This is a genomic window from Dyella sp. (assembly GCF_051954575.1).
Taxonomy (GTDB): Bacteria; Pseudomonadota; Gammaproteobacteria; order Xanthomonadales; family Rhodanobacteraceae; genus Dyella_B.
Map to the genome: position 1 here is coordinate 1 of NZ_JBQCHP010000032.1, position 41,071 is coordinate 41,071.

Genomic DNA, 41,071 nt, shown 5'->3' on the forward strand with positions numbered 1-41,071 from the left:
AGGTACCGCGATCGCGCAAAACACCACAGTACAACCCTTCAGCAATCTGGCAAGCATCCTTGAACCGGCAAACCCATGATTCAACCTGTTCTTGTCGTATCAGAAGCTGAGGACAGACGTTCAGCTCACCGTAAATGCGCAGTACGGCTTGCCGCGCTCCATTAAAGACGCCAACTCAGGCAAAGGCGATGATTTGCTCTGGGACCCCGCCAACAACGAGATCTGGACTATCAACCCCGTGCCAAACGGTGCGCGAGTAAATATGAACAGCTTGGCAAAAAACGCCAGCGTAGCTGTCGGTAGTTGCGAAACGTCCAGCGAGACCTTGGTAGCCTGCAAATGGACACCCTCAGGCGGCACGGTAATTTTAAGCAATACGAGCAGCGGAGCAAGTTCCGAACTCATAAGTCTCTCGCCAAATGGCCAATATGCCGTGGGTCACGAACAGGACAGCAATCAAAACTATGTTCCTGTGCTCGTGACTGCGAATTGATCGATCTTATCGCTGCGTCGCTGCAAGCCGCAGTCGACGCGCAAAAAAAAACCCGGCTTTGCCGGGCTTTTTTTTCCATCACGCACCACTGATCAATAAGCCGGACCGATGTAGCGTGTCTGGTACGGATCGTTGGTGATCACCGTGGTCGTCGTCACCACCGGCGGCGGCGCGCTCTGGTAAACCACCGTGCCCGGCGTATACACCACGGTCGGTGGCGGTGCGTAATACACCGGCGGACCGGCAACCGCGCCCGCGACCAGGCCGGCCACAGCACCGGTTACCACGGCACCGGCAATCCAGCGCCCGCCACTCCAGTAACCGCCGCGATAACCATAACCGCCACGGTAATAACCGCCGTGATAACCGTAACCGCCACGGTAATAACCACCGTGATAACCGTAACCGCCATGCCAACCCGGGCCGCCCCAGGGATGAGCCGATGCGCCGACCGGCACAGTCACCGCGACGGCGATCGCCAGGCCGACCGCAACCATCTTGCCGACACTACGTTTCAACATGACACACCTCCGTCAGTACGGTGTGAATGGTCGTCTCGGTGCGCTTAATCTGTACTGAAGGGTTCAATTGCTGATTCACGCGCACCATCTTCCGACTTGACGGCTATCGTGCAAGGATGCCCTTCCGTCGAAACGACACAGCTGACCGGGCGGCGCCGCTAGGGTCGCGGTTTCTGGCATCGGCGCAACCATCGCCGGCTTCGATTTTTCGATGGCGGTTTCCGTGTTGAGGCGTGCAGGTGACCTTCGCTTATTTGCATACAGCATCGGCTACTCGGCGCGCCTGATTTTCCCAACAATCAAGTCGCAGGCGATCGTCCTTCGCACCGGCATGACTGGAGCGATGGGTGCTCCCGTTTCATGCGAAACGATCCAAAGCATTTTTCTGTTTTTACGAGTTGCACCCTGTCTTGCGGAACAGTAGCCGGATCTATTGGCCGCACGCACGATCCATCATCGAACCGATTGGAGGGACTAGGGATGGCATTTCTGATCGTACTGGCAGCGCTTTGCTTTCTGATGCTTGCTGCATACCGCGGCTATAGCGTCATCCTATTCGCACCGGTAGCGGCACTCGGTGCCGTGCTGCTCACCGACCCCACGCTTGTCGCACCCATGTTTACCGGGCTTTTCATGGAAAAAATGGTGGGCTTTCTCAAGCTTTACTTTCCGGTCTTCATGCTCGGCGCGATATTCGGCAAGGTCATCGAGCTTTCGGGTTTCTCCAAAGCTATCGTCGCCTCCACTATCGGGCTGCTTGGCCGCCAACGTGCGATGCTCTCCATCGTATTGGTGTGCGCACTACTCACGTATGGTGGCGTTTCGCTGTTCGTGGTGGTGTTTGCGGTGTACCCCTTCGCCGCCGAGCTGTTTCGCGAAGCAGATATTCCAAAGCGCCTGATCCCCGGCACCATTGCCTTGGGCGCATTCACTTTCACCATGGATTCGCTGCCTGGCACCCCGCAAATTCAAAACATCATTCCCACCACCTTCTTCGGCACAACCGCGTGGGCAGCGCCACGGCTCGGCATCGCCGGCGCATCGTTTATCCTGATCGTAGGGATGCGTTATCTGAACTGGCGCCGGCGCAAGGCGCAGGCAATGGGCGAGGGCTACGGCAGCGATCACATCAACGAACCGGCTCCCTTCGACGACGGCAAGCTAGCCCATCCATTGCTCGCACTGTTGCCACTGGTATTGGTTGGCGGCGGCAATCTGGTTCTCACCTGGCTGATCCCGCGCTTCTACGCTCCCTCGCCGTCATTCGTACCCGCTGTCTTCGGCAACCCGCCGCCAGTGGTGGTGGAAACAGCCAAGGTGGCCGCGCTTTGGGCGGTAGAAGGATCCTTGCTGCTGGGAATCCTATGCACCTTCGCCTTCGCCTCGCGGCGGGTAACTCACCGTTTCGCCGATGGCAGCAAGCTGGCTGTAAGTGGAGCCATGCTCGCATCCATGAATTCGGCATCCGAATATGGCTTTGGAGCCATCGTGGCTGCGCTGCCCGGTTTTCGCGTCGTGGCCGACGCACTGCACTTTGTCCCCAACCCGCTGGTGAACGAAGCGATCTCCGTGACATCGTTGGCCGCCATTAGCGCCTCGGCCTCCGGTGGCGTGAGCATGGCTTTGGCGGCGATGGCCGATATCTTCGTGCACAATGCAAAAGCGGCAGGCATTCCGATGGAGGTATTGCACCGGGTGGCGGCCATGGCCGCAGGCGGCATGGATACGCTTCCTCACAACGGTGCAGTAATTACCCTGTTGGCGGTAACAGGCTTGACCCATCGGCAATCGTATCGGGACATATTTGCGGTAACGCTGATCAAGACCGCAGCAGTGTTCGTGGTGATCGGCACATTTTATATAACCGGATGGGTGTGACGAGCCGCACAAGCACTCTTACGCAACGGGTTTTTCCACGCTGTTTGCACGCAACCTTCACCTTCCACACATCAAGCTTTGGCCAATCGTTCACGCAGTACCGTTGTTCCGCGACAGGATTGGCGTTTCGCCTGGATGCCCGGCATTGCCCGGCGCGCTGACGCCATGAGAGAAGTTCGTCAACATCCGAACCAGGGAGTCAGGTTCATGGATAACGAAACTTACGCGACACTCGAGCAACAAGCACAGCAACGCGCGAAAAAGCTCGCCGGCGCCAACATCATTCATTGGCTGCAACGTTGGGAGCTTGCAGTTCGTGAGCATGCAGATGCCAATTGCCTGATAGAAGCGGAAACCCGGCAGTGCTGGAGCTATGGCGAACTGGACCACCTCGCCGATACGCATGCAGAACTCTGCAAACCGGACACATCGGCTTACATCGCCATACGGGCAGATAACTCCGCAGCCTTTGTTGTTGCCTATCTTGCGGTGCTCAAAGCTGGATGCGTGCCCGTATTGCTGAACGCGCGCGAGAAACCGGACAAACTCGCGGCCTTGATGAACGACCTCGGCATCGAGCGGCTCCTGAACGAAGCTGGCCCGGCCGCCATCTCCGCAAGCCTACGCCAGCCACCCTTGCCTCGCAAACCGTCACCAGGCTTCGCGGAAGACGGCCTTGCTCCCGCGGCGATCATCTTTACCAGCGGTACGACCGGGCCAAGCAAAGCCGCGCAATTCAGCCATCGCCGGCTGATCGGCGCAGGCGTCGCGTGGGGCGTACGTACAGGCATGAGCGCATCGAGCCGCTGCTACATCACGACGCCGATGTGGCACGGCAATGGCTTGGCGGTTGCGTTTGCCGCCTGCGTCGAATGCGGCGCTTGCGCCGTTGTGCGCAGGCGCTTCTCCACCAGCCGGTTCTGGGATGATATCGCGCGATACGACTGCAGCAGCATGGTGTATGTCGGCGAATTATGGCGCTACCTGCTTCATGCCGCTGGTGCCGCCGAACGTCCACGGCACCGCCTGCGGACCATATTCGGCAACGGGCTGGACCAAACGACCTGGCAAGCGGTCAAAGCGCGATTCGGTATCAGGTATGTGCTGGAGCATTACGGCGCCACCGAAATGCCCGGCAATGCCATGTTCAACGGTGACGGGAAACCCGGCGCTTGCGGCTACGTGCCACCCGGACATCTGGATGAAAGCCGCTATTGCCTACTCACCGGAGATGGCCATGCCGTCGGACGCGGCCAATGCGGCGAGCTGCTGATCAGAGTCGAACATGGCCGTTACCTCGGTTACACCGACGAAAGGCTGAGCCAACAGCGTATCGTGCGAAACGTGCTGCAGCCAGGCGATTGCTGGTGGCGCTCGGGTGATCGGCTGCGCTGGGAAGAAGACGGCTACTTCCATTTCGAAGGACGCTTGTGCGAGAACTTCCGCTGGAAAGGCGAAAACATATCCGCGCAAGAGGTAGAACAAGCCCTGCTCGCCAGCGGAGTCTTTGCACACGCATGCGTATACAGTGTAGATATCCAGGGACAAGCCGGAAGTGCGCCAATGGCGGCCGTCTGGCCTGTCCGCCATGATTGGCATCAACGCGCCGCAAGTGTGCTCCGACAACGCCTGGCCGATTACGCCATACCCCCGTACCTGCGCGTCGTCGACGAAGCGCCATGCACTACCTCGACCATGAAAATACGGCGTGAGACGTACCGCGCAATGGGTTATGCCACGGCCCCCCAGCAAGTGTGGCGATTACTTGCAGACGCTTATGTACCCATGCATGAGGCTATGGAGAGGCAATCTGCCGCGCCGCCCTTGTCCGGCACGCCCAAGCCCGCCAGGCGCGAACCGCAAGGTGCTTGAAACGCCTTAAGGCCTCTCCTTGCTTTCGCGTTCAATGCCGTAAGCCGCCTCCCAACCTGCTCGTCCACTGCGGAACCGAAACGGTAAACCACGATGTTCATCGACGTTGCCGCCACCCGCGTATTCCACATGCCGCCAAGCGACGCCGAGCAAAAGGTTCGCGCGTGGCTCGATGAAGTATTTCAATATTCGACGAAAGCCATCGTTGCAGCCGACAACCCGATCAGCGCAAGCCTGCTTCCATTGCAACGGCGAATCGGCGCGCGCCTTCGCGTGGTCACCATCGATCCATGGATAGGCTATTCGGCGCCACTGAATGTGGTACTGGCGCATGCCGCCACACTAGGCGCACGCACGCTGCTGCTGCAAAGTCTGGACGTTCGCTGTACGCGCGACACCGTGCAGTTGCTCTATGCATTCCTTGACGATGCCACGCTCGTCGCTGGCGCCAGGATGACGCAGGAGCACGCGCCCGGCTCAGGCCTGCAGCCGATCAACGCGATCAATAGCCCATGGAATACGCTGGCACTCTGGCAGATCGCCAAACTTCGCCTGGCCGGTTTTTGCGCCATTGCCGACAGTGATCCGATTCATTGCTACGGAGGCATGGAAGAAGTAGCCACGATATCCATACTGCAACACCTGTATCCCGGAAAGATGCGCGCCGTTGTGGCGGATGCGGGCAGCATTTCGTGGAAAACGCCCGATGATTCATCGCCGAGCTTCTGCCGTCACTGGCGGAAAATGGCCTCCAAACTGGTACGCGCCGAATCCCAGCTTCAGTTGTTGAACGTACCTCGTGGCATGGTGGAAACCGTCGACGGCTTTTCTTCCCGTGCCAAGATGGCGTAACCGCTGCCATGCGCACCGCCACGGTCACCAACTGGGCCAGGACCCACCGCTGCAAGCCTCGAAGACTGCACTTTCCGCACGACGAAGAAGAGCTTTGCGACATCCTGAAGCAGTGTGTGGCCAGCGAGGACACAGTACGGTTTATCGGAGGGCGCAATTCGCCCAACGATATGGCCATGTCCGATTCGGTGCTCATCGACATGAACGCCATGCAACAGCCGCCTGTTCTCTGCCCGGACAACATCGTGCGCGTAAGCGGCGGTACGACACTCGAAACGTTATCGCGATTTCTCAAACAGCACGGCAAATCGCTCGCCACGCTAGGGGCGATCTCAAGACAAACCGTGGCCGGCGCGATCGCCACGGCCACTCACGGGACAGGCCTGCTCGTAGGCAATCTTTCCAGCTACGTCGCCGGCGCGCGCATAGCCAACGGGCTGGGCGAACTCGTGACGATATCCGCTCATTCGCACGCAGATAGGCTGCCGGCGATAGCCTGTCATCTTGGCCAACTCGGTGGCCTTATCGAAGTCTCCATGCGGGTCGTCGAAGATTTCGATCTGGAGGTTAGCGAAGCCTTGCTCGATGTCGAATCGGCGCTGGCCAGGATGGATGATGACCTGCAAAGCGATCACCTGCGCCTTCATTACCTGCCAGGCACGGACAAGATATTCCAGTGGCGCGCCACGCGGATCGCTCCGGCCGCACCAGGTACGGCGTTCTCGCCAGCCAGGAACCATCGCGCGCTTTCGTTTTTCGCAAAGCGCTGCTACGAAGCGATGCTTTACGGAAGCATGTTCGTTCCTTCAGTGATACCGCGCGCCAACCGCTGGTTCGCAAAAAGAAGCTATCCGCTGCGGCGCAGGACGAACGGCCCCAATCATGACCTTTTTACGATGGATTGCTTATTCAGCCAGCACACCACCGAATGGGCTGTGCCGCTGCCGCATGCGCGCAAGGTCATTGAAGAAGTGATCGCGCTTTGCAGGCGGATGCCGTGTGCCGCGCACGTGCCCATCGAGATCCGTTTTGCGGCCGGCGACGAAGTCTGGATGAGTCCCTGCCAAGGAGCGCCTCGCTGCTATATCGGCGCGGTTTCCTATCGGCCCTTCGGAAAGGATCTGGAGCATCGCCGTTACTTCGAGCACCTGGAGGCCTTGATGTTGGCAGCGTGCGCGCGTCCACATTGGGCCAAAACTTTCACCGTGACGCCCGACCGCTTGCGAACGATCTACCCGTATTGGGACCGGTTCGAACACGTTCGCACCCAGATGGATCCGCATGGTCTCTTCGACAATGCCTATTCCCGCCGCGTTTTGGGAACGAATTCCTCTACCACCAGCGAACATTCTCATGAGCGCAAGCATTCATACGCCTGAGGTCACCGTATTCGGCACCGGCCAGTACACCACCGGGTTGAATTCGGGAGAGAGTGCCTTGCCCGCCAGCCATACACCCGGCGTCATTGCATTGGTGCTTGCCGATCTGAAACGGCGTGGCATCATCGAGCATGTGCGGATGGTATGCACATCGGCCGAACGCCGCGACATGGTGAAGCGCCACCTGCGTAAAACGATTGATCGGAAGTACCGTGGTCTTTCCACGGATTTCGAATTCCTCGTAATGTCTTCGCCGCTGAAGCCATCCAGTCATGCCTCATCACCCAGGATCGCCGTGGTGGCCACGCCCGACGATACACATTTCGCCATCGCCCAAAACTGCCTGGAAGCGGGCATGCACGTACTGTCAATGAAGCCCCTGGTAAAGGAGCTGGCGCAGCATTACGCCCTGTGCCGTCTTTCGCGCGAGCGCGGATTGCTGCTCGGCATCGATTATCACAAGCGCTTTGACCCTATTTACGCGGATGCGCGCGCCCGTGCACGCCGCCTTGGCGATTTCAGCTTCATGGCCAGCTACATGAGCCAGCCTTCCTCGCAACGGCGAGCTTTCTCGAAGTGGGCCGGTACACGCTCCGATATCAGCTACTACTTGAACAGCCATCATGTCGACTACCTCGCGTGGGTATTGGAGGGATGCGCAAGACCTATCAGCGTCAGCGCCGGTGCCTCGAGCCAAAACCAAGGCGCATCGGTAGCGTGCGGAGAAGATCAGATATCGCTGAGCGTATCGTGGGAGCTCAATGATTCCAGTGCGCGCGGGCTGTCCATCCACAGCGCATCGTGGATCGCCCCTCCCTCGGACGCGCATTCACAGCAACGCTTCCATTACATGGGCACACACGGCGAGATCACCGTCGACCAGGCCAGGCGCGGCTACCTCGCCGCCAGCCACGAAGAAGGCTTTGCATCGGTCAATCCGCTGTACATGCGATTCACCCCTGTTGATGGCCATTTCGTCGGACAGGATGCCTATGGCTATCGCAGCATCGAGGCGTTCATGCGCGCTGCCGCAGGCGAAACACCCAGCACGTCCCTGGCGTTGGCTGGCAGCACCATGCAAGTTACGGCAGTGCTCCAGGCGGGACGCCTCAGCCTTGAGCGGCATGGCCAACCGATCGCAATCGGCTATGCCGAAGACGATTGGTCCATGCCAATCAGCCTGACATGATTGTCGCCGGGGCGGTGTAGACATTCGAGTTGCAACCTCGAAATTTGCGCTTGCGTCCTGACTTACGCTCAGCGTTGCTTGATGCGGGCATTTTCCCAGGGATTGGCCGCAGCCGTAGCCTTATGCGGGCGCAGCAACCAGCAATCGTGGATGTTTGCGCGCCGCGAGAAATCGAATGGAATGCTGCCCGAACCCCAGTTCTCGATGGCCAAGCGCGCTTCGAGCGATGCGCGATCGAGCGAAAAACGACGGAAATTATTGGAAAACAAAATGACGCCATCGGCCGTCAAGCGGTCGGCACACGCCAGCAGCAGTTTGACGTGATCGCGTTGCACGTCGAAATCCTCGGCGCGCTTGGAATTGGAAAACGTCGGGGGATCGACGTAGATCAATCCATAACGTTCCTGCGTGCGCTGCAAAAAACTCGCCGCATCCGCCTGCACCAGCCGATGCTTTTCGCCGCTGAATCCGTTCAGTGCAAGATTGCGCGACGCCCATTCCAGGTACGTGCCGGAAAGATCCACGCTGGTGGTATCGCGCGCGCCGCCTGCCGCAGCGTACACGCTGGCGGTGGCGGTATAGGCAAACAGATTGAGGAAGCGCCTGCCGGCGGCCAATTCGCGCACCTTGCCGCGCACCAGCCGGTGATCGAGGAATAGCCCCGTATCCAGGTAATCGTAAAGATTGACCAGGAAGGTCAAGCCACCCTCTTCCACTTCGATGAATTCGCCGCGCTGATCGAACTGGCCGTACTTGGAGCCACCCTTGCCGCGCTCGCGTGTCTTGAGCGCAATGCGCGCACGCGGCGTATCGAACACTTCGCCGGCGACGCGCGCGATCTCACGCATGCGCGTGCGTGCGGTTTCCGCCGGCACGTCGGCCGGCGCGCGGTATTCCTGGATATGCAGATGCGTCGCGCCGGCGGTATCGGTATACACGTCGATGGCGGCGGCGTATTCGGGCAGGTCCTGGTCATACGCGCGCCAGGCATGCACGCCTTCACGCTCCAGGCGTTTGCGCAGATGCTTGATGTTCTTTTCCAACCGGTTCTTCAGCATCTGCGCGCCGGGCGACAGCGGCGGTTTTTCGCGCGGCGTGGCATCGCGTGCATGCAGCTCGAAGACCAACAGCACGGTTTCCAGCGCACCGTTGTAGAGCGTGTATTTCTTTTCCGCGCGCAGCGTCGTGGCGCGCCCGAGTTCGGCATCGCCCGCGAGCACCGCCGCGCGCCAGCCGGTGAAATGGTCGCGCAGCGTTTCGCCGAGGCCGCGATAGAACTTAGGCAGGCTTTCTCGTTCGCCCAACCGTTCGCCGTAAGGCGGATTGGTGATCACCAGGCCATGCGTGAAGCCGGCCGGTGGCCGCACATGCAGCGCATCGTGCCTGTCCAGCGTGAAGAAGCCGGCGATGCCCGCTTCCTGCGCATTGCGCTTGGCCATCTGCACCATGCGCGGATCGCCATCAGAACCGAAGAAGCACCCGCGCAGCGCCGGCAAACCTGTTTCCGCGCGCTTATTCGCTTCATCGAGCAGACTGCGCCACAACGCAATGTCGTGCTGCTTCCAGCCTAGAAACCCGTAATAGTCGCGGCGCAAACCGGGCGCGACATCCGCCACCATCAACGCACCTTCGATCAACAGCGTGCCGGAACCGCACATCGGGTCGAGCAAGGCGCCGCCCTGCGCATACATCGCCGGCCAGGCCGCGCGCAGCAACATCGCCGCGGCGAGATTTTCCTTCAGCGGCGCTTCGCCCTGGGTCAGCCGCCAGCCGCGCCGATGCAACGGCGCACCGGCGAGATCGATCGACACGGTAGCGCGATCGCGTCGCAAGCGCAGATTGATGCGCACGTCGGGCTCTTCGGTGTCGACGTCGGGCCGTGCCTGCCCGTGCTGGCGGAACTGGTCGACCACTGCATCCTTCACGCGCTGCGCCAAGTATTGGCTATGCGTGAGCTTGCTTTGCGCGGTATTGGCGTCCACCGCCAAGGTAGCGTGCGGCGCCAGATGCTGCGACCAGTCGATGCTCTGCACCCCCGCATACAAGGCATCATCGGTGGCAGCGTCGAATTCGGCGATCGGCAGCAGGATGCGGCTGGCCAGGCGCGACCACAGGCACGCGCGGTAGGCTGTTTCCAGCTCGCCGGAAAAACGCACGCCGGCCAGCGCTTCGTGCACGTCGACGGCGCCCAGCGCCATCAGCTCATCGCGCAGCAGGTATTCCAGCCCCTTGGGGCAGGTAGCGAAGAATTGCTTCAACCCAGTTGTTCCAGAAAGAGGCCAAACTGCCGGCCGATAGCGTCGACGTGCTCGGCAAGACGATGGTCGTCGTTGACGATCCACAGCGGTAGCTCGCGCCGCCCGGCGAATTCATAGATTTCGTCCAGAGGGCAGACATCGTCGCGCCAGCCGTGCACGAGCAAGGTGGGAACGTCCAGGCGCACGTCGAACGCCAGGTCGCTGCCCGGGATCAAGGCCGGCGTGGCAAGCAGGAACAGGCCCGCCACCGGCACTTCCAGCGAGGCCAGGCCCGAGACGAAGGCGCCCATGCTGGACCCCACCAGCACCGGCTGCGCGGCGCACGCGGCGATGCGCTGGTGCAGGCGGGCGATGCGCGGCTCGATCGAGCCGGCGTGGCCGAGCCGGTCGTCTTCGCGAAAGTCGGGACGCTCGGTGGTCCAGCCCAGCGATTGGGCGACCTTCGCCAGTGCGCTCACCTTGGTGGCGTCCGGACCGCTGTCCGAACCGTGGGAGAGGATGACGTGTCCGGGCATGGGAGCCTCCATGTGCGCTCGGCGGGAGGTGCATGATAGCCGCTATCGCTTGATAGGCTGAGAGGATAATCCCAGCTTTTGCTGGCCTCCCGTAGGTTGGGACGCAAACCCAACACACGATGCCGGGAGACATGGCAATGTTGGGGTTTGCACCCCAACCTACGGCTATGCCCATGCTGACCATTCATGACCAGCCCTTGCTCTATGTCGCCAAGCTGCCGGAACGACCGGCCAGCGCGGTGACGCTGGTGGTGATCCATTGCACCGAATTGCCCGACCTGGCGATGGCGCGCGCATACGGCGAGCGCGTGCTGTACGAAAGCGGCGCCGGCGCCAGCGGCCACTACTACATCGATCGCGACGGGTCGATCTATCGTTACGTGCCCGGCACCCGCGTGGCCAACCACGTGCGCGGCCACAATCCGCCGTCGATCGGCATCGAGCTGGTCAATTGCGGCCGCTATCCGAACTGGTTCGACTCGCACCAGCAGATCATGACCGAGCCCTACCCCGCCGCGCAGATCGCCGCGCTGCGCGCCCTGCTCGCGCAATTGCGCAGCGAATACCCGAACCTGCGCGAGATCGCCGGCCATGAAGACCTGGACACCGCGCGCGTGCCCGCCAGCGACGACCCGCATCGCGAGGTAGCGCGCAAACTCGATCCCGGCCCGCAATTCCCGTGGGCCGAGGTGTTGGCCGGCAGCGGCCTTAAGCGGGTGCACGCCCACGCTTAAGGCGATGGAGCGCCGGCTATAATTTCCGTCTTTTAGCGTTAGGGGTCAGCCGCGATGCCGGAAACACACGTGCAGGAACTGGTCGAGCTACTGCAGCTCGAACGGTTGGAAGACAACCTCTTCCGCGGCCAGAGCCGCGACATCGGCACGCGTTTCGTATTCGGCGGGCAGGTGCTGGGGCAGGCGCTGTCGGCGGCGCAGCAGACGGTGGACCCGTCGCGCGAAGCCCATTCGCTGCACGCGTATTTCCTGCGCGCCGGCGACATCGACGCACCGATCGTCTACAGCGTGGAACGCGCGCGCGACGGCGGTACGTTTTCCTCACGGCGGGTGGTGGCGATCCAGCACGGCCAGCCCATTCTCAACGGCGCCATTTCCTTCCAGGTGCCGGAAAAAGGCCTGGAACACCAGTCCGGCATGCCCGAGGTGCCGGCGCCGGAAGACGTGGAGCCGATGCATCGGGTACCTCCGGAGGAACTCGCCCGCCTGCCGGTGAAGCTGCAGCGCTGGCTGGGCAGCAACGGGCCGTTCGAATTCCGCCAGGTGTGGCCGCGCGACGAGTTGCATCCGGCCAAGCGTCCGCCGATCCAGCACATCTGGCTGCGCCTGACCGCGCCGGTCAGCGATTCGGCCGTGCTGCACCGTGCGTTGCTGGCCTATGCCTCGGATTTCCACCTGATCGGCACCACCACCCTGCCGCACGGCATTTCCTACCTCACCCCCAACCTGCAGATGGCCAGCCTCGATCACGCCATGTGGTTCCACCGGCCGTTCCGGGTGGACGAATGGCTGCTGTATTCGTTCGACAGCCCCACCGCGCAGGGCGCGCGCGGGCTGGCACGCGGCCAGATTTTCAGCCGCGACGGCCGGCTGGTGGCCTCGACAGCACAGGAAGGGCTGATCCGGCTGCGCGGCGAGTAAACTGCCCCAATGCGACTGCTCTATACCTCTCCCCGTCAGGAAAACATCGATCGCGTAGCAGCCCTCATGGCCGAGAACGGGGTCGAAACCGCCATCACCAACCGTTCCAACTGGAACCGGCCGAGCTACCAGCGTTTCAGCTACACCCAGCGCGGCGAAAATCGTGACAGCTGGCCGCAGGTGTGGGTAAGCAAGGCGGACGACTACACCAAGGCGCGCGAACTGCTGCGCAAGCTGGGCATCGAGCCGGAGGTGCGCCACGCCGAGGAGCTTCGGATTTCACGCGATCCCGTCGCCTCCACGTATGTCCGCCGTGAACATACCGTGGCAAGAGTGCGGCGCATCGTGCTGCTGGCGATCCTGGGCGTGTTCATGGTGCTGGGGCTGCGTTACCTGCACGTTCTGTAAGCAAAAAAATCCTTGCCATGCCGGGCCTTGGCGGTCATAGAATCAGCCATGCGCTCCGATCACGTCCGCCTGTTCCAGACGCTGCCGCACGCCTGTGGTTACTACCCCGGACGTACCGCGCAGAATCTGGTGATCGATCCAGCTGCGCCGCAGTTGGACCGGCTCTATGGCGCGGCCTTGGACCACGGCTTCCGCCGCGCCGGCGGCCACCTGTACTTTCCGCACTGCCCGAGCTGCCATGCCTGCACGCCCTGCCGCATCGACGTGGCGAACTTCACGCCGAACCGCGCGCAGCGCCGCTGCCTGAAGCGCAATGACGACCTGATCGTGCGCGAGTGCATGGCCGGCTACAACAGCGAACGCCATGCGCTGTACTCGCGCTACCTGCGTACACGCCATCCCGGTGGCGGCATGGACGAAGCCGAGGCCAGCGACTTCCGCCGCTTCCTCACCGCACCGTGGAGTCCCACGGTGTTCCTGGAACTGCACAAGGACAACCGCCTGCTCGCGGTGGCCGTCACCGACGTGTGCATCACTGGCATTTCAGCCGTCTATACGTTCTACGATCCTGAAGAACAAGAACGCAGCCTGGGTACGTTCGCGATCCTGCAGCAGATCGAACTGGCCAAGCGCCGCGGCATTCCATGGGTGTACCTGGGTTTCTGGATCGAAGGGCATCCGAAGATGGATTACAAGCGTCGCTTCAAGCCGTTGCAGGTGCGCACGGCGGAGGGATGGGTGGAATTGAGGCGGGATTGAGCTGCTTTCTCCGCCTGGATTTACACAATCACCTCAGCGTCATTCCGGCGAAGGCCCACTGCTGTCCGGGAAAAATTTGGCGGATCGGCGAAAGTACCTCGAATGCTTGGGTTTCGGCGGCCTGGTGTCTCCTTGACGTCATTCCCGCGAAAACGGGAATCCATGTTCAGGGGCGCATCAGAGCAAAATGGATTCCCGCTTTCGCGGGAATGACGGCCGGGCGAGACAGGACGCAGGAAGAATATCCAGTCATCGGCAGGGCTTCCGGAAAATTCCTCGGACAGCAGTGGGCCTTCGCCGGAATGACGGTGAGGAGGCACTACCCCGCCTCAGGAAACGCAACCACGTTCTCCGGCATCGCTTTCGGATACGGGAACAACTTGATCAACGGCACCGACACGCCGTCATCCCCCATCACACGGCAATGCGTACGATCCAACTCACGCGGATCGTCCACGCCGCAGCTATGCGCAATGATGCCAACTTCATGCATCACGTTGCGCGCGTAATGCGCGACGCGTTCGCTCTTGTCGGTCACCACCAGGCCGCGTTGCAGACGCGTGTTTTGCGTAGTGATGCCGGTGGGGCAGGTATTGCGATTGCACTGCAGCGATTGAATGCAGCCCAGCGCCAGCATGAAGCCGCGCGCCGAGTTGACGAAATCCGCGCCCATCGACAGCGCCCACGCCACGTCGTAGGCGGTGATGCATTTGCCGGAGCAGATCACCTTGATGCGCTCGCGCAGGCCGCGTTCGATCAAGATGTTGACCAGCGCCGGCAAGGCTTCGCGCAGCGGTAGGCCGACGCCTTCCATCAGCGTCTGCGGGGCGGCGCCGGTGCCGCCTTCGGAGCCGTCGACGATGATGAAATCCGGCGCGCTTTCGATGCCGCGGCGCTGTACCTCGTTGCATAGTTCCTCGATCCACTCCATGCCGCCGAACACCGCCTTGAAGCCAGTCGGCTTGCCGGTGAGTTCGCGGATGTGGATAACCGCATCCATCAGTTGCGGCACGTTGCCGATATCCAGGTGGCGGTTGGGACTTTGCGAATCCTGCCCGACCGGAATGCCGCGGATGGCGGCGATTTCCGGCGTCACCTTCGCCGCCGGCAGCAAGCCGCCCATGCCTGGCTTGGCGCCTTGGCCGAGCTTGATGCTGACCATCTTCACCTGCTTGTGCGCGCAGATCGCCAGCAGCTTCTGGTCATCCAGCTTGCCCTCGGGCGTGCGCACGCCGTATTTGGCGGTGCCGATCTCGAACACGATGTCGCAGCCGCCTTCCAGGTGATACGGCGCAAGCCCGCCTTCACCGGTATCCATCCAGATGCCGGCCTTGGCCGCGCCGATCGACAAGGCGCGCACCGCCGGCGCGGACAATGCACCGAAGCTCATCGCGGAAATATTGAAGAACGCCGCATGGTCGTATGGCTCGCGCGCATACGGCCCGATGCGCACGGGCTGCGGTTCAACATGCGTCTCTCCCAACGTCGGAAACGGCGCATTGACGAAGAACGGCACGCCTTCCAGATGCAGGTCGCGCGTGGAGCCGAACGCATTGGTGTTCTCGGCATCTTTCGCCGCGCGATACACCCACATGCGTTGCGCGCGATTGAATGGCATTTCCTCGCGATCGCTGGAATACAGGTATTGGCGGAAGAACTCGCCCAGGTGCAGGAACCAGTACCGGAAATGCCCGATGACCGGAAAATTGCGCAACACCGAATTCTTGGTCTGGTTGCGATCGAGCACCCACACCACCGCCACCACCAGCACGGCGATCACCACCAGCATCAGGAACAGCACTACGAAGGTTTCTACCAGTACCACCAGCCAGTGCGAAAATCCTGTGGGTGTCATGTGCGTTCTCCCGTCTGTGGTCTTAGGGCCTGTTCGCACTATTGGCGTAGCCCGCCAATAGTGCGAACAGGCCCTAGGCTCTCCCTAGCGAGCGGAAAACCTCGATCTCGCTTCCCGGCGATTCTACAACTCGATCCGGATCGCTTTCGCCGCCCGGATCGCCTTGGCTTTCGCCGCCTCGATATCGTTGTCGCGCGCCAGCGTGACCGCCATGCGGCGGCGGCCTTTCACCTCCGGCTTGCCGAAGATACGCAACTGCGTGTCCGCTTCGGCCAAGGCATCGGCAATGCCGTGATAGCGCGGCGCGTGGGCGTCGCCTTCCACCAGCACTGCGCACGAGGCCGAAGGGCCATGCTGGCGGATGACCGGAATCGGCAGGCCGAGGATCGCGCGCGCATGCAGGGCGAATTCGGACAGCTCCTGCGAAATCAGCGTCACCAGGCCCGTATCGTGCGGCCGCGGGCTGACTTCGGAAAAGATCACCGCATCGCCCTTCACGAAAAATTCCACGCCGAACACGCCCCAGCCACCCAGGGCGCCTGTGATCGCTTCGGCCTGGCGTTGCGCCTCGGCCAGCGCCGCCGGGCTCATCGGCTGCGGCTGCCAGGATTCACGGTAATCGCCGTCTTCCTGCCGATGCCCGATCGGTGCGCAAAAGCTGGTGCCGTCCTTGTGCCGCACGGTGAGCAGCGTGATCTCGTAATCGAAGGGAACGAAACCCTCGACGATCACCCGGCCCTTGCCGGCACGGCCGCCCGTTTGCGCGTAATCCCAGGCATGCTGCAGCTCCGACGCGTCGCGCACGATGCTCTGGCCCTTGCCGGAAGAACTCATCACCGGCTTGATCACGAACGGATAACCGATCGCCGCCACCGCATCGCGATAGTCGGCCTCGCTGTCGCAGAAGCGGTAAGGCGAGGTGGGCAAGCCCAACTGCTCGGCAGCCAGGCGGCGGATGCCTTCGCGGTCCATGGTCAGCCACGCGGCGCGCGCGGTGGGGATCACCTTCAGGCCGCCCTTTTCCAGTTCTACCAGGGTGGGTGTGTGGATGGCTTCGATTTCCGGCACCACCAGATCCGGTTGTTCCTGCGCGATCACCGCGCGCAAGGCCTCGCCGTCCAGCATGTCGATGACGTGGCTGCGATGCGCCACTTGCATGGCCGGCGCATGCGCATAGCGATCCACCGCGACCACCTCCACGGCGTAGCGCTGCAATTCGATCGCGACTTCCTTGCCAAGCTCGCCCGCGCCGAGCAGCAATACTTTCAGGGCGTGGTCGGAAAGGGGCGTGCCAAAGGGCTTCATCGAGGGCTCCGGACAAAGCGCCATTGTACGACCTGCCGCCGGCGAACATCTCGCGGGTGGAACGGATGGCGGTGGCCCCGATAAGCCTTGCACGTAAGCCAGGTAGTTCGTAGGTTGGGTTAGCGCAGCGTAACCAAACAAATATTTATCGAAGCGATCAACATCGTTGGGTTACGCTGCGCTAACCCAACCTACCCCGGGTACGCGCGCCGCTTCAACGCCATACCCAGCGCGACCCATCCGGCGATAAACGCCACACCACCAAACGGCGTGACGATGCCGACCCATCGCGATGCGCCCAACGCCAGTGCATACAAACTGCCGGAAAACATCACGATGCCCAAGACGAACGCCAACATCGCGATACGCCGCGCCCTGCTGTCACCGCACAACACGCCAGCCGCCAGCGCCAGCGCATGCCAGAAGTGATACTGCACGGCGGTATGCCATAGTTCGCGATGCGCCGCGTCCAGCGCATCCCGCAGCGCATGTGCGCCGAAGGCGCCCAGCACGACCGCGCTCGCTCCGGCCAATCCCACGATCAGGCCATCGCGCGTTTGGGCAAGTTGTCGCATAACGCATCTACCAGTTGCCAAGATGAGGAAGGGAATGCCGCAGTGGCGTATCCTGGGCAGGTTCCACCGCCTGGAATTCTTGCATGAAGCTCTCGCGTTTCGCCCGACTGGCCTGCCTGCTCATCGCCGGAATCATGCTCGCTGCGTGCCAACGGCACGACGAAGCGGCGCCGTGGCAGCTCACCGATATCTCCGGGCATATGCCCGATCTTTCGTTCCGTCTTATCGATGATCAAGGCAAGAACGTCACCGCCGCCGATTATCGCGGCAAGGTCACCCTGCTCTACTTCGGCTATACCCATTGTCCCGACGTCTGCCCGCTGACGCTCGCGCACCTGCACGTGGTGATGCAACGCCTGGGCAAGCTCGCCGACGGTGCGCGCATTCTGTTTGTCAGCGTAGACCCCGCGCGCGATACGCCCGAGGCGCTGCACGCGTACGCCAGCGCATTCGATTCGCATGTCGTGGGTTTGACCGGCGCGCCGGCCGATATCGAAGCACTTACCAAGCGCTACCGCGCCGCTTTCAGCCGCGAGCCGGACAAATCGGGCGACAGCTACGACGTCAGCCACAGCTCGGGCATCTATATTTTCGATGCCAACGGCCACGCGCGCCTGCTCGCCACGCCGGAAGACTCGCAGGACAAGTTGATCCATGACCTGCATCTGTTGATCAGCACGGGGAGCGCGCCATGAAGCGCCATGCACTGCTCCTGGCGTGGCTCGCATTGCTACCGCTCGCCGTCCATGCGGCGCAGTCGGATCAGGTCAAGGCGAGCCAGGCATGGATTCGATTGCTGCCGGTCAACCTGCCGGCGGGCGGCTACGTCACATTGGAAAACCACGGCGCGTCGCCTGTCACCGTGGTTTCCGCGCAGAGCACGTCGTATGCATCGGTGATGCTGCACGAAAGCTCGACCGATCATGCCGGCAACAGCGGCATGCATATGCTCGACCGGCTTACCATTCCGGCGCGTGACAAGGTCGCGCTGGCACCGGCGGGCTATCACCTGATGCTGCAACAGGCAACCCATCCGCTGAAACCGGGCGACACGATCGAGGTCACGCTGAATTTCGCCGACGGCAGTCACCTTGCGGTGCCATTCCTGATCCGCCCGGCCAATACCGATAACTGAAGCCGCATCGATGCGCATCTTCGCCATTTCCGATTTGCACCTGGATTACGCAGCAAACCGCGAATGGCTGCAGCAACTGTCGCAACACGAATACAGCGATGATGTATTGATCCTGGCTGGTGACGTATCCGATCGGCTGACCTTGCTGGATGAAGCATTCAAGGCGCTGACGATGCGCTTTTCCGCCGTGCTGTTCGTGCCTGGCAATCATGATCTCTGGATCACGCGCGAGCGCGTGCATACGTCGTTCGAAAAGCTTGACGCCGTGACCAAGGCCGCCGACGAACATGGCGTACACCGGGACACTTTTCGCAACGGCGAGCTTGCGATCGTGCCCTTACTCGGCTGGTACGACTATTCCTTCGGCGCCGCCGATGACTATCTCAAATCCGCCTGGGCCGATTACCGCGCCTGCCGATGGCCGGGCTACGACGAGGCCGCACTCACGCAGTTCTTCACCGAACACAACCCGACGTTATCCTCGCCTTCGCTGCAGGATGCCGGCCAGATCATCACTTTCTCGCACTTCCTTCCACGTATCGACCTGATGCCGGAACGCATTCCGGACAAGCATCGCAAGATCTACCCCGTGCTGGGCAGCAACGTGCTGGACGAACAGCTGCGCGCACTCGGCTCAGGCACGCATGTCTACGGACACAGCCACGTCAATCGCCGCGTGATGATCGATGGCGTCACCTATATCAACAATGCGTTCGGATATCCGTCGGAATCGCACTTCACGGCGCGCGAGCTGGTGCAAGTTCATTGACCCAGGAGGCCGGGCGCTGCGTTTGAGATTGCCTGCGCCGCACGCGCCTGGCGCCGGATACGCCCACTGCGCGAAAGCCGCAGCCATTGGCGCATCGCCAGCAAGCCGCCGACGGTTTCGATGGTCGCCGCGGGCACCCAGATGATGATGCCGCCGATGAGTTGTCCGGTGAATACGTTGAAGTTGAAGGCGCGTCCGCAGATTTCGAAGATCGGATAAAGATCGGCCTTGGAGAAGGTGATGATGGCGCCGGCCAGGATTTGCGGCGCCATGGTGATGCCAGGAGACAGCACGCGCAGGCCGGGAATCATGCGACCCGGCGGTCGTGGGCGGTGATCGAGCACCAGCCACCAGTACACGAAACCGCTGGCGATCATCGACCAGTTCATGAAACGGTAGATGCGCCAGTCGAGCATCGCCATGGTCTGCATCGACGGAATCAGCCAGATGAGCACGAAGGCGACGAAAAGGATGGTGGCGATGGCGGGATTGAGCAGCACGGTACTGACGAGCCGCCATGGCCACGAACGCAACGCCGGACGCAGCACATGCACGCGCCAGCGCAGCGGCAACCCCGCGCGCAGCACCGACCCCGGATACGAAGCGACGATCATCAGCGGCGCAATGTGATGCAGCAGCAACTGCTGGATGCGGTGCATGAAGAATTCATGCTCGGCGTAGAAATCGAAATAGGTGTGCAGGCTGAGATAGACGATCGCCATGCCGGACCAGAACGCGATCTTGCGTCCCATGCTCACGGGCAGTTTATGGCAGCCACGCCAGTACAGCGCGCAGGCGCCGAGGAAGCTCAGCAGGAAGATCCAGGAGAATTCCCAAGGGACGAGCCATTTGAGCAGGATGGTGGTCATCGCTGGCTACGTCATCCCCGTGAAATTAAAGACCTGCGCAAAACACCAAATCGAAGTAGTGTCGTCATTCCGGCGAACGCCGGAATCCAGTTGAAACATGACGTGCGAAGCACACAACATAAATGCGGAGTGCTTCGCACGGCACATTCAGACTGGATTCCGGCGTTCGCCGGAATGACGAGTAACAAGCTTCACGCTAGTCTCAAGCGCACCCCGATTCAAGCCGACCCTAGCAGGACTGCCCTGCGGCATATCGCCCTCACCCCCGCTGGCGCCGGTTCCGCCGCGTACGCTTCCAGCCGTACAGCAAGCCTACCAGCGTGATCAGCGCCGGCAGCATCACGATATTGATCACCTTCAGGCGCGTGCCCAGCGCATCGATCTCCGCATTGAGCTGATGCTGCACGTCGCGCAGTTCCTTGCTGATCGCCAGCTGGCGCTGCAGGAATTGCTCGATCTCCTGCTTCTGCTCCGCGCTGGTGGAAGTATCGCCGGTGCCCTTGGCCGGTTGCAGTTCCTCCAACCGGCGCTTGGTGTCGGCCAGTTCGCTTTGCAGTTCCTTTTCCTTCTGCAGGAATTTGCGGTCGGCGGCACGGCGCAAGGCCTGTACACGGGTGAACGGGCGTAGCGAGGTGGAACGTCCGCGGATCGACAGCAAGGCCGAAGAGCCGGTGAGGTTGTCCACCATGTTGCTGATGAAGTCGCCGTTGTTGGCGAAGGCGCTCAGCATCGGCTGGCCGAGGAAGCTCTGCGTTTCCACCCACAGCCGATCCGTCAGCAGGTCGGTGTCGGCCAGCAGGATCACTTCGGCGTTCGACGCGGAAGTGGACAAATGCCCCGGACGCTTGGCGAATTCCGGAAAGGCGCTGGCGAAGGTGCCGCGCAGGCGGGCCGCGATGACGTAGTTCTGGTCCTGCGGCTGATAGTTGTCCAGCAGGCTGGAGGGATTGCTGCTCGCTTCGATCACCCGCTGCGTCGGCACCACCTCGGCATCCGAACTGCTCTGCATCAGCGGGATCAAGCGCGCGCTGGCGTTAGGCAACAGGTCGAAATGGCCGCTGGTGGAGACGTTGACGCGCTGCAGGCTGGCGGTGATCGCATCGTCGCGGTTGAGCTCCGAAGCGCCCAGCCCGAGCATGGCTGGATGCGCGAGATTCACGCCGGCCAGTTCGATCTGCAGCGCACGCGCACGATCGAGCACCACCTGATCCTGGTTGAACGCAACGCCCCAGTCCGCAAACAGGCGTGGCAGGTTCGAGCTGTGGTTGTTGGTGGCGCTGGTAGCGTCGTCGACCAGCGGCGCCGGATCGGACTCGGAGAACGGATCGACGAACACCACCAGATGCCCGCCGCCCAGCACGTACTGGTCGATGGCGTATTGCGTCTCCACCGACAGGTTCTTGGGATGGATCAGCAGCAGCACCTGCACTTTCTTGTCGATGCGCTTGAGCCGGCTCGTGTCGATCATTTCCACATCGAACAATTGCTGCAGCTGGCGCATCACCGCCCACGTCTGCGAGCCCTGCGTCGGATCGCCCATTACCGGCAAGGCGGTGATCACGCCGATGTGCGGCTTCTCCGGCTCGCTGAGCTGATACAGCAGCTTGGCCACGTCGTATTCGAGAAACGCTTCGCGGTTCTGGTCGAAGAACGGAATGGCCAAGGTGCGATCGATGCGATTTTCGCGCGCCTGCTGCGGGAAATCGGCCAGCGAATCCTGCGCCGCCTCGCTGGTGGGCGGACGCGTGGTGCCGACCAGGCCGAAGAAGATGCGCTCGCCGTTGCTGCCGCCGTTCACCGCGGTGAGACCGTTGCCTTCCGCGCTGGCCTCGTCGTCCGAATACGGCACCGGATCGGCGATCTGCAGATGGATGTGGCCATGCGAACGCGCCACGATTTCCTGCAGCATTTCCGCCACCCGCTGTTCGTAGCTGCGCAGCGTGGGCAGATCCTTCGTCGCGTGTTGCGAAAAATACAAGGTGAGCCACAGCGGGCGATTCACACCATCGACGATCTGCCGCGTGCCTGGCGAAAGCGTGTACAGGCGGTCCTGGGTGAGGTCGAAGCGTTCCGGCGACAGCCAGCGGCTGGTGATCAGCGCGATGCCGCAATAGGCGACGATCAGCGCAAGCAGGCCGCTGAGCAATACGGTTCGCCGACGTAGCGGAAACCCAAACATGTCAGCGACTCCGCTTCATGTCGAGCACCAGCACGCCGGCGGTAAGCCACGCCGCGATGGTGAGTACGAAATACAGCAGATCGCGCACATCCAGCACGCCACGCGCAATGCCTTCGTAATGGCGCAGCATCGACAGATGCGCCACGCCGTTGACCAGCCGGCGCGGCAACGTGCCCTGGAAAAAATCCAGCACCTGAGATTGCCCGGCCAGGATCAGCAGCACGCACACCACGGCGGTAACGATGAAGGCCACTACCTGGCTGCTGGTGATCGTGGACAGGCATGCGCCGATCGCCAGGAATGCGCCGGCCATCAGCCAGCTGCCGACATAGCCGGCGATAATGATGCCGTTGTCCGGCGAGCCCAGGTAATTGACTGTCACCCACACCGGAAACGTCAGCAGCAAGGCGAGGCCGACGAAGAACCACGCGGCCAGGAACTTGCCCAGCATCGCCTGCCATAGATTGATCGGCAGCGTCAGCAGCAATTCCAGCGTTCCGGATTTGGCTTCCTCGGCCCACAAACGCATCGATACGGCCGGCACCAGAATCAGGTACAGCCAGGGATGCATCACGAAGAACGGTTGCAGGTCCGCGATGCCGCGATCGTAGAAATCACCAACATAGAAGGTGAGGATGCCGCAGAGCACCAGGAAGATCACCAGGAATACGTACGCCACCGGCGTCACGAAATAGCTGCGCAGTTCGCGCCGCAACACTGCCATGGTCGGGCTCATAGCAGCGTCTCCGCTTCGTCGCCCAGCGTGATCTGGCGGAACACTTCGTCGAGTCGGCCGCGCTCGAGCTGGATTTCGGAAATCTCCAGGCCTTGCTGGCGCAGCAGCGCTTCGACCGGCTCCAGGATGCGTTCGCCGGGCTTGGGAAACACGGTGATGCGGCCATCGAGCGGATCCACCTCGATACCGGCCACCTGCGGCAAGCGACCGAGCATCTCCTGCGAGACGCCGCTGCCCGCTGCGCTGAAAGACACCGCGCCGTGATAGCGCGAGCGTGCCTCCAGTTCGGCCGGCGTGGCGTCCGCGCGCAATTGGCCGCCGGCGATGATCACCACGCGATTGCACAAGGCGTGCACCTCTTCCAGCAGATGCGTGGAAATCAAAATGGTGCGCTCGCGCGCCATTGCATCGATCAGCCGGCGCACGGTGTGCTTCTGGTTGGGATCGAGACCGTCGGTGGGTTCGTCCAGCATCAGCACCGGCGGGTCGTGCAGGATCGCCTGTGCAAGACCCACGCGCCGGCGCAAACCCTTGGACAAGGTTTCCACGCTCACGCCCAGCGCTTCTTCCAGTTGCAGATCGCTGACCACTTCATCGAAGCGACGCCGGCCCACGTCGGAACGCAGCCCGCGCATGCGCATGATGAACACCAGGAATTCGCGCACGGTCATTTCGCCATAGCTGGGCGCACCTTCCGGCAGATAGCCGAGCGCGCGCTTGGCCTTCAGCGGTTCCTGGGTAATGTCATGGCCGCACACGCGCGCGGTGCCCGAACTGGGCGCGAGAAAGCCGGCGATCATGCGCATCACGGTGGTCTTGCCTGCCCCATTGGGGCCCAGGAGGCCGAGCACCTGGCCCGGTTCGGCATAAATGCTGAGCGCATCCACCGCAGTCAAATGGCCGTAGCGCTTGGTGAGCTTGTCGGTTTCGATCATGTCGTGGCGGGCATGGAACTCGCTGCAATGTACCGCAAGCTGGGGTGCAAACCCCAACGCCGCGATGCCTGGAGACAACGATGTTGGGGTTTGCACCCCAATCTACGCTGCGCGAGCGAGCCAAAAACAAAAAGCCCTCCGCGAGGGAGGGCTTTTTGCGATCAGGCGATAAGCCTTACTTCGCTGCGCTGCTGGCGGGAGCCGGCGCGCTGCCGGCCGGTGCCGGGGCGCTGCTGCTGGAAGCCGGCTGGCCATTCGCGTTGAGCACGCCCGGCTGCTTGATGCCGGCCTGCTGTTCCGGCGTCTGCTGCGGCACGGTGCCGCCGTTCGGGCCGTCCTGCAGCGGCAGGTACACCGAGAACTGCGCGTAGGTCTGGATCGCGCCGGTGTTGTCCTTCACTTCCGGCTGCACCAGGATGTCGTACAGGCGGTTGGTCACTTCGTCGTACTTGTAGCCGTGGGTCTGCGCATAGGCCTTGAGCATGTCGCGCGTCTGCGGCACGCCGGCGGCCGTACCGTTCCACACCGCCTGCAGCGCAGGACCGCCGAACACCAGCGTGGCGCGCACGTTGTTGTCCACGACCAGGCGGCCGTAGCGATCCTTGCTGCCCGGCTGGGCGTTGGCGTCAGGATTGGCCGGTGCCGCGGCGGTGCTGCTGGAAGCGGGCTGCAGCTGGTCGTTCAACGACGGCGGCGTCGGCGGCGTGAGCTTCTCGCTCTGGCCGGCCACGGTCAGCGTGTCGGTGTCGATCGGCTCGGCCACGTCGAAGGTGTAGGTCTCGTCACCGTAGTTGGTGGTGAAGATGACGCGCGGACCGTTGGTGTGCACGCCGAGCTTCTTGGCGGCATCCTGGATTTCCTTGATGGCAGCGTCGGTGGCTTCGTTCAAACCATCCAGGCCGTCCTTGCGCTTCATCGAGGTGGACACCAGCAGCACCGGCGTCGGCTTGGTCTGCTGGATGTACGGATCGAGCGAGCTGTAATCGATGTTCGGCACGCCGGCCAGCAGGTTCTGCAGGCTGTTCAAGCTGTACTGGATCAAGGCGTCCGGCTGGCCATGGATGTACAGGTTGGAGTAGCGGTCGATCAGGTTGAAGCCGTAGCTCACGTCATACGACCAGGTGATCTTGGTCAGCTTGCCGGTGTTGCCCTGGCGCAGCAGATCCAGCGTGAAGTGCTTGTCGCTACCGCGCCACTCGTTGTCCACGTTCCAGATGATCTGGGCGCTGTTGACGGTGGTGTCGATCTGGTTGAATTCAGGCTTGGTGGAAGCGATGGTCAGCTTGCCGTTGCCCACCTTCTCATCCTGGCTGGCCCAGCTGATCTCCGAACCGGGGCCATAGGCATTGCCGGAAAGGGTGTACTGGGTTTTCGGGTCGTATGCACGCAGCACGGCATAGTCGGGGAAGGTGCGGAAATTGGCGACCACGTCGTAGACCTGGCGCAAGTCTTTGCTCACCACCAACGACCGCTCTACGTGGCCACTGCTGGGCATGATGATGCCCACCACGACGCCGGTCACGACGACGATGATGAGGGCAACGATGAATTCCAGAACACGCGTCATTCCAGGTTTCTCCGAGACGTCTCTCTAAGGCGGTGAAAAACGCCGGAACGGGACCGCCAAAAGGAGTCTTCCCTCGAGGGAAACCGCATCAGGACGGGGGATCGGCCGGCGACAGGATGCTCTGATCAATTCAGCGTAGGTGTCACCGGCGCTGTCTGTTCGCAGGCCACAGGGCCATCGGCGAAGGCAGACTGCTTCTGTCGAGCCGGCGGACCGAAGGCATGCGGGCAGACAGGGTCGGTGATGCCTGCGTGGAATTGATCAGAGCATCCTTAAGCTAGCGATGGTACTTGCTCGCGCGAAGGAACGCTACGGGCCGGGACGGCCGGTAGCCGCGTTGCGAAGCAGCATTTTCCGACGAGCTAAAGCCGGCGGAAGATCAGACGATACCCAGCTCCAAAGCCTTGAGCACGGCACGGGTCCGATCACGCACGCCCAGCTTGGAAAGGATATTGGACACGTGGTTCTTCACCGTGCCTTCGGCCACCTTCAGAGAATTGGCGATTTCCTTATTACTGTAGCCACCGGACAGAAGGCGCAGGATCTCGGTCTCGCGCTCGGTCAGCGGATCGGGCTGCTCCAGGCTGGTGAACTGGTTGTGGATGCGGCCCACACCAGCCAGCAGGCGTTGGGTGACCATCGGTGCTACCAGCGAGCCGCCGTTGGCGACGGTGCGCACCGCTTCCACCAGTTGTTCCAGCGACACGTCTTTCAGCAGATAGCCGCGCGCGCCGGCCTTCAGGCCCTGCAGCACCAGTTGGTCATCATCGAAGGTGGTGAGGATGATGGTAGGCGGCAGTTCGTTGCGCGCCGACAACGCTTGCAACACTTCCAGGCCGCTCATGTTGGGCATGCGCAGATCCAGCAGCACCACGTCCGGCTTGATACGCGGAATATCCGACACCGCCTGTACGCCATCGGCGCATTCGGCCACCACGCGAATGTCTTCGGCCAGGTCGAGCAGCGAACGCACACCCTGGCGCACCAGGTTCTGGTCGTCGACGAGACAAACGGAAATCATCGCGGGTCCCTCACAGCAGGAATGGCTCGATGGAGCCCCATGGCATTCTGGCAAGTCATCAGGTCAGGCTCAATGCAGGTGGTTCGAACCGGGAGGGCGTATGCGCCAACACCGACGGCTCGCCCAATGGAAGACGGATGCTGAGGGCAAAACCCTGCCCCGGTTCGCTCTCCATGGTGACGTTACCGCCAAATTCGGCCAGGCGCTCGCGCATGCCGGCCAGTCCGTTGCCGGGCGTGATGTCGCTAGCGCCGCGACCGTCGTCGCGCGCGCACAGGCTCAGCAAGTTCTCTTCTTCATAAGTAAAGGAGAGCCACAGGTTGCGCGCGCCGGCGTGGCGGGCGGTGTTGGTGATGATCTCCTGCACGCAGCGCAACAACACCTGCGCCCGGCGTGGATCCTCCACGCTGAAGCGCGGCGGGATGGTCAGATGCACGTGCAGGCTGGGCACGCCGTCGATCAGGCTTTGCAGCGCCTGGGTCAGGTCGATCGCATCGTCCTGGCGCAGTTCACTCACCGCCTCGCGCACGTCAGCCAGCAGCAAGCGCGCCGTGCTTTGCGCCTTGCGCACATGCACCGAGGCTGTTTCGTTGCTCAGATGGCTGGCCACTTCCAGATTCAGGCTGAGCGCGGTCAGGTGATGGCCGATCACATCATGCAGCTCGCGCGCGATGCGCATGCGCTCGGCGATGCGGGTCGATTCGGCCAGCAGCGCGCGGGTGGCGCGCAATTCGGAATTGAGCCGGCGCTGCGCTTCGCGTTCCTCCGCCAATTGGACGGCCACCAGCGAGGCTACGAAACCGATCATGGCGAAAGCGGTGTAGATACAGGCCTGCAACGTACCCAGCAAAATGCTGTGCTTGAGCTCGGCAAATGTTGAAAACAGCGCTGCCATGCTGACCAGTTGCAACACGATCCAGGCGACTCCCGCCCAAAACGGCACCAGCCATGGCAGCACCACCGCCACCACCACCAGCAGCGTGGCCGATAAACCACTATGGCTGTACCAGCCCACCATCACCGCCGTAGCGGTAAGCAGCAGCAACCCGACCAACCGCGCCCAAATGTGGCTGCGCGCGCCGAGATTGTTGGTTATCAACAGATACAAGATGCCAAACAGTAGATAGGAAAGCGTCCAGAGCAGCAACGAGAAGTTGGGTCGCTGCAACAAATCCAGCCGTTCGGTCGCCCAGTTGGTGAATAACGGCGTACCGTCGCATAGATATGCGATCAGCCCCGTGATGCGCAGCAGTCGGATGTGATTGAAATTGGTCATCGCCATGCCTGCATCATAGGGCTGCCCCGAGCCGGTCGAATGCGCGGAAAGTCATGCGCGCTATCGTACGCCGCCCGTCCGGCACCCCACGGTTTGCCTAGCCACCGGTTTTACAAAGCTTTTACATGCCGGATCATGCCGCAACACGGGATGTGCCGCCCGGTGCCACATGCCATAATGCGCCTCGATCTGGGCCGTCAGTCGGTCTTTTTTAGCCACCTTCAATGCGGAGCAACGAATGGCCCTTGCCATCCGCGACGTGCGCGAGCACGACTTGGATGCCGTACTGGCACTCAACAACACTGCCGGTCGCTCCATCCTCGCCCTCGATGCCGAACGGCTGCGCTACTTCTACGACCAGGCCGACTATTTCCGCGTGGCCGAGATCGACGGCCATCTCGCCGGCTTCCTGATCGCCCTGCGCGACGGCCGCGATTACGCCAGTCCCAACTACCACTGGTTCGGCCAGCACTATCCGGCGTTCGTCTACATCGACCGCATCGTGATCGCCAACGCATACCGCCGCCATGGCCTGGGCCGCATCTTCTATTGCGACGTGAACAGCTACGCCGAAGTGCGGGTGCCGCTGCTTACCTGCGAAGTGTTCCTGGAGCCGGCCGACGACGTGGTCGTGCTGTTCCATGGCACCTACGGTTTCCAGGAAGTAGGCCAGCAGCGCATGGGCGAGCGCGGGCCGCAGGTGAGCCTGCTCGCCAAGGACCTGCCCAGCTATGCCTACGTCCGCGACACTTACATCGAACACGACGGCCTGCCCGATCTGCCGTGGCTGGCCGGTCGTGATCTCCCCTTGGCCAATCAAGATGCCAAACCGCGCCGCCTCGCCGGAGAGCGGCGTTCATGAATGCAAAAATGGATATTTCCGACGCCTGCGATCTGCGTTTCGGGCAGGTCGGCATTGCTTGTGTACGTGTACGGCGACCCGATGCGGCGGCCCTGTGCGAAGAACTGGAGCGCCGCGTGCGTGCCGCGCCGCAATTGTTCTCGCGCGCCGCGGTGGTGCTCGACCTGAGCCATCTGCTTAATCTGCCGGACGACGGCACCGTCGACGCCCTGCTCGAGGCGGTACGCAGCGCCGGCATGCTGCCGGTGGGCCTGGCCTACGGCACCAGCGCCACCGAAGCGCTGGCGCAGCGCATGGGCCTGCCGCTGATCGCCAAGTTCCGTGCGGCGTACGAGCCGGCCGATGGCGGCAGCATCGCGCCACCCACGCCAACGCCCAGCGCGGTGCCGGCACCCGCGCCGGTACGCGAACCAGTGCTGTCGCAGCCGGAAGGCTCGGTCGGCGCCCAGCGCCATGACGGCACGGTGCGCTCGGGACAGCAGATCTACGCGCGCGATCGCGACCTGGTCGTCACTGGCACCATCGCCAACGGCGCCGAGGTGATCGCCGACGGCAGCATCCACATCTACGGCAGCCTGAAGGGCCGCGCGATGGCCGGTGCGCAGGGCGATGCGAAAGCGCGTATTTTCATTTCGGATTTCCGCGCCGAGCTGGTGGCCATCGCCGGCCATTACCGTGTGTTCGAGCAATTGCCCAAAGACCTGGAAGGCCAGTCCGTGCAATGCTGGCTCGATGGCGAAAAGCTGCTGATTGCACCTTTGAAGTAAACAGTGCTCTGATTCGTTCAGAGCGCCTCAGACATTATTAGAAAAAATATATCCGGAGATGAGCCTTGAGCGCTGAGATTATCGTTGTGACGTCCGGCAAGGGTGGCGTGGGCAAGACCACCACCAGCGCGTCGCTTGCCACGGGCCTGGCGATGAACGGCAAGAAAGTGGCCGTGATCGACTTCGACGTCGGCCTGCGCAACCTCGACCTGATCATGGGTTGCGAACGCCGCGTGGTGTACGACTTCGTCAACGTCATCCAGGGCGAAGCCAACATCAAGCAGGCGTTGATCAAGGACAAGCGCCACGAAAATCTCTACGTGCTGGCCGCCAGCCAGACGCGCGACAAGGACGCGCTCACCCAGGAAGGCGTCGAAAAAGTACTCGACGAGCTGAGCAAGGACGGCTTCGACTACATCATCTGCGACTCGCCCGCCGGTATCGAGAAAGGTGCGCACCTGGCGATGTACTTCGCCGACCACGCGATGGTGGTGGTGAATCCGGAAGTGTCCTCGGTGCGCGATTCGGACCGCATCCTGGGCCTGCTCGCCAGCAAGACGCGCCGCGCCGAGCGCGACAACGGCAGCGTCACCCAGCACCTGCTGTTGACCCGCTACAACCCGGCGCGCGTCGAACAGGGCGAAATGCTGAGCGTGAAGGATGTGGAGGAAATCCTCGGCATCAACGTCATCGGCGTGATCCCCGAATCGGAAAACGTGCTGGCCGCCTCCAACTCCGGCGTGCCGGTGATCCTGGACGACAACTCGAACGCCGGTCAGGCCTATCGCGACACCGTGGCCCGCCTGCTCGGCGAAACCCGCCCGATGCGCTTCCTCGACGCACCCAAGAAGGGCTTCTTCCAGCGCGTGTTCGGAGCTTGAACGCCATGGGTATCCTCGATTTTCTGAAGCGCAAACCCGAACCCACCGCCGTTGTCGCGAAAGAACGGCTGCGCATCATCGTGGCCCAGGAACGCTCGACCCGGGGGGCACCCGATTACTTGCCGCTGCTGCGCAACGAATTGCTCGAAGTGATCAAGAAATACGTCAACGTCGACCTGGAAGCGATCAACATCAATGTCGAGCGCGACAGCGGGCACGAAGTGCTGGAGCTGTCGGTGGCGTTGCCCGATGGCAAGCCGGCGAGTAATCCCGCGGCGTGAGCACGTAGGTTGGGGTGCAAACCCCAACGCCGCCATCTACATGTGCATACCGATGTTGGGGTTTGCACCCCAACCTACGATAAGCGCGTCACGCGATCGGCCACCACGCCATGACCTTCATCCTCCGCTTCGCCGATATCGACCAGCACGCCGTCGAGACCCTGCTCGCCCACTACGGCCTGAGCCTCGCGCGGGTCGCCGCGGGCGAAGCCATTCCCGGCAGCTTCTGGGGTGACGAGGAGGCCGGCATCATCGGTACTACCGTTTACGCGCGCGGAGACACGCCCATCCATTCGGTGCTGCACGAAGCCGGGCACCTGATCGTGCTGCCGCCCGAGCGGCGCGAACAGGTACATACCGACGCCACCGATTCGATCGAGGAAGAAGACGCCGTCTGCTACCTGCAGATCGTACTCGGCGACACGCTGCCGGGCGTGGGCCGCGAATGCATCATGGCGGATATGGATGCCTGGGGTTACACGTTCCGTCTCGGCTCGGCCCGGGCCTGGTTCGAGCAGGACGCCGAAAACGCCCGGACCTGGCTGATCGAGCACGGCTTGCTAACGCAGGCTGGCAAGCCGGTATAGTCACCGCCGCCTTTCACCCGCGAACTCACCGTGCTCAAGAACACGCGCTACTACGATCCGATCAACGACTTCCGCCGCGCCGTCGCGCGCCGGCTCATGCGCCTGGTGTTCGGCAACCACGGGCAGCCGACCTCCGCACCGCTGCCGGACCGGGGCATCTATCGCATCCTGGTCTGCCACGTCAGCCACAGCCTGGGCAACACCTTGCTGCTGACGCCGCTGCTGTCGGAGCTGGAAAAGACCTACCCCGCCGCGGAAATCGACATTCTCACGCGCAGCCCGGTCGCCAACGACGTCTATGGCCGGTTCTTCAACCTGCAGCGCATCTTCCGCCTGCCCGCGCACGGCGTGGGCCATCCGCTGCAGTTCTTCGGCACACTGCGGCGCATGCGCAAGGTCCGCTACGACCTTGCGATCGATGCCGATCCGCTGTCGCAGACCAACCGCCTGTTGATGCTGCTGTCCAACTCCACTTATACCCTCGGCTTCAGCAGCGCGAAGAAGCACGGCGAAATCACCCACCCGGTGCCGCTGCCCGAGGATGAAAACAAGGGGCGGCGCCCGGTGTATCTGCTGCGCAGCGCGATCGGCAAGGACGTTGCGGCCGATTATCCGGTGCCGGATATCCGCCTCGGCGCGGACGAGCGCGCGCAAGGCAAGGCGGCGTTGGTGCGTTCGCTCGCCGCCACCGGCAGCACCTCCACGGGACGCGGCGTCATCGGCATCTTCGCCAATGCCACCGGCACCAAGCTACTGGGCGAAGCGTGGTGGATGCGCTTTATCCAGGTGCTGGAAGCGGCGCATCCCGATCACCGTATCATGGAAATCCTGCCGCACTCCGGCGAATCGATGCTCGGCTCGCGCTATCCGGCCTATTTCTCCAGCGACCTGCGCAAGCTCGCCTGCGTGCTGTCCGCATTGGACGTCTATATCAGCGCCGATTGCGGCGTGATGCATCTGGCCTGCGCCTCGGACGTGCCCACCATGGGCATCTTCACCGTCACCAAGGTCAGCGAATGGGGACCGTATGGCCCGCACCGGCATGCGATTGCCGCGTACGGCCAGGAGCCCGAAGAAGTCGCCCGCGCCATCGCCGCGATCCCGGAGTTCGGCCTACCCAGCGAGTTGGGCATCGGCTAGCATGCCCGGCATGAGGGAGATGGCATGCCTCCCGTTCCCTTGGGAACCGTCCCGTGGAACGAACCACCGCAAGGTTGATGATGCCTGCACCACCGGATTCCGGCGGCGCAGGCGTGCCTGTGTTGCCGGGTGAACGCACATGGGAGACAACACAGCATGAGTTGGAGCGGTTTTCTTGCCGTCGGATTCGGCGGCGCGATCGGTTGCTGGATACGCTGGATGCTCGGCAGCCTGCTCAATCCCATCTTCCCTACCCTGCCCCTGGGCACGCTGGCCGCCAATCTCACCGGCGGCCTGTTGATGGGTTGCATGATGGGCATCATCGAACACCTCCAGGCACTGCCGCCGGAAGTACGGCTGTTCATCATGACCGGCTTCCTCGGCGGACTGACCACCTTCTCCACGTTCTCATCCGAGGCCAACACACTGCTGCTGCGTGGACAGCTGATGTGGTTCGGCATTCATGTCGCAGTGCATCTGGTCGGCAGCCTGGCCATGACGATACTCGGCATCTTTCTTACACGCGCGCTGTTGCAGCATTGATTCGGAGTCGACCACGCCATGAGCATCGACACGTCGTTTCATGACACCCCGGCCAACGGCATCTTCCTGCGCTTCTATACCCATGTGCATGCCAGGCATGACGGACTGCTGATTTCCGAGTGGCTGCTGGAACTGGCCAAGCGCAACAAGCTTGGCGGCGGCTCGGTGTTCCGCGCCACCGCCGGCTTCGGCCGCCACGGCGTGCTGCATCACGAAGCCTTCTTCGAGCTGGCCGACGATCTGCCGCTCAAGGTCGAGTTCCTGCTCAGCGAGGCCCATGCGCAGACCTTGCTGCGCCTGGTGCGCGACGCGGGCGTTGATCTTGTCTATGCGTGGTCGCCGGTACATTTTGGTGTCCTGGGCAAGGAACAAGAGGCATGAGTCCAGATTCACTGCGGCAGCGCGCCGCCGAACTGCTGGAAATGGCCGGCGTGCGGATCAACGGCCCCGCTTCCACCGATATCCGCGTGCATGACGAGCAGCTCTATGCGCGCGTATTCGCGCACGGCTCGCTGGGTTTCGGCGAAGCCTATATGGATGGCTGGTGGGATGCGGACGACATTCCCGGCCTTTTCACCAAGATCCTGTCCAGCCATCTGGACGAACACCTCAAGACGCTGGACACCTTGATCGCGCACCTGAAGGCGCGTTTCATCAACATGCAGCGCGGCCAGCACGCGTTCGAGATCGGCAAGGCGCACTACGACCGCGGCAACGACCTGTTCAAGGCCATGCTCGGCAAGCGCATGATGTATTCCTGCGGTTACTGGGCCAACGCCACCAACCTGGACGATGCGCAGGAAGCCAAGCTCGACCTGATCTACCGCAAGCTGCAGTTGAAGCCCGGCATGCGCGTGCTCGACATCGGTTGCGGCTGGGGCGAAGCGTTGAAACTTGCGGCGGAACGCTATGGCATCACCGGCGTGGGCGTCACCGTTTCGCAGGAACAGACCGAGTTCGCGCGTGAGCTTTGCCAGGGCTTGCCGATCGAGATCCGGCTGCAGGATTACCGCGAACTGCACGAGCCGTTCGACGCCATCATGTCGATCGGCATGTTCGAACACGTCGGCGCCAAGAACTACCGCGAGTATTTCGAAGTGGCGCGCCGCTGCCTGAAAGACGATGGCCTGTTCCTGCTGCATTGCATTGGTACCAATCACGCGCCGGGTCGGCCCGATCCGTGGATCGAGAAATACATCTTTCCCAATTCGATGATCCCTGCCGCCAGCCAGGTCACCGCCGCGCTGGAAGGCTTGTTCGTGGTGGAGGACTGGCACAATTTCGGCGCCGACTACGATCGCACGCTCTGCGCGTGGCGCGAAAACTTCGATGCGGCATGGCCGATGCTGTCCAGCCATTACGACGAACGTTTCCGCCGCATGTGGCATTTCTACCTGTCCGTCTCCACCGCCGTATTCCGCAGCCGGCGCGACCAGCTCTGGCAGCTCACCCTAAGCCCGCACGGCGTGCCCGGCGGATATCGCGTCCCACGTTGAGTCCTTGCATGCCACTTCATAAGCGATTACTGGTCCTGCTTCCGCTGCTCTTCTTGCTATGCGGCAATGCCATCGCACGGCCGGCGATGTGGCAGGCGAAGTTCGGAGACAGCACGGTGTACCTGTTCGGCACCGTGCACTTGTTGCCGAACGATACCGATTGGCGTTTTCCGGGGTTGAACGACGCGCTGTCGAAAAGCCACGCGCTCTACATCGAACTCACCGACGACGACCAGGCCAGCATGACCGCATTGGTGATGCGTTATGGCATCGACACCGAACACCCGCTTTCCACCCTGCTGAGCGACAGCGACAACACCGCGCTCGGCAAGGCCGCGCAATTGGCCGGGCTGCCCGGCGGCACCTCCGCGCTGCAACCGATGAAGCCTTGGCTGGCCGCGCTGACACTGGCGGTGGCGCCATTGATGAAGGCCGGCCTCGATCCCGCCGCCGGCGTGGACAAGCAATTGCAGGCGCAGATGGTGCGCGCCGGCAAGCCGGTGCATGGGCTGGAAACGGCAGAGCAGCAGATCCGCTTTCTCGCCGATCTGCCCGAACCGCTGCAGATCGCCTTCCTGCGCGACACCCTGCGTGATGTCGAAAAAGACAAGGCCGAACTGCTGTCGCTGATCGATTCTTGGAAACGCGGCGATGTCGCCGCCATCGCCAAGTTGGAAAACGACGAGCTGAAGACGAAGGAACCCGCGCTCTATCAGAAGCTGCTGGTGCAGCGGAACCAGGATTGGGCGGCGCGGATCAAGGACATGCTGCGGCAGCCGGGCACCACGGTGTTCGTGGCGGTGGGCGCGGCGCATCTGGCTGGGCCTGATAGCGTGCAGGCGCAATTGGCGAAGATTGGCGTCACCTCACAACAGGATTGAACGTAGGTTGGGGTGCAAACCCCAACATCGCCGTGCCTGGAGGCATGCCATGTTGGGGCTTGCACCCCAACCTACATGGCATATCAGAACGATGCGGTGATCGGCTTCGGGGAGAACGGAAAACGCGGCATATGGATCGTGTACGCATCCATCTTGCCCAGGTCCGTATAGGTGGCGGTCAACATCGCGCCATTGAACCCGACGTCGATCTGATACACATGCCCCGCCTGCACGTCGTCGATGGTCACCTGCTGGCGATTGAGCTGGTGCGAGTTCGACAAGGTGAGCTTGATCACCTGCTTGCCAGGCAGCACGCGCACCCATGGCGTCTGGCCGCCGTTGAATTTTTCCCAGGTGGCAACCTGGTTCACGCCGGTGATGCCGCAGATGTAGGAGGACGGCTGGCCGCACACGACCAAGGCGGTGTCGGCCTGCGGGTGGCTATTGTCCTTGTAACCCAGCAACGGATGCCGGCCGGCGAAATGCGAACAACCGGCCATCAGCATGCAGGTCAGGACAACGGCGGCACGGCGTGGAGAGCGCATGGTTCACCCGGAAGGCATTGATGGCGCAGCATTCTAGCCTATGAGCTCCCTGATCAGTGCACCCAAACGCCTTCGCATCTGGCACCATCTCCCGGTTGTCATGCCCGGCAGTCCTACCCCATGAACCTGCAAGCCAATTACGAACAGATCCCGCTCAAGGAATACGCCGAGCGGGCCTACCTCGATTATTCGATGTACGTGGTGCTGGACCGCGCCCTGCCCTTCGTGGGCGACGGCCTGAAGCCTGTGCAGCGCCGCATCATCTACGCGATGAGCGAGCTGGGGCTGGCCGCGAGCGCCAAGCCGAAGAAATCAGCGCGCACCGTCGGCGACGTGATCGGTAAGTTCCATCCGCATGGCGACAGCGCCTGCTACGAAGCGATGGTGCTGATGGCGCAGCCGTTCTCGTACCGCTATCCGCTGATCGACGGCCAGGGCAACTTCGGCTCGCCGGATGATCCGAAAAGCTTCGCGGCGATGCGCTACACCGAATCCAAGCTCAACCCGATCGCCGAGGTACTGCTGGCCGAACTCGGCCAGGGCACGGTGGATTGGGCGCCGAACTTCGACGGCACGCTGGAAGAACCAAGCTGGCTGCCCGCTCGTGTGCCGCACGTGCTGTTGAACGGCTCGATGGGCATCGCCGTGGGCATGGCCACCGATATTCCGCCGCACAACCTGCGCGAAATCGCCAGCGCCTGCATTCGCCTGCTGGACGATCCGGACGCCACCGTGGCCGATCTTTGTGAGCACGTGCGCGGCCCTGATTATCCGACCAAGGCGGAAATCATCACCTCGCGCAACGAACTGCTCGCGATGTACGAGAGCGGCAGCGGCTCGATCCGCGCGCGCGCCGTGTATGCGCACGAAGACGGCAACATCGTCATCACCGCGCTGCCGCACCAGGTGAGCCCCTCGAAGATCCTCGAGCAGATCGCCGCGCAGATGCGTGCGAAAAAGCTGCCGATGATCGAGGACCTGCGCGACGAATCCGATCACGAAGACCCCATCCGTCTGGTGATCGTGCCGCGCTCCAATCGCGTGGACGTGGACGAGGTGATGCAGCACCTGTTCGCCACCACCGATCTGGAAAAGAGTTTCCGCGTCAATCTCAACATGATCGGCCTGGATCTTCGGCCGCAGGTGAAGAACCTCAAGCGCATCCTTACGGAGTGGTTGAGCTTCCGTATCGATACCGTGACGCGCCGCCTCAACCATCGCCTGGCCAAGGTCGAGCGCCGCCTGCACCTGTTGGAAGGCTTGCGCATCGCCTACCTCAACCTCGACGAAGTGATCCGCATCGTCCGCACCGAAGACGAACCCAAGCCGGTGCTGATGGCGCGCTTCAAGCTCAGCGAGGAACAGACCGACTACATCCTCGAAACCAAGCTGCGCCAGCTGGCGCGCCTGGAAGAGATGAAGATCAACGCCGAGCGCGACCAGCTCGAAGAAGAACGCGCCAAGATCAACGTGCTGCTGAAATCGCCGGCCAAGCTCAAGGGCCTGATCAAGGAAGAACTGCGTGCTGACGCGGCCAAGTTCGGCGACGACCGCCGTTCGCCGCTGGTGCAGCGCGAAGCCGCGCAGGCGCTGGATGAAAGCGCGCTGGTCGCCAGCGAACCGGTCACCGTGGTGCTGAGCCAGAAGGGCTGGATCCGCGCCGCCAAGGGCCACGACGTCGACGCCGAAGGCCTGTCGTATCGCGAAGGCGACAGCCTGCTCGCCACCGTGAAGACGCGCACCACGCAACAGATCGCGGTGATCGACTCGACCGGCCGCAGCTATTCCACGCCGGCGCATACGCTGCCTTCGGCGCGCGGCAATGGCGAGCCGCTGACCGGCCGTTTCACGCCACCGGCCGGCGCGCGTTTCGACGCCATCGCCGCAGGCGACAACGATACGCGCCTGGTGCTCGCCACCGATTTCGGCTACGGCTTCGTGACGCGTTTCGAAGCGCTGACCGGCCGCAACAAGGCCGGCAAGCAGATCATCACCCTCGGCGATGGCGCACACGTGCTCGCCCCGCAAGTGAGCGCCGACCCGGCGCGCGATCGCATCGTGGTCGCCACCACCGATGGCCACCTGCTGATGTTCTCGGTGGCCGAACTGCCCGAGCTCGACAAGGGCAAGGGCAACAAGCTGATCGAGATTCCCAAGGCCAAATTGAGCAGCGGCGACGAGCGTGTGGCAGGCGTTGCCGTGGTCACCGAAGGCAAGGGAGAAATCACCTTGTACGCCGGCCAACGCAAGCTCACGCTGCGCTGGGCCGACCTGGTCGAATACGGCGGCACGCGCGCCACACGCGGCGGTGTGTTGCCGCGTGGATTGCGTCGCGTGGAGCGTATCGAGACAAGCGGTTAACACGTAGGTTGGGGTGCAAACCCCAACACCGCCATTTCCAAACATAACCACGTTGGGGTTCGCACCTCAACCTACGCTTGAATGGAACTTCATCCGCCCGCAAGTCGTCGAACGGACATGTGCACGGCAAGGTATCGCCGTGCGTTATGTGCGTGACGTACCCCGGAGCATCCTGATGAAAAGCCGCGTCCTCATCGCCCTGGCCGCAAGCCTGCTGGTTACCGCCGCCTGGGCGCAGTCGAGCGGCCAGCCGTTGAATCTGAAGCTGCCGGCCAACGGCTACCAGAGCTATCCGGCATCGAGCTCCACGGCGGCAGCACCGGCCTCGTCCAGCACGTCCGCCAGCCATGCCAAAAGCGCGGTGACCGTCAACGGCCATCCGGCCTCGACCAGCCCCGCGCCGGGCGTCTATTACGGCGATACAAGCGGCAGGCGCGGCAACGACGTGGGGACCGTGCCTGCATGCGACGACTCCACCTACAACAAGACCCAGGTGCATGGTTCGGTCGGCATGGGCGTCGTCAGCGGCAGCCATATCGGCACCGGCAACTACCAGTCCGGCACCGTCAGCATGGTGCAGAACATGGGCAGTTGCGATCACCCCAGCGGCTCGATGGGGATTTCGATCGGCGTCAGCCGCCTGGGCGGCTTCGGCCGGCATTGATGGCGTAGGCTGGGTTACCCCGGACTTGATCCGGGGTAACCCAACCTACCGAACTCCGGCCGAAAGCACCTAGAAAGCCGCCGCCCACACACTGCCGAACTATTCAGTCCGCAGTAGAAACCCAGTGATCCAAAACGTCGAATTCCGCTTCGAAGGTGGCCGTAGCGGCGTGCTGCTCATTCACGGTCTCACCGGCACGCCCACCGAGATGCGCCTGGTCGGCAAGGGGCTGAACCGTGCGGGTTTCAGCGTGTACGGCATGCAGCTGGCGGGCCACTGCGGCAATGTGCCGGACCTGCTCGCTACGGGCTGGAAAGACTGGTACGCCAGCGTGGAAGCCGCCGCGGACACATTCCGCAACGAAGTCGATCACCTGTTCGTGGCGGGCCTGTCGATGGGTGCGATCCTCGCACTGAAGCTTGCGGCAGAGCGTCCGGAATGGGTGCGCGGCGTTGGCGTCTACGGCGCCACCTTCCGCTACGACGGCTGGGCCGTGCCGTGGTATGGCCGCCTTTCTTTCATGTTGCCGCTGATTGGGCGCTTAGGGTTCGGCAAAAACCGCATGGTGCATGAGAACGAACCCTATGGCCTGCGCGACGAGCGCCTGCGTGCGCAGATCAGCGGCCTGATGCTCGGCGGCGACAGCGCGGCGGCCGGACTGCCCGGCAATCCGTGGCCTTCGTTGGCCGAGATGTACAACATGGCTGCGGTGGTCAAGCGCGAGCTGCCCAAGGTGACGGCGCCGTGCCTGATCGCACACGCCACCGAAGATGACGTGGCCAGCGTGGAAAACGCGCACCTGGTTGCGCGTTCGGTGTCGGGTCCGGTGGACATGCTGCTGCTGGAAGACAGCTATCACATGATCACCATCGATCGCGAACGCCGCGTGCTGGTGGATCGCTCGGTGGAGTTCTTCTCCAAGATCGCCGCCACCTGTTCGCCCAGCGCGCTCGCTGCGGCCTGAACTTAGGCTTCGCACGTGTCTGCGCTCATCGCCACGCTGTGGCTGGTCAACGTGACGCTCGATACCGGCGGCCAGCTCGCCTTCAAGGCGGCGGCCGACGATCCGCGCGCGGGTGACGGCATGGCGCGCTGGCGCTACATGGCCAGCCGCCCGTGGCTGTGGCTGGGCCTGCTGGCGTACGCGCTGCATCTGTTGTCGTGGATCGCGTTCCTGTCGCTGGTGGATCTTTCCAAGGGCATGCTGCTGGCATCCATCAACATGGTGGCGATCATGCTCGGCGGACGCCTGCTGTTCCGGGAAAAACTCACGCCGCTGCGCGTGGCCGGCATTGCGCTGGTGAGCGCGGGCGTGGCTATCGTGGGAGCGAGCGGATGAGCATCCACGCGCACACCTGGCGCTTCTACCTCGGCGGCTTTGCCTTGCTGCTGGCTTTCGACACGCTCGTGCAGGTGAGCTTCAAGCTGACCGGCGCGCACGCGTTTCCGCCGGAAGCGAGCTGGGCCTGGGTGCTGCGCATCCTCGGCCAGCCATGGATCTACGTCGCCCTGGTCGGCTATATCGGCAACTTCTTCACCTGGATGAGCCTGCTCAAGCATGCACCGATCGGCCCGGCCTTCGCCGCGTCGCACCTGGACGTGGTCAGCGTGATGCTGGCCTCGGCATGGGTGTTCCACGAAGCGCTCACGCCGATGCGGCTAGCCGGTGCCGGGGTGATCATGCTGGGCATCCTGTGCCTGGCGCTGGCCGAAAGCGGCGCGCATCCGGAACACGACCCGCCCACCGAAGCCAAGGGCGCGCTCGGGATGCTCTGATCTATTCCACGCACCCGGCATGACGTCCAGAAGGCCCGCAGGGGGTGTTGCGCGGCGCAGGGCAGACTGGCCGTCTGTTCAAGCCGCGCGGCGCAGCCTGCGCGGCCTTCTGGACGTCACCCCGTCATTTAAATTCAACATGTTGGGGCCGCACTGTATGCGCGCCTCGCTGCGCCCCAGCGTCTCGACGATGCGCCAGTCTGCCTTCGCCACTGGAGCACAGCGAGGCGCGCATACCTTGTGGTGACGGGTACGTGTATTAGTTCAGAGCATCCCGAGGTCATCG

42 protein-coding genes and 1 riboswitch are annotated in these 41,071 nt (G+C 62.5%); of the genes, 27 read left to right on the forward strand and 15 right to left on the reverse strand.

The window, feature by feature from the left end; translation table 11 throughout:
- Positions 1–120: 120 nt before the first annotated feature.
- On the reverse strand, positions 121–405 hold the full coding sequence (locus ACTHNE_RS04420) for a hypothetical protein (protein WP_324942458.1): 285 nt from the start codon (positions 403–405) through the stop codon (positions 121–123).
- A 180-nt stretch (positions 406–585) separates the two neighbouring features.
- A complete protein-coding gene (locus tag ACTHNE_RS04425) occupies positions 586–1,014 on the reverse strand; it encodes a hypothetical protein (protein WP_324943937.1) in 429 nt (142 codons plus the stop codon).
- 480 nt (positions 1,015–1,494) lie between these two features.
- Here ACTHNE_RS04425 and ACTHNE_RS04430 point away from each other — a divergent pair, with 480 nt between their 5' ends.
- The 5 genes from ACTHNE_RS04430 (at position 1,495) to ACTHNE_RS04450 (ending at position 8,184) form a co-directional block, all read left to right on the forward strand.
- The gene (locus tag ACTHNE_RS04430; RefSeq protein WP_324943934.1) at positions 1,495–2,892 is read left to right on the forward strand and encodes a GntP family permease; all 1,398 of its coding nucleotides are present in this window, start codon (positions 1,495–1,497) and stop codon (positions 2,890–2,892) included.
- A 207-nt stretch (positions 2,893–3,099) separates the two neighbouring features.
- Positions 3,100–4,764 carry an AMP-binding protein gene (locus ACTHNE_RS04435; RefSeq protein WP_324943931.1) on the forward strand — a complete coding sequence of 555 codons (1,665 nt, stop codon included), beginning with the start codon at positions 3,100–3,102 and terminating at the stop codon, positions 4,762–4,764.
- A gap of 93 nt (positions 4,765–4,857) precedes the next feature.
- Positions 4,858–5,616, forward strand: a complete 759-nt coding sequence (locus ACTHNE_RS04440) for a hypothetical protein (protein ID WP_440268648.1) — start codon at positions 4,858–4,860, stop codon at positions 5,614–5,616.
- Positions 5,617–5,624: 8 nt separating this feature from the next.
- Complete coding sequence (locus tag ACTHNE_RS04445) at positions 5,625–6,995, forward strand: D-arabinono-1,4-lactone oxidase (protein ID WP_440268649.1); 1,371 nt, start codon at positions 5,625–5,627, stop codon at positions 6,993–6,995.
- On the forward strand, positions 6,913–8,184 hold the full coding sequence (locus ACTHNE_RS04450) for a Gfo/Idh/MocA family protein (RefSeq protein WP_324943922.1): 1,272 nt from the start codon (positions 6,913–6,915) through the stop codon (positions 8,182–8,184). The genes ACTHNE_RS04445 and ACTHNE_RS04450 overlap by 83 nt, the downstream gene beginning before the upstream one ends.
- 68 nt (positions 8,185–8,252) lie before the next feature.
- Here the strand turns inward: ACTHNE_RS04450 and rlmKL are convergent, their stop codons facing one another.
- Together rlmKL and ACTHNE_RS04460 are read right to left on the reverse strand one after the other, a co-directional pair.
- Complete coding sequence (rlmKL, locus tag ACTHNE_RS04455) at positions 8,253–10,442, reverse strand: bifunctional 23S rRNA (guanine(2069)-N(7))-methyltransferase RlmK/23S rRNA (guanine(2445)-N(2))-methyltransferase RlmL (RefSeq protein WP_440268650.1); 2,190 nt, start codon at positions 10,440–10,442, stop codon at positions 8,253–8,255.
- Entirely contained in the window at positions 10,439–10,957 is a 519-nt protein-coding gene (locus ACTHNE_RS04460) for an alpha/beta hydrolase (protein WP_440268651.1), read from the reverse strand. The genes rlmKL and ACTHNE_RS04460 overlap by 4 nt, the downstream gene beginning before the upstream one ends.
- 167 nt (positions 10,958–11,124) lie before the next feature.
- On the opposite strand from ACTHNE_RS04460, the gene ACTHNE_RS04465 reads away from it, so the two are divergent.
- From ACTHNE_RS04465 to ACTHNE_RS04480, 4 genes are read left to right on the forward strand one after another with little or no spacing between them, the layout of a single operon-like run.
- Entirely contained in the window at positions 11,125–11,691 is a 567-nt protein-coding gene (locus ACTHNE_RS04465; protein ID WP_440268652.1) for an N-acetylmuramoyl-L-alanine amidase, read from the forward strand.
- A gap of 54 nt (positions 11,692–11,745) precedes the next feature.
- Entirely contained in the window at positions 11,746–12,612 is an 867-nt protein-coding gene (locus ACTHNE_RS04470) for an acyl-CoA thioesterase (RefSeq protein ID WP_324943911.1), read from the forward strand.
- A gap of 9 nt (positions 12,613–12,621) precedes the next feature.
- Positions 12,622–13,020 carry a hypothetical protein gene (locus ACTHNE_RS04475; RefSeq protein ID WP_324943908.1) on the forward strand — a complete coding sequence of 133 codons (399 nt, stop codon included), beginning with the start codon at positions 12,622–12,624 and terminating at the stop codon, positions 13,018–13,020.
- Between the two features lie 48 nt (positions 13,021–13,068).
- Positions 13,069–13,779 (forward strand): arginyltransferase, encoded by a 711-nt coding sequence (locus ACTHNE_RS04480; RefSeq protein ID WP_324943905.1) that lies wholly within the window; start codon positions 13,069–13,071, stop codon positions 13,777–13,779.
- 319 nt (positions 13,780–14,098) lie between these two features.
- On the opposite strand, the gene ACTHNE_RS04485 is transcribed toward ACTHNE_RS04480, so the two are convergent.
- The 3 genes from ACTHNE_RS04485 to ACTHNE_RS04495 all read right to left on the reverse strand — a co-directional run bounded on the left by ACTHNE_RS04485 (position 14,099) and on the right by ACTHNE_RS04495 (position 17,514).
- Entirely contained in the window at positions 14,099–15,634 is a 1,536-nt protein-coding gene (locus ACTHNE_RS04485) for an FMN-binding glutamate synthase family protein (protein ID WP_324943903.1), read from the reverse strand.
- A gap of 123 nt (positions 15,635–15,757) precedes the next feature.
- Positions 15,758–16,939: a formate-dependent phosphoribosylglycinamide formyltransferase gene (purT, locus tag ACTHNE_RS04490; RefSeq protein ID WP_440268653.1), complete on the reverse strand. Its 1,182-nt coding sequence runs from the start codon at positions 16,937–16,939 to the stop codon at positions 15,758–15,760.
- 191 nt (positions 16,940–17,130) lie between these two features.
- The gene (locus tag ACTHNE_RS04495) at positions 17,131–17,514 is read right to left on the reverse strand and encodes a DUF423 domain-containing protein (protein WP_324943897.1); all 384 of its coding nucleotides are present in this window, start codon (positions 17,512–17,514) and stop codon (positions 17,131–17,133) included.
- A gap of 83 nt (positions 17,515–17,597) precedes the next feature.
- Between ACTHNE_RS04495 and ACTHNE_RS04500 the strand changes: the two genes are divergently transcribed.
- From ACTHNE_RS04500 to ACTHNE_RS04510, 3 genes are read left to right on the forward strand one after another with little or no spacing between them, the layout of a single operon-like run.
- A complete protein-coding gene (locus tag ACTHNE_RS04500; RefSeq protein WP_324943894.1) occupies positions 17,598–18,209 on the forward strand; it encodes an SCO family protein in 612 nt (203 codons plus the stop codon).
- On the forward strand, positions 18,206–18,649 hold the full coding sequence (locus ACTHNE_RS04505) for a copper chaperone PCu(A)C (protein WP_324943889.1): 444 nt from the start codon (positions 18,206–18,208) through the stop codon (positions 18,647–18,649). The genes ACTHNE_RS04500 and ACTHNE_RS04505 overlap by 4 nt, the downstream gene beginning before the upstream one ends.
- A gap of 10 nt (positions 18,650–18,659) precedes the next feature.
- Complete coding sequence (locus tag ACTHNE_RS04510) at positions 18,660–19,418, forward strand: metallophosphoesterase (RefSeq protein ID WP_440268654.1); 759 nt, start codon at positions 18,660–18,662, stop codon at positions 19,416–19,418.
- On the opposite strand, the gene ACTHNE_RS04515 is transcribed toward ACTHNE_RS04510, so the two are convergent.
- The 7 genes from ACTHNE_RS04515 to ACTHNE_RS04545 form a co-directional block, all read right to left on the reverse strand.
- Positions 19,412–20,287: a cytochrome c oxidase assembly protein gene (locus tag ACTHNE_RS04515; protein WP_324943883.1), complete on the reverse strand. Its 876-nt coding sequence runs from the start codon at positions 20,285–20,287 to the stop codon at positions 19,412–19,414. The genes ACTHNE_RS04510 and ACTHNE_RS04515 overlap by 7 nt on opposite strands.
- A 259-nt stretch (positions 20,288–20,546) precedes the next feature.
- Entirely contained in the window at positions 20,547–22,466 is a 1,920-nt protein-coding gene (locus ACTHNE_RS04520; protein ID WP_324943880.1) for a Gldg family protein, read from the reverse strand.
- Between the two features lies 1 nt (position 22,467).
- Positions 22,468–23,202 carry an ABC transporter permease subunit gene (locus tag ACTHNE_RS04525; RefSeq protein WP_324943877.1) on the reverse strand — a complete coding sequence of 245 codons (735 nt, stop codon included), beginning with the start codon at positions 23,200–23,202 and terminating at the stop codon, positions 22,468–22,470.
- Complete coding sequence (locus ACTHNE_RS04530; protein ID WP_440268655.1) at positions 23,199–24,137, reverse strand: ABC transporter ATP-binding protein; 939 nt, start codon at positions 24,135–24,137, stop codon at positions 23,199–23,201. The genes ACTHNE_RS04525 and ACTHNE_RS04530 overlap by 4 nt, the downstream gene beginning before the upstream one ends.
- A 175-nt stretch (positions 24,138–24,312) precedes the next feature.
- Entirely contained in the window at positions 24,313–25,704 is a 1,392-nt protein-coding gene (locus ACTHNE_RS04535; RefSeq protein ID WP_440268656.1) for a polyketide cyclase, read from the reverse strand.
- A 379-nt stretch (positions 25,705–26,083) separates the two neighbouring features.
- Positions 26,084–26,725 carry a response regulator transcription factor gene (locus ACTHNE_RS04540; RefSeq protein ID WP_324943867.1) on the reverse strand — a complete coding sequence of 214 codons (642 nt, stop codon included), beginning with the start codon at positions 26,723–26,725 and terminating at the stop codon, positions 26,084–26,086.
- A gap of 58 nt (positions 26,726–26,783) precedes the next feature.
- Positions 26,784–28,007, reverse strand: coding sequence for a sensor histidine kinase (locus ACTHNE_RS04545; protein WP_324943864.1), 1,224 nt, complete (start codon positions 28,005–28,007; stop codon positions 26,784–26,786).
- Positions 28,008–28,239: 232 nt separating this feature from the next.
- Here ACTHNE_RS04545 and ACTHNE_RS04550 point away from each other — a divergent pair, with 232 nt between their 5' ends.
- The 10 genes from ACTHNE_RS04550 (at position 28,240) to ACTHNE_RS04595 (ending at position 35,439) form a co-directional block, all read left to right on the forward strand.
- On the forward strand, positions 28,240–28,863 hold the full coding sequence (locus ACTHNE_RS04550; RefSeq protein WP_324943861.1) for a GNAT family N-acetyltransferase: 624 nt from the start codon (positions 28,240–28,242) through the stop codon (positions 28,861–28,863).
- A complete protein-coding gene (gene minC / locus ACTHNE_RS04555; protein WP_324943859.1) occupies positions 28,860–29,630 on the forward strand; it encodes a septum site-determining protein MinC in 771 nt (256 codons plus the stop codon). The genes ACTHNE_RS04550 and minC overlap by 4 nt, the downstream gene beginning before the upstream one ends.
- Positions 29,631–29,695: 65 nt before the next feature.
- Positions 29,696–30,511, forward strand: a complete 816-nt coding sequence (minD, locus tag ACTHNE_RS04560) for a septum site-determining protein MinD (protein WP_324943856.1) — start codon at positions 29,696–29,698, stop codon at positions 30,509–30,511.
- Positions 30,512–30,516: 5 nt separating this feature from the next.
- The gene (gene minE / locus ACTHNE_RS04565; protein WP_324943854.1) at positions 30,517–30,792 is read left to right on the forward strand and encodes a cell division topological specificity factor MinE; all 276 of its coding nucleotides are present in this window, start codon (positions 30,517–30,519) and stop codon (positions 30,790–30,792) included.
- Between the two features lie 110 nt (positions 30,793–30,902).
- A complete protein-coding gene (locus ACTHNE_RS04570) occupies positions 30,903–31,379 on the forward strand; it encodes a hypothetical protein (protein ID WP_324943852.1) in 477 nt (158 codons plus the stop codon).
- Between the two features lie 30 nt (positions 31,380–31,409).
- Positions 31,410–32,519 (forward strand): glycosyltransferase family 9 protein, encoded by a 1,110-nt coding sequence (locus ACTHNE_RS04575; RefSeq protein WP_324943849.1) that lies wholly within the window; start codon positions 31,410–31,412, stop codon positions 32,517–32,519.
- A 6-nt stretch (positions 32,520–32,525) separates the two neighbouring features.
- Positions 32,526–32,613, forward strand: a riboswitch (Fluoride riboswitch).
- A 62-nt stretch (positions 32,614–32,675) separates the two neighbouring features.
- A complete protein-coding gene (gene crcB / locus ACTHNE_RS04580; protein ID WP_324943846.1) occupies positions 32,676–33,062 on the forward strand; it encodes a fluoride efflux transporter CrcB in 387 nt (128 codons plus the stop codon).
- 18 nt (positions 33,063–33,080) lie between these two features.
- Positions 33,081–33,443, forward strand: a complete 363-nt coding sequence (locus tag ACTHNE_RS04585; protein ID WP_324943843.1) for a DUF190 domain-containing protein — start codon at positions 33,081–33,083, stop codon at positions 33,441–33,443.
- A complete protein-coding gene (cfa, locus tag ACTHNE_RS04590; protein WP_324943840.1) occupies positions 33,440–34,558 on the forward strand; it encodes a cyclopropane fatty acyl phospholipid synthase in 1,119 nt (372 codons plus the stop codon). The genes ACTHNE_RS04585 and cfa overlap by 4 nt, the downstream gene beginning before the upstream one ends.
- A gap of 8 nt (positions 34,559–34,566) precedes the next feature.
- On the forward strand, positions 34,567–35,439 hold the full coding sequence (locus tag ACTHNE_RS04595) for a TraB/GumN family protein (RefSeq protein ID WP_440268657.1): 873 nt from the start codon (positions 34,567–34,569) through the stop codon (positions 35,437–35,439).
- 83 nt (positions 35,440–35,522) lie between these two features.
- Here the strand turns inward: ACTHNE_RS04595 and ACTHNE_RS04600 are convergent, their stop codons facing one another.
- Positions 35,523–35,984, reverse strand: a complete 462-nt coding sequence (locus ACTHNE_RS04600; protein WP_324943834.1) for a hypothetical protein — start codon at positions 35,982–35,984, stop codon at positions 35,523–35,525.
- Positions 35,985–36,104: 120 nt separating this feature from the next.
- On the opposite strand from ACTHNE_RS04600, the gene parC reads away from it, so the two are divergent.
- From parC to ACTHNE_RS04625, 5 genes are all read left to right on the forward strand, one after another.
- Positions 36,105–38,345 carry a DNA topoisomerase IV subunit A gene (parC, locus tag ACTHNE_RS04605; protein ID WP_440268658.1) on the forward strand — a complete coding sequence of 747 codons (2,241 nt, stop codon included), beginning with the start codon at positions 36,105–36,107 and terminating at the stop codon, positions 38,343–38,345.
- Between the two features lie 175 nt (positions 38,346–38,520).
- On the forward strand, positions 38,521–39,009 hold the full coding sequence (locus ACTHNE_RS04610; RefSeq protein WP_324943828.1) for a hypothetical protein: 489 nt from the start codon (positions 38,521–38,523) through the stop codon (positions 39,007–39,009).
- 124 nt (positions 39,010–39,133) lie between these two features.
- Positions 39,134–39,973, forward strand: coding sequence for an alpha/beta hydrolase (locus ACTHNE_RS04615; protein ID WP_324943825.1), 840 nt, complete (start codon positions 39,134–39,136; stop codon positions 39,971–39,973).
- A 15-nt stretch (positions 39,974–39,988) separates the two neighbouring features.
- Complete coding sequence (locus ACTHNE_RS04620; protein ID WP_440268659.1) at positions 39,989–40,348, forward strand: EamA family transporter; 360 nt, start codon at positions 39,989–39,991, stop codon at positions 40,346–40,348.
- On the forward strand, positions 40,345–40,785 hold the full coding sequence (locus ACTHNE_RS04625; RefSeq protein ID WP_324943820.1) for a DMT family transporter: 441 nt from the start codon (positions 40,345–40,347) through the stop codon (positions 40,783–40,785). Before ACTHNE_RS04620 ends, ACTHNE_RS04625 begins: the two co-directional genes overlap by 4 nt.
- Positions 40,786–41,071 lie beyond the last annotated feature (286 nt).

Bases quoted from the DNA above. Each gene is read 5' to 3' on its own strand.
- ACTHNE_RS04540 (WP_324943867.1), bottom strand. From the start codon at position 26,725: ATGATTTCCGTTTGTCTCGTCGACGACCAGAACCTGGTGCGCCAGGGT.
- ACTHNE_RS04625 (WP_324943820.1), top strand. From the start codon at position 40,345: ATGAGCATCCACGCGCACACCTGGCGCTTCTACCTCGGCGGCTTTGCC.
- ACTHNE_RS04510 (WP_440268654.1), top strand. From the start codon at position 18,660: ATGCGCATCTTCGCCATTTCCGATTTGCACCTGGATTACGCAGCAAAC.
- ACTHNE_RS04515 (WP_324943883.1), bottom strand. From the start codon at position 20,287: ATGACCACCATCCTGCTCAAATGGCTCGTCCCTTGGGAATTCTCCTGG.
- ACTHNE_RS04470 (WP_324943911.1), top strand. From the start codon at position 11,746: ATGCCGGAAACACACGTGCAGGAACTGGTCGAGCTACTGCAGCTCGAA.
- ACTHNE_RS04545 (WP_324943864.1), bottom strand. From the start codon at position 28,007: ATGGCGATGACCAATTTCAATCACATCCGACTGCTGCGCATCACGGGG.
- ACTHNE_RS04610 (WP_324943828.1), top strand. From the start codon at position 38,521: ATGAAAAGCCGCGTCCTCATCGCCCTGGCCGCAAGCCTGCTGGTTACC.
- parC (WP_440268658.1), top strand. From the start codon at position 36,105: ATGAACCTGCAAGCCAATTACGAACAGATCCCGCTCAAGGAATACGCC.
- ACTHNE_RS04500 (WP_324943894.1), top strand. From the start codon at position 17,598: ATGAAGCTCTCGCGTTTCGCCCGACTGGCCTGCCTGCTCATCGCCGGA.
- ACTHNE_RS04440 (WP_440268648.1), top strand. From the start codon at position 4,858: ATGTTCATCGACGTTGCCGCCACCCGCGTATTCCACATGCCGCCAAGC.
- ACTHNE_RS04445 (WP_440268649.1), top strand. From the start codon at position 5,625: ATGCGCACCGCCACGGTCACCAACTGGGCCAGGACCCACCGCTGCAAG.
- ACTHNE_RS04450 (WP_324943922.1), top strand. From the start codon at position 6,913: ATGCCTATTCCCGCCGCGTTTTGGGAACGAATTCCTCTACCACCAGCG.
- minC (WP_324943859.1), top strand. From the start codon at position 28,860: ATGAATGCAAAAATGGATATTTCCGACGCCTGCGATCTGCGTTTCGGG.
- ACTHNE_RS04505 (WP_324943889.1), top strand. From the start codon at position 18,206: ATGAAGCGCCATGCACTGCTCCTGGCGTGGCTCGCATTGCTACCGCTC.
- ACTHNE_RS04465 (WP_440268652.1), top strand. From the start codon at position 11,125: ATGCCCATGCTGACCATTCATGACCAGCCCTTGCTCTATGTCGCCAAG.
- purT (WP_440268653.1), bottom strand. From the start codon at position 16,939: ATGAAGCCCTTTGGCACGCCCCTTTCCGACCACGCCCTGAAAGTATTG.
- ACTHNE_RS04460 (WP_440268651.1), bottom strand. From the start codon at position 10,957: ATGCCCGGACACGTCATCCTCTCCCACGGTTCGGACAGCGGTCCGGAC.
- ACTHNE_RS04570 (WP_324943852.1), top strand. From the start codon at position 30,903: ATGACCTTCATCCTCCGCTTCGCCGATATCGACCAGCACGCCGTCGAG.
- ACTHNE_RS04595 (WP_440268657.1), top strand. From the start codon at position 34,567: ATGCCACTTCATAAGCGATTACTGGTCCTGCTTCCGCTGCTCTTCTTG.
- ACTHNE_RS04525 (WP_324943877.1), bottom strand. From the start codon at position 23,202: ATGAGCCCGACCATGGCAGTGTTGCGGCGCGAACTGCGCAGCTATTTC.
- ACTHNE_RS04520 (WP_324943880.1), bottom strand. From the start codon at position 22,466: ATGTTTGGGTTTCCGCTACGTCGGCGAACCGTATTGCTCAGCGGCCTG.
- ACTHNE_RS04600 (WP_324943834.1), bottom strand. From the start codon at position 35,984: ATGCGCTCTCCACGCCGTGCCGCCGTTGTCCTGACCTGCATGCTGATG.
- ACTHNE_RS04535 (WP_440268656.1), bottom strand. From the start codon at position 25,704: ATGACGCGTGTTCTGGAATTCATCGTTGCCCTCATCATCGTCGTCGTG.
- crcB (WP_324943846.1), top strand. From the start codon at position 32,676: ATGAGTTGGAGCGGTTTTCTTGCCGTCGGATTCGGCGGCGCGATCGGT.
- ACTHNE_RS04530 (WP_440268655.1), bottom strand. From the start codon at position 24,137: ATGATCGAAACCGACAAGCTCACCAAGCGCTACGGCCATTTGACTGCG.
- ACTHNE_RS04425 (WP_324943937.1), bottom strand. From the start codon at position 1,014: ATGTTGAAACGTAGTGTCGGCAAGATGGTTGCGGTCGGCCTGGCGATC.
- minE (WP_324943854.1), top strand. From the start codon at position 30,517: ATGGGTATCCTCGATTTTCTGAAGCGCAAACCCGAACCCACCGCCGTT.
- ACTHNE_RS04495 (WP_324943897.1), bottom strand. From the start codon at position 17,514: ATGCGACAACTTGCCCAAACGCGCGATGGCCTGATCGTGGGATTGGCC.
- ACTHNE_RS04420 (WP_324942458.1), bottom strand. From the start codon at position 405: ATGAGTTCGGAACTTGCTCCGCTGCTCGTATTGCTTAAAATTACCGTG.
- ACTHNE_RS04435 (WP_324943931.1), top strand. From the start codon at position 3,100: ATGGATAACGAAACTTACGCGACACTCGAGCAACAAGCACAGCAACGC.
- cfa (WP_324943840.1), top strand. From the start codon at position 33,440: ATGAGTCCAGATTCACTGCGGCAGCGCGCCGCCGAACTGCTGGAAATG.
- ACTHNE_RS04475 (WP_324943908.1), top strand. From the start codon at position 12,622: ATGCGACTGCTCTATACCTCTCCCCGTCAGGAAAACATCGATCGCGTA.
- ACTHNE_RS04550 (WP_324943861.1), top strand. From the start codon at position 28,240: ATGGCCCTTGCCATCCGCGACGTGCGCGAGCACGACTTGGATGCCGTA.
- ACTHNE_RS04430 (WP_324943934.1), top strand. From the start codon at position 1,495: ATGGCATTTCTGATCGTACTGGCAGCGCTTTGCTTTCTGATGCTTGCT.
- ACTHNE_RS04480 (WP_324943905.1), top strand. From the start codon at position 13,069: ATGCGCTCCGATCACGTCCGCCTGTTCCAGACGCTGCCGCACGCCTGT.
- ACTHNE_RS04585 (WP_324943843.1), top strand. From the start codon at position 33,081: ATGAGCATCGACACGTCGTTTCATGACACCCCGGCCAACGGCATCTTC.
- ACTHNE_RS04485 (WP_324943903.1), bottom strand. From the start codon at position 15,634: ATGACACCCACAGGATTTTCGCACTGGCTGGTGGTACTGGTAGAAACC.